Source organism: Isoptericola luteus, assembly GCF_020297055.1.
Taxonomy (GTDB): Bacteria; Actinomycetota; Actinomycetes; order Actinomycetales; family Cellulomonadaceae; genus Isoptericola; species Isoptericola luteus.
Window position 1 is genome coordinate 227,106 of the sequence record NZ_JAIXCQ010000004.1, and the last position, 57,034, is coordinate 284,139.

The window sequence follows — 57,034 nt, forward strand, 5'->3', positions numbered from 1 at the left end:
GGACCGGCAACTTGCCCGAGCTGTTTCTAACATCACCGACCGGTCGGAAAAGCAGGGAGATCTCGACGTTCTTCGTGACACGTACGTGGACACAGGTGTCCTCCAACAGGTCGCCAATCACGCGAATCAGATCCTCTACGGCCGTCGAGGCACTGGAAAAACCCACGTGTTTCAAGTGCTACGGTCCGAACTTGAGGAGACCCACGGGTCGTACGTGATCTACCTCGACGTAAGAGTTCTCGGCAGCGCGCATACATTCCTCGACCCGGAAAAGCCGTTGGCCGAACGGTGCGTCGCGGTGTTCAAGGACCTCCTCTCCAACATCCAGGGAAAACTGCTCGACATCGTCACCGCGCCCGAGTCGGATGGAAGCGGCCTGGAAGAAGTGAGCGATTTTGCCGATACAATCACCCGGAAGGCCGCCGAGGTCAACGAGCGCAGCGTCTCGACGTCAAACCAGGAAAGCACGTCGGCCGGCACGAAGGCTGAGGCGGGAATGTCGGGTATGAAGCCCGGTCTCTCCCTTGGCGTCGACGACAACCACTCGCAGACGCAGACCCACGAGTCACAGTACACAGAAGCACTCCGCCAGTCACTCGTGTTTAGCGAGATTTATCACGGACTCGAAAGGGCGCTTCGAGCGCTCGGGGCCAATCGATTGACTATCCTCATCGACGAGTGGACGGCACTCCCCGTCGAACTCCAGCCGTTCATCGCGGAGTTCATCAAGCGCTCCCTCTTCCCTAGCAGTCTCGTAACAATCAAGATCGCTTCTCTGGAGTACCGTTCGCGCTTTACACTCCCTCGCGAAGGCAATCCGATCGGCTTCGAACTGGGTCCTGACATCAAGGCTAACCTCGATCTTGACGATTACTACGTCTACGAACGCAACGCTGACAACGTGGTCGAGATCTTTCACGAACTGCTCTATCGCCACATTGTTTCCGGTATGACTGATGATGCACTCAGGGGCTATAACGTTCGCGATGCGACCTCGTTCCGCTCCCGTCTGTTTACCGAGAAGGCGACCTTTATTGAATTGGTTCGCGCGGGTGAGGGCGTGGTCCGGGACTTTCTCGGCATCTTTAGTTCTGCATTCTTCAAGGCCAAGTCGACCGGTCGTCAGAAGATCGACCTAAACTCAGTCGAGGAGGCTGCTCGAGACTGGTACGAAACCGACAAGTCCACGGCCCTCTCCGAAGGTCAGCGAACCGCCCTCCATCGCATTATCACCGACGTGATCGGGAGCCGACAAACCAAGATGTTCATGCTGTCGCGCGAGCATGCAGATAACAAAATGATTCTCTCCCTCTTTGACCTGAGGCTCATCCATCTCATTTCGCGCGGATATAGCGACAAGGAGAACCCGGGGCAGCGATACAACATCTATGCACTCGACTATGGCACGTACGTTGACTTGAAACGCACAAAGGCGGAGCCCACCGATTTCGAAATTGAAGAGGAGGATGACACCCCGTCCCCCCGAGATCGCATCGTCCCCTTCGCCGATAAGCGCAGCATTCGACGAGTCATTCTTCGAAGCGAAATCTTCGACGACCTCGAGTGACTGCCGCCGTGGCGCAACTCATCGAGTGAATGCAGAGGAGTCGATTTCACATGAGCACCGAACTTTGGATCACCGGAGATCCGCAGACAGATCGATTACTCTCTAACGATTTCTTCGCACTCCTAACTGGCATGTTGTTGGACCAGCAGTACCCGATGGAGCACGCGTTCTCCGGCCCGCGCAAGATCCGCGACCGCCTCGGATCGATCGATCCGCGCGCCGTGGCCGACGCGGACCCGGACGAGTTCGTCACGCTCGCCACCACTCCCCCGGCCGTCCACCGTTACGGGCGCTCGATGGCGGGCCGCATCCAGGCGTTGGCGCACGTCGTCGTGGACGAGTACGACGGCGACGTCACCGCGATCTGGACCCGGCCCGGGGCGGACGGCGCTCCCACGGGCGCCGAGGTGCTGGCGCGGCTGAGGGCGCTGCCCGGCTTCGGGGAGCAGAAGGCGAAGATCTTCCTCGCGCTGCTCGGCAAGCAGCGCGGCGTCCAGCCGGCGGGGTGGCGCGAGGCCGCCGGACACTACGGCGACGACGGCTCGCGGCGGTCCATCGCCGACGTCACCAGCCCCGAGTCCCTCGTCGAGGTGCGGGCCTTCAAGAAGGAGCAGAAGGCCGCGGCCAAGGCCGCCAAGGGCTGACCGCCCGCGCCCGCGAGCCTCAGAGCCTGCCGCCCGCCCGCAGCGCGCCCAGCACGTCGTCGACCGGGACGGCGTGGCTGGTCCCCCGGTGCCCGACCGTCGTCGTCGCGCAGAGGACGGACGCCAGCAGCGCCTCCTCGACCGCGTCCATGGTCGCGGCGAACAGCGGGTCCAGATCGCCGTCGGGCACCAGACGGTCGTCCGGGTGCGCGGTGCTGAACGCCAGCGCGTAGTCGCCGCTGCCGTGCGTGAAACCGGCCCCGACCCGCCCCATGGCGAACACCGCCCGCCGCGCGACCCGGTCCAGCCGCCGGGCGTCCAGCGGGGCGTCCGTGGCGACGACGATCATGCAGGAGTTGCCGTCGTCAGGTGCCGGGAGCCTGGAGGCGTCCCCGCGCACCGGCACCGGCACGCCCAGCACGGTGAGCGTCCCGGAGAAGTTGGACTGCACCACCGCACCGACCGTGCGCCGGCTCCCGGCGACGTCAACCACCCGCGACGACGTGCCGATCCCGCCCTTGAACCCCAGCGCCGTGGTGCCCGTGCCCGCCCCGACGCAGCCCTGCGCCACCGGTCCGGACGCCGCGCCGTCGAGCGCGGCCCGCACGTGCGACTCGGCGATCGGGCGGGCCCGGACGTCGGAGCAGAACCCGTCGTTGGTCTCACCGACCACCGGATTGAGGGTGCGCACCTCCTCGTAGCCGGGGAGCTCCAGCACGTGCGACACGAGCGCGTCGGCGGCCCGGAACGCCGACAGGGTCGCCGTGAGCACGACCGGCGTCTCCAGCTCGCCGAGCTCGGCGAGCTGGGTCGCGCCGACGAGCTTGCCGTACCCGTTCCCGGCGAACAGCCCGCACGCGAGCGCCCGGCGCTGCCCCGGCCCGCGCCCCAGCATCTCGGGGACGACGGCGGTCACGCCCGTGTGCAGGCGCGCGCCGTCGTGCAGCGTGGTATGCCCGACGCGCACGCCGGGCACGTCGGTGATGGCGTTCCAGGTCCCCGGCGGCTGGTCGCCGACGGCGATGCCGAGCTCGCGCGGCGTCGGGCGGGCTGTCGTCGGGGCGTTCACGCGCCGCCCCCGTCCGTGGTTCCCGGGACAGAGGCGCCGGCAGCGGCGCCGACCGAGGCGCCGGCGGACCCGTCGACGGGCTCCCCGGCCGACGCGGGAACGGCGTCCACCGGGTGCAGGTCGCGCCAGGTGCGGGTGCCGTCCACGAGGTCGCGCACGTGCTCGCGAAACCGTGGGCACGTCGCGATGTCGTGTGCGCGGCAGGCCAGCGCATGCTCGGTCATGTGCCGTGAGCGGTCGATCTCCGCCTGCAGGCGGTCCAGCTCGGCCAGGTGCGCGGCGAGCACCTGGTGGCGCTCCCACGCGCCGCGCCGGGACGCCCCCGCGTCCAGGAGCACCTGGATCTGCTCGAGGCTCATGCCCGCGACCTTCGAGCTGAGGATCGTCGCGACCCGCACGAGGTCGTCCGAGTCGTACCGACGCCGGCCGGCGCCGTCGCGCGCGGGTGCCAGCAGGCCGACGTCCTCCCAGTAGCGCAGCACGTGCGTCTCCAGCCCGAACCTGGCCGCCAGCTCCCCCACGCTCCAGGTGCTCTGTCGTGCTGCGTCCGCCCGATCGCTTGACTTCATGTTGACATGAAGTCACAGGCTGGGACCCGACGCAACCCACCCGCACCCGCACGACCGAAAGAGGACCACCATGACCGACCAGCACCTGCACGACGCGATCGTCGTCGGCGGCGGGCCCGCCGGCCTCGCCGCGGCCCTGATGCTCGGGCGCACCCGCCGCGACGTCGTCCTGCTCGACTCCGGCACCTACCGCAACGACCCGACCGACGCCATGCACAACGTCCTCGGGTTCGACGGCACACCTCCCGCCGAGTTCCGCGCCACCGCGCACCGCACGCTCGCCGCGTACGACACGGTCGAGCTCCGTCGCACGACCGTCCACGAGATCACGTCCGCCGGGACCGCCGCGCAGCCGTCCTTCGTCGTGCGCACCGACGGCGGGGAGATCGCCGCCCGGCGGCTGCTGCTGGCCACCGGCCTGCGCGACGAGCTGCCCTCCACCCCCGGGCTGGCCGACCTGTTCGGCACCGTCGCGGCGCACTGCCCCTACTGCCACGGCCACGAGTTCCGCGGGACGCCGGTGGGCCTGCTCGGCGCCGGGCCGCACACCCCGCGGGTCGCCGGGCTCATGGAGCGCATCGCGAGCCGGCTCGTGGTGCTCGCCGACGGCGGCACGCTGGACCCGCAGGCCCGCGCCGGGCTCGAGCGACGCGGCGTCGAGATCCGCCCCGAGCCCGTGGTGCGGCTCGAGCCGCACCCGTTCGACGACGGCCGGCCCGGCCTGCTCGCCGTCCTCGACGGCGGCGACACCCTCACGCTCGGCGGGCTCATGGTGGCCCCCGCCCTGCACCAGGCGGCACCGTTCGCCGCCCAGCTCGGGCTGGAGCTGCGGGAGTCCGGCTGCGTGGCGATCGACGCCTTCGCACGAACCAGCCTGCCGGGCGTGATGGCCGCCGGGGACCTCGCGCACACCGCTGACCTCCCCATGCCCCTCGCCTCGGTGACGGCGGCCATGGCCGCGGGGCAGCTCGCCGCCGCGGCGATCGACGGCGACCTGCTGGAGCCGTGAGCCGGCGGCGGTGAGCCGGTGGCCGCCGGTCCGGGTCGGCGATCCCTCGGCGGGGCGGCCGGTGCGGCGGCGCGACCGATGTCGCGACGGCACACTGCCACGTCCGGACGCCGCCCGGCCGTTAGGCTCGCCGCATGACGTCACCGGACCTCGTGCCCCTCGGCCCCGCCCCGCGCCCCACCACGGGCGACGACCTCGCCGCACGGCTGATCGACCTGGCCCGCCAGGCCGGCGGCGGCACGGTCACCGGGCTCGAGCGGGCGCGGGTCACGGCCGACCTCGACGGCGCGGACGTCGCCGCGCTCGAGCTGGACCTCACGGGCGTCGCGTTCGGCGCCGGCCAGCAGGCACCCGGCGCCTCCTGGTCCCCCGTGTCGGTCAGCTCCCGCGAGCCGGGCACCGTGCGCCGTCTGCGCGTCGACGCCCACCCCCTCACCGCCGTCGACCTGCCCGTGGACGTCACCGCCGAGGCGGCGGGCCTGCGGTTAGCGTGGGTGGAGGGCTCGGACGGCCAGGTTGGCGTCGAGGCCGTCGAGCCCGACGACGCGCACCCCGTGACCGGGCACGCCCGCGTCGCGGTCTCCCGCGCGGGCCTGGTGGCGACCGTGCACGGCCTGCTCGCCGTGTCGCTGCAGTCGCAGGGGATCCAGCTCACCGGCCTCGACGTGCGGCTCGACCCCCGTGGCCCCCGCGCCGCCGGGGTGCGGATCGACGCGAAGATCCGCAAGGGCTTCCTGTCCGCCGCGGTGACCGCGACGGCCTCCGCAGCGGTGGACGACGCGATGGTGCTCACCGTCGGCGACGTGCAGATCTCCAGCGGCAACCCGCTCGTGAGCGCCATGCTCGGTGCGGTGCGCGGACGCGTGGAGGCCGCCGCGAACCGCCGCGTCGACCTCGCCGCCGCCCTGCCGTCGGGCGTCCACCTCACGGACGTGCGCCTCGACGTCGGCGAGGAGCTGGTGATCAGCGCGCGGCTGGGCTGACGCCGCCGGGCCGGCGGCGCCCTGGGCGACTGGTGGCCCTGGGGGACGAGGCCCGGGACGAGGCCTCCGCGGAGGCGCGACGCCGCGACGTGCCGGTGCTGCTGTCGGTCGGGTACGCCGCGTGCCACTGTGTCTCGAGGTGAAGCCATCGACGGCCGGGTGTCCGAGCCGGGCGCGTAGGACCGCACCCGCCCACCACGCGTCGCGCCGCCGAGCATGCGCGGCCTGCCCTGCGCGAGCAGCCTCGATGGCGCGCGCGAGGCCACGAGACCACCTCCCTAGGCTGGTGGCTCCGGGTCGCCGAGAGCCCGCTGCACGTCCGTACTGCATCACTCTCGTGCATCACTCAAGTGAACTTGGTGCACGAGCCACTCGTGAGGAGTAGAGGAATGGCCAACCGCCTCGCCGGCGCAACCAGCCCGTACCTGCGCCAGCACGCCGACAACCCCGTCGACTGGTGGCCCTGGGGGGACGAGGCCTTCGCGGAGTCCCGACGCCGCGACGTGCCGGTGCTGCTGTCGGTCGGGTACGCCGCGTGCCACTGGTGCCACGTCATGGCGCACGAGTCGTTCGAGGACGACGGCGTGGCGGCGGCGATCAACGCGGGCTTCGTGCCGGTCAAGGTGGACCGCGAGGAACGACCCGACGTCGACGCCGTCTACATGGCCGCCACCACGGCGATGACGGGGCAGGGCGGCTGGCCCATGACGGCGTTCCTGACGCCGGACGGCGAGCCGTTCCACTGCGGCACCTACTTCCCCCGCGAACAGCTCCTGGCGGTGCTCGCCGCCGTCGGGGAGGCGTGGCGGGAACGGCGCGGGGCGGTCCTCGCTCAGGGCGAGGCGGTGACGCAGGCGATCGCGCGCGGCACCGGGACCCTGCCGACCGCCCCCGTCGACGACGCCGCGCTCGCCCAGGCGGTAGCCGCGCTGCGTCGTGACTTCTCGGCGCAGCACGGCGGGTTCGGGGGCGCGCCGAAGTTCCCGCCGTCGATGACGCTGGTCCACCTGCTGCGCCACCACGCCCGGACCGGGGACGCCTCGGCTCTCGAGCTGGCGGAGCGCACCTGCGAGGCGATGGCGCGGGGCGGGATCTACGACCAGCTCGCGGGCGGGTTCGCGCGGTACTCCGTGGACGCCGCCTGGGTGGTGCCGCACTTCGAGAAGATGCTCTACGACAACGCCCAGCTGCTGCGCGTGTACGCCCACCTGTGGCGCGCGACGTCGTCGCCCCTCGCCGCACGGGTGGCTCGCGAGACGGCACAGTTCCTGCTGCGCGACCTGCGCACCCCCGCCGGCGGGTTCGCCTCGGCGCTGGACGCCGACACCGACGGGGTCGAAGGGCTGACCTCCGTCTGGACCCCCGCCCAGCTGCGCGACGTGCTCGGGGATGACGACGGCCGGCGGGCCGCCGAGGCCCTGGTGGTGACCGACGCCGGCACGTTCACCGGCGGCGCGTCCACGCTCCAGCTCCCCGAGGACCCGGACCCGGCGTGGTGGGGACCGGTGCGCGACCGGCTGTTCGCCGCCCGCGGGAGACGGCCGCAGCCCGCCCGTGACGACAAGGTGGTCACCGCGTGGAACGGCCTGGCGGTCGCGGCCCTGGCGGAGGCTGGTGCCGTCCTCGACGAGCCGGCCTGGGTGGACGCGGCCGCCGTGTGCGCGGACCACCTGCTCGCGGTCCATCGTGTGGAGGGACGGTGGCGCCGCGCCTCGCGCGACGGCGTCGCCGGCGACGCCCCCGCCGTCGCGGCCGACCACGGCGACCTCGCCGAGGGCCTGCTCGCGCTGCACCAGGCGACCGGCGAGGCCCGTTGGCTCAGCGCCGCCGGGGAGCTCCTCGACCTGGCGCTGGACCACTTCGGCAGCGCGGACGGCGGGTTCTTCGACGCCGCCGACGACGCCGAGCGCCTCGTGGTGCGCCCGCGGGACCCCACCGACGGGCCGGAGCCGTCCGGGACCTCCGCCCTGGCGGGGGCGCTGGCCGTCTACGCCGCCCTCACCGGCTCGTCGCGGCACCGGACGGCGGCCGAGCGCGCCGTCGCGGCGACCGGCACCCTGGCACGCCGGGCGCCGCGCTTCGCCGGCTGGACCCTCGCCACCGCCGAGGCCCTGGCCGCCGGGCCGCTGCAGGTCGCCGTCGTGGGCGACGGGCCGGCCGCGGACGACCTGCGCCGCACCGCGTGGCGCACGCCGTCTGCCGGGGCCGTCGTGGTGCACGGCGCCCCCGACTCCCCCGGCGTGCCGCTGCTCGCCGACCGGCCTCTGGTGGGCGGCCGGCCGGCCGCCTACGTCTGCCGTGGGTTCGTCTGCGACCTGCCGGTCACCGACCCGGCCGACCTCACCCAGCAGCTGACCGTCAGAGCGTGACGCTCGTGCCCACCAGCACCAGCTCTGAGGTGTGCGACCCCGCCACGCCCACGTCCGCCGGGCGCGCCACGAAGCCGGGCAGGTCCTCCAGGCCGCCACCACCCGCCACGACGCGCAGGTCGAGCTCCCGGCCCGCGGGCAGGGTCACGACGAGCTCGACGCCGCCGGCGGGCGTGTAGTGCCGGGTGCTCAGGTGCCCGTCACCGCCCACCGGCAGCTCGCGACCCGACAGGACCGCCGAGGTGACGCCGTCCGCGTCGAGCTCGACGTAGCGCAGCGCGTCAGAGGTGCCGATCCGGGCGCCCTCGCCGGGGCGCACGGTGAGCGTCAGGGTGCGGCCCTCGCTCGAGGTCTCGTCGGAGACGACCGTCACCTCGGGGGCCGGCAGGTCCGCCGCGTCGGCCCTGCCGGTCCAGACCTCGCCGTGGAACATCGGGAACGGGCCGGAGAGGTCCTGCTGCCGCTCCACGAGCTGCCCGGTCCAGTCGCTGGGCGTCCCCTCGTCGGACACCCACAGCGCCTGGCCGGTGTCGGCGTCGAGCGCGTACGCGAGGCGCGTCGGCTCGGGGTGCCGCGCGTCGAAGTCGTCGACGACGAGGCCCACGAGGAGCGCCACGACGGTCAGGCCGCCGCACGCCGCCACGAGCCAGCCGCCCGTCCGGCGGCCCCGGGGCAGCATCGCGGCGAGCACGGGCGTCAGCGCGAGCCCCAGGAGCGCCGCGACCACCGCGGGGGCGGCGCCCGTCTCCAGGCCGAGGGCCGGGAAGAACAGGAGCACCACGGGCGCGACGACGACGACGCCCACGGCCGCACCGAGCGTCACCGCGACCCGCCCACCGGCGACGCCCCGGGTCGCGGTCAGCGCGACGATGCCCGCCACGGCGCCGGCCATCGCGGGCAGCGCGGCCAGGTACGAGGCACCGGGCGTGACGGCCGCCAGGACGACGCCGATCACCGCCAGCCAGCCGAGGGCGCCGAGCGCGAGCGCCGGGGCGCCGAGCCGCCGGCGCAGTCCGACGAACCAGCCCGTGAGCACGAGCCCCACGATCCCGAGGAGCGCCACCCGGAAGCCCCAGGGCCGCCACGGGTCGAGCATCTCGTCGTAGCCGGGCCGGATCGCGACCATGAGCCACCACAGGCCCATGGCGCCGAGCACGGCACCCACGATCGGCAGCAGCGCGGAGGCGAATCCGGCGACCAGCCGGCCGGCGGTCGTCGGCTCGCCGTGCACCTCACGGCGGCGCGCCAGGACCACGGCGAACGCACCCACCGCCAGCACCGCGGCGAGGGCGAACGGCCAGGTGAGCCAGCCCGGGTAGCGGGCGAGCACGTGGCCAGGCAGCGGGAAGTAGGTGGCGTCGTGGGCCGACGGCTGCGCGAGCGCCGCCGTGTCGGCGTCGCCGAGCTCCCGCACCAGGGCCAGGGCGTTGGACCCGTGGTGCTGCAGGGTCGCCAGCGACATGCGGTCGGCTGTGTCCTGGGGCGCGTGGTAGGCGGCTGCACCGTCGATGTACGCGCTGTTCAGGCCGGTGAAGCGTGCCTCGGGGTCGTCGAGGAACGGGGAGAAGTCGGTGTCGTTCGGCAGGATCCGGTAGACCTCGACCGCGAGCGAGCTGCCCACGGGGTACGGCACCTGCGCGTACGCGTCGACGAGCGCCGCGTTGCCGTCCGACGTCTCGAACATGACCACGGGGCCGGCCGAGCCGCGGGCCTCGAGGTTGACCGCGACGCCGCCCCCGGCAGCGCGGGGGTCGGCGTGGACGAAGGCCTCCGCCCCGCACAGGCACGCCTCCTCCGCGTCGGTGAACACGAGCACGACGTCGTTGCGCAGCGCCGGGCCCTCGCCCAGCGCGCGGGCCGTCTCCAGCAGCGTGGCCACGCCCGCGCCGTCGTCGTTCGCGCCGTGGGAGACCTCGGCGGAGTCGTAGTGCGCGAGCAGGAAGACCGGGCCGGAGGAGTCCTCGCCCTCGATCGTGGCCACCACGTTCTTCGTGGCCGCGACCCGGCTCTGGTCACCGAGGCGCCCCGACATCCCGACGCCGTCCACCACCTCGGGTGCCAGCCCGAGCGCGGCGAGGTCGGCGACGATCGTGTCCCGCACCTCGGCGGCGGCCGCCGTCCCGTGCGGGTGCACCTGGGTGCTGATCGCCTCGACGGTGGCGAAGGCGCGCTCGGCGCTGAACTCGTCGGCGGGGGCGTCCGCGGACCGCGGTGACGGGGGCAGCACCGCCCAGACCGAGGCCGCGGCGAGCAGGACGAGCAGGAGGGTGCACGCGAGCGTCGTCGCCCGCGACCGAGTCACGTTCACGCGGCGAACCGTAGCCCCGTCCCGGCGACGTGGCCCAATCGTGACCGGCACGGCGTGGTTGGATCGGCCCGTGCGCGCGATGACGTTCGACGAGTTCGGCGGCCCCGTGACCGTCCGCGAGATACCGGCCCCCGCCGCCCCGCCCGGTGGCGTGGTCGTCGAGGTCCGCGCGAGCGGGCTGTGCCTCAGCGACTGGCACGGGTGGGCCGGTCACGACGACGACGTCCGGGACCTCCCCCACGTCCCCGGCCACGAGCTCGCGGGCGTCGTGGCGGAGGTCGGCGACGGTGTCGAGCGCTGGCGGGTGGGCGACCGCGTGACGTGCCCGTTCGTCTGCGGCTGCGGCCGGTGCGCGTGGTGCCGCGCCGGCGACGCGCAGGTGTGCCCGGACCAGACCCAGCCGGGGTTCACGCACGCCGGGTCGTTCGCGGAGCGGGTCGTGCTGCACGCGGCCGACACCAACCTCGTCGCGATCCCCGACGGGGTCGACGACGCGACCGCCGCGAGCCTCGGCTGCCGCTTCGCCACCGCGTACCGCGCCGTCGTCTCCCGCGCGCAGGTGCGGCCCGGTGAGTGGGTCGCCGTCGTGGGCGCGGGCGGCGTGGGGCTCAGCGCGGTCATGGTGGCCGCGTCCCACGGTGCGCGCGTCGTCGCCGTCGACCGGCACGAGGGCGCGCTGGCGGCCGCGCGTCGCGCCGGGGCCGAGCACACCGTGCTCGCGGCGGACGGCGCCGACGTCCCCGCCGCCGTGCACGCGCTGACCGGCGGGGGCAGCCACGTCGCACTCGACGCCGTCGGCAGCGAGCGCACCTGCGCGGACGCCGTCCTCAGCCTGCGGCGCCGCGGCCGGCACGTCCAGGTCGGGCTGCTGCCTCCGGTCGCCGGGCACCCGCGCGTGCCGATGGACCGCGTCATCGCGTGGGAGCTCGACGTGCTCGGCAGCCACGGGATGGCCGCGGCCGACTACCCCCGGATGCTCGCCCTGGTCGCCGACGGGAGGCTGCGCCCGCAGGACCTGCTGGACCGTGTGGTCGGGCTCGAGGAGGGGGCACGGCTGCTCCCGGACCTGGCCGGCGCACCGCGCACCGGCATGGTCGTGGTGGACCCGAGCCGCTGACCTGCCCCGCAGCCGGCCCGCGCCCGGACGGGGCCTGCTGCCCGGGCCGCGCGCGACGTACACTGGCCCCGTCCGGTCGAGGCGACACCCCGTCGCAGGCAACGCTCAGGAGGTGCGCGCATGACCCGCAGCGAACCTCCCAGTAGTCCCGGCCGCGACTGACGGCCCTCGCCCTCCCCGGGCGACCCGGCGCCGAGCGCGCCGCCCCCCTGCGCGACCCGCCCCCCCCGGGACCGGTCGCCGCCTGCCGCAGTCGCGGGACAGCACCCGCCGCCAGCCACCCGCACGCCGGTGTGCCCTGCGCACGCCGACGCCTGCCCCGGAGGTCCTCATGGCCGTCCCCTCTGCACGCACGACCCCCCGCACGACCCGCACCGTGGGCCCCCGGGTGCTCGGTGCGCTGCGCCCGCGCCGCGGGTCGTCGCCCGCCGCCCGCCCGGGTGCGCCGGCCGCGCCGTCGGACCACGACGTCCTGCCCCGCCGCTCGTCGATCGTCGAGTCCGCCCTGTACGACGGCGAAGGCCGCCGGGTCGCGAGCTTCAGCCGGCTCGCCGACACGTTCCGCGAGCTGCGCTCCCACCCGGGCCGCACCGCCTGGATCGGTCTGGAGCGCCCCGACGAGGCCGAGCTCGCGTCCCTCGCGCGCGAGTTCGACCTGCACCCGCTCCTCGTGGAGGACGCGATCGTCGCCCATCAGCGCCCCAAGATCGAGCGCTACGGCGACACGCTGTTCGTCGTGCTGCACGCCGCGCGGTACGTGGACGTGGCCGAGGAGGTCGAGTTCTCCGAGCTGCACGTGTTCGTCGGGCCGGACTTCGTCGTCACCGTGCGCCACGGTGCGTGCCCGGACCTCGCGGCCGTCCGCACCCACCTCGAGGCGCACCCCGCCGTGCTGGCCCGGGGCCCGGAGTCGGTGCTGTACGCGATCATGGACCGCGTCGTGGACGACTACCTGCCGGTCGTGGCCGGGCTCGACGCCGACGTCGACGAGATCGAGTCGGAGGTGTTCGGCGGCGACGACCAGGTCTCCCGCCGCATCTACGAGCTCTCGCGGGAGGTCGTAGAGTTCCAGCGCGCGGTGCGTCCGCTGCAGCGGGTCTGCGCGTCGTTGGCCAAGGGCGCGGAGAAGTACGGCGTCCCCACCGAGCTGCAGGCCTACCTCCGCGACGTCGCCGACCACCTCATCGAGGTCGCCGAGCGCATCGAGACGTTCCGTGTGGCCCTGCGCGACATGCTCACCGTGAACGCGACGCTCGTCGCCCAGCGGCAGAACGAGGAGATGAAGCACCTCACCGAGGTGAGCCTGCGCCAGGGCGAGGAGGTCAAGAAGATCTCGGGCTGGGCCGCCATCCTGTTCGCGCCCACCCTGGTCGGCACCGTCTACGGGATGAACTTCGACGCCATGCCGGAGCTGCACTGGACCTACGGCTACCCCGCGGCGCTGGTGGCGATGCTGACCGTCAGCGTGGGCCTTTTCGTGGTGTTTCGTGCCAAGCGATGGATCTGAGTGACCGTTAAGGTCGGCCGGTGACCACCACGCAGGCACCGCCTCTCGCACCGTCCGGCTTCACGCCGGCCACCAGGACCCTCCTGACCCTCGCCGCAGGGGTGCTCGTGCTCGCCGGGATGCACGTCGCGTCCGAGGTGCTGGCGCCGATCTTCCTGGCCGCGGTGATCGTGATCATCTGCCACCCGGTGCGGTTCGGGCTGGAGCGCCACGGCTGGCCGCGGTGGGCGGCGACCACCGCGGTCATCGTCGTCGCCTACCTCATCCTGTCGGCGCTCGGCGCGATGCTCGTCTTCGCCGGGTTCCAGTTCGCGGGCCTCGTGAACGACTACCTCGGCCAGCTCCAGCGGTCGGTGAACGAGGTGGCGGACCAGCTCGCGGGCCTGGGGCTCGACGCGCAGATCGCCGAGACCGCGACGTCGATGCTCGAGCCGTCCCGGCTCCTCTCGCTCGCGGGCAGCGTCAGCAGCATCGTCCTCAGCGTCGCCACCGCGCTGTTCTTCGTGCTCGCGTACGCCATCTTCATGGCCGCCGACGCCGCCCGGTACACCAACGCGTCGCGCCTGTTCGGGCGCTCGCACGCCGACCAGATCGACCGTGCCACGCGCTTCAGCTCCGGCGTGCGCCGCTACTTCGTCGTCAACGCGTCGTTCGGCGCGGTCGTCGCCGTCATCGACGGCGTCGCCCTGGGGCTGCTCGGCGTCCCGGCGCCCGTGGTGTGGGCCATCCTGGCGTTCGTCACGAACTTCGTGCCGAACATCGGCTTCATCCTCGGGCTGGTCCCGCCGGCCATCATGGCGTTCGTGGTGGGCGGCTGGCCGCTGGCGCTCGGCGTGATCGCGATCTACTGCGTCGTGAACGTGGTGCTCCAGGTGCTCGTGCAGCCCAAGTTCGTGTCCGACGCCGTGAGCCTGAGCCTCACGCTGAGCTTCGTCTCGGTGGTGTTCTGGACGTTCGTCATCGGCCCGCTCGGGGCGATCCTCGCCATCCCGCTCACCCTGCTGGTGCGGGCGCTCATCCTCGAGGGCGACCGCCGCACCGTGTGGCTGCGCTGGCTGTCCGGCGACACCACGGTGCTCTACGAGACGTCCGACCCGGGCGACCGCCCGGTCGCGCTGTCGGAGGGCGGGACGGCGTCGCCGGCCGGGGCGCGGACGGCAACCCTGCATCCCGCGGTCGAGACGGTCCGTGCGGCGCTGGACGCGCACGGCGCCGACGGCGAGGTCCGCTGGCTCCAGGACGGCGTGACGACGGCGGCCGCCGCGGCCCGGGCGCTCGACGTCCCCGTCGGCGCGATCGCCAACTCGCTCGTCTTCACCCTGGACGACTCCCCCGTGCTGGTGCTGACCAGCGGGTCGCACCGGGTCGACACCGCGTATCTCGGCGAGCGGCTCGGCGGGCGCCTCCGCAGGGCCGACGCCGCGCTCGTGCGAGAGGCCACCGGCCAGTCGATCGGTGGCGTCGCGCCAGTGGGGCACCCTGGGCAGGTGCCCACGTACGTCGACGTCGCGCTCGCGGAGCACGACGTCGTGTGGGCGGCGGCGGGGCACGCCCGCACCGTGTTCCCCACCACGTTCGACGAGCTGGTCCGGGTCACCGGGGGCACCCCGACCACGGTCGAGGCGCCCCCGGAGACTGCCTAGCCATCCACCTGGCGGACCCGGGTCAGTATCCGAGGGCCGCCAGCGCGGCGTCCGCCATCGCCGACTCCCCGCGGGCGTTCGGGTGCACCGGCACCACGTTGGTGCCGAACAGGAGCGGCTCGATCCACCGCTCGCCCCGCGCGGCGCACGCGTCGTGTCCGTCGCTGACCTCGGCCAGGTCCACGTAGGTCACGCCGGTCTCCGCGGCGGCGCGCTCGATGACGCCGTTGAGCGTGGACTGCAGGTCGCGCAGGTACGGGATGTCACCGCGCGCGATCGGCATCCTGGCGAAGCAGCCGCGCGTCTCGGGCACGATCCACGGGTAGCCGACGATCGCGACGTCAGCGTCCGGCGAGCGTTCCTGGATGCCCTGCAGGGCCGCGACCAGGGCCGGGTACGTGCTGTCCTCGACCTGGTCCGTGAAGCGGTCGCCGTACGCCCGCTCGCAGGGGTTGCCGTGGCCGGCGGTGAGAGCCCCGATCGACCCGCAGGCGAGGAGCGCCCCGATGAACGTGCTGTTGTCGTTGCCGCCGATCGTGAGGGTCACCAGGTCGGTGTCCTCGGTGAGGGCGTCGAACTGGGCGGGCACGCGCGGGTACTGGCTCTCGGCGAAGTGCTTCGTCTGCGCCCCGCCGCACGTGACGTCCGTGAGGTCCGCCCCGAGCCGGTCGGCGACCGCGTTCGGGTAGTTCAGCGTGGTGCGCAGGCACAGGGGCCGGGCACCGGGGTCGAGCGGCAGGATGCCCGAGCCTGCCGAGTACGAGTCGCCGAGGGCGACGTAGCGGAGCGGGTCACCCTCGGCCGCCTGGGCGGTGGGGACGGGGCCGGCCGCGGTGACGAGGGCGGTGGCGAGGGCCATGCCGGCCGTCGCGAGACCGGCGGTCAGGGCGCGACGGCGCCGACGTGGTGCGTGCATGAGACAACTCCCTTGTTGCGTCTTGCATCCGAGGTGCTCGTCGTCGAACACCGAGACCGAGTATCACCGCATGGGACGCAGTCTTCACCCAGGCACGCCGGTAACCGGACAGCCTTGCCCGGTGGGGCGGAGTGGTGGTCAGCCTGCGAAGAGCACGCGGCCGTCGGGGTCGTCGTCCCGGCGGGGGCGCAGCGTGGCCGGCGCGGGCCACGGCAGCTCGAACCGCTCCACCGCCACGTCGATCGCGCCGAAGTCGTCGGTCTGCACCAGGACGAGCCCCGGGGTCACCTCGACGAGGCGCACCCGCAGGGGCTCGTCGTCGTCGCGCTCCAGCATCCACACGTTCGCCATCCACGACAGGCCCGCCTCCTCCAGCGCGGCCTCGGCGACGTCCCAGTCGACCGCCCCGGTGAGGTCGCGCCCGAGCAGCGACACCGCCACCCACTCCTCGCCCTCGGGGCGCAGCCAGCCCACGGGCTCGCGGTCCTCGGGGCGGCGGTGGGCGATCCAGTCGGCGGGGAGCATCCTGGCAGGCTAGCCGCCGACGCCGTCCCGCGTCGCGGAGATTCCGCGGGCGTACGCCTCGGCGCTGCCCTCCCGGAACAGGTCGTCCGCGCTGGGGCGCACCAGCGTGCGTGCCCCCGGGCCGTCACCGTCCGGCCCGCCACCCGCGAGGACGTAGCGGCCCAGGCCCCGCACCACGGCGACCGGCCGCCCGGACGTCTTGCCGCGGACCAGCTCGGACGCCGCCGCGACCTCGTCGGCCACGGCGGTCACCGTCACCGAGATCGGCCGGCCGTGCGCGTCGGCGCCCCCGCGGAGGTCGTCGACGACCGCGACGCCCGCCGCACCGATCGCGATGTCGACCAGGCCGTCACGCCAGGGCCGCCCGGCCGTGTCGGTGACGACGACGCCGAGCCGGTCCACGCCCCAGCGGGCCCGCAGCGCCCGGCGCAGCGCACGAGCCGACGCGTCCGGGTCCTCGGGCAGCAGCAGCACCGTCCCGTCGGGGGTGTTCGACGCGTCGACGCCCGCCGCGGCCATGACCAGGCCCAGCCGGTTCTCGACGATCCGCAGGGGGGCGAGCCCGCCCGGGCGCTCGCGCGTCGCGACGACCCGCACCGTCTCGTCGGTGATCGCCTGCTCCCGGTCGGCCGCCCGCACGACGCGGCCCTCCGCCTTCGAGACGATCTTCGACGTGACGACGACGACGTCGCCGTCGGCCACCCCCTCGGCGTCGAGCAGGTCGCCCACCAGGAGGGCGAGGTCGTCACCCGGACGGACCTCGCCCAGGCCCGCCGGGGCCCAGACCGTCAGCCGGTCGCTCACCGGGTCAGCTTCGGGAGCACCTCGCGGCCGAAGACCTCGATCCACTCGCGCTGGTTGCGTCCGACGTTGTGCAGGTAGATCCGGTCGAAGCCGAGGTCCGCGTACTTCTGGATGGCGGCGCGGTGCTCGTCCGGGTCGGCCGAGATGACCATGCGTCCCTCGAAGTCCTCCGGGCGCACCAGCTTGGCCATCTGCGCGAAGTCGTGCGGCGAGCGGATGTCGGCCTTGGGGAACTTCATGCCCCCGTTGGGCCACTCCGTGAGCGCGTTCGCGAGGGCCTCCTCGTCGGTGGCGGCCCACGACATGTGCACCTGCAGCACCTTGGGCATGCCGACCGGGTCGCGCCCCGACTCCCGCACGCCGTCGTCGAACTTGCCGAAGAGCATCTCGATCTTCTCGAGCGGTGCCCCGACGGTGATCAGCCCGTCCGCGTGCTTGCCGGCGCGCTTGGCGGTGATCGGCCCGGCGGTCGCCACGAGGATCTCCGGCGGCACGTCCGGCATGGTCCACAGCCGCGTGGACTCCATCTTGTAGTACTGGCCGGAGTGCTTGACGTCCTTGCCGTCGATGCCCGACGCGAACAGCTTCTTGATGATGTCGATGGCCTCGAACATGCGGTTGATGCGCTCGGGCGCCTCCGGCCAGTAGCCCGCGACGACGTGCTCGTTGAGCGCCTCGCCGGAGCCGAGCCCCAGCCAGTGACGGCCCGGGTACATCGCGGCGAGCGTCGCCGACGCCTGCGCCACCATCGCCGGGTGCCAGCGGAACGTCGGGGCGGTGACGCCGGGGCCGAGGTCCCCGCGGGTGCGCTCGCCGAGCGCGGACAGCACGTTCCACACGAACGCCGCCTCGCCCTGCTGCGGGACCCACGGTTGGAAATGGTCCGCCGCCATGACGCCGGAGAAGCCGTGCTCCTCCGCGTACGCCGAGAGGTCGACGACCTCGGTGGGGTGGAACTGCTCGAGCATCGCGGCATAGCCGATGGTGAGACCGGAAGGCATGACGCGACCCTATCCCCGCCCGCCGACGAGGTACCTGCTACCGGCCCGACTCATGCCAGGCGCTTGGCGAAGAAGTGCTCGGCGTACGGGTTCTCGTTGTACCGCCCGACCCGGCGGTACCCGGCGCGCTCGTACATCGCGACCGCCTCGACGAGGGTGCCGTTCGTGTCGAGGCGCACCTCGTCGTGGCCGAGGTCGCGGCTCACGCCCTCCAGGTGACGCAGCAGCCGCGAGCCCAGCCCCGCCCCGCGCCAGGCGGGGTGCACCCACATGCGCTTGATCTCCCCGCGCCCGTCGCCGAGCGGCTGCACTCCCCCGCACGCCACCGGGGCGCCGTCGCTCGTCGCGACGACGAACGCGCCCGACGGCGGCCGCAGGCGGTGGGCGTCGGCCGAGCCGGAGTCGCCCGGGTCGAACCCTCCGGGGAACCGCTCGTCGAGCTCGGCCACGTACGCCGCCACGGCGGCGCGGGCGGGCGCCGCGAGCGGGTCCACGGGCTCGAGGGTCACCGTCGCGGCACGTACGAGCAGGTCCGCCTCCGCGAGCGCCGCGGCCAGCCGGGCGCGCTGCCTCGCGGTGAGCGGCCCGAGCAGGTCGCGGGCGCGGTCGCCGGAGCGCCGCTCCAGGTCGTCCCAGGCCCGCCGGCCGGCGGGCGTCAGGTCCACGCGGCGCAGCCGCCCGTCGGCGGTGTCCGGCACGACGGCGACCAGCCCCTGGGACTCCAGCCTCCGCAGCAGGCGGCTCAGGTATCCGGAGTCGAGCCCGAGCCGGGACCTCAGGGCGCGGGTCGTGCCCGGCTCGGCACCGATCTCGAACAGCAGGCGTGCCGCCCCCAGCGGCATGCCGGTGCCGAGGAACGAGTCGTCCAGCGCGCCCACGCGCTGGGTGTAGCCGCGGTTGAAGCGCCGCAGGACGGCGGCATGGGCGTCGAGCTCGGTGGTCGCGTCGGACATTCTCTGACCTTAGTCAGACGAATGCCGGGACGGAACCCCCGACCGCACCGCGAAACCCGTTGCGGGGTGTGCCGCCACGTCTGGGAGAATGAGCGACCATGAGCGACTTCCCGACCCCCGAGGCGCAGCACGCGCCCGCGCAGACCCCCGCACCGACCCACGCCGCCGGCACGGTAGCCGACGGCGTCGTGCGCGCGGTGGTCCGGGAGGTACCGGACAAGGTCGGCCTCGACGGGCTCGAGCAGCGCTACGACGAGCGCTGGAGCGCCGACGGCACGTTCGCCTTCGACCGGACGGCGACGCGCGGCCAGGTCTTCTCCATCGACACCCCGCCGCCCACCGTCTCCGGCTCGCTGCACGTGGGCCACGTGTTCAGCTACACGCACACCGACACCGTGGCCCGGTTCCAGCGCATGCGCGGCAAGGAGGTCTTCTACCCGATGGGGTGGGACGACAACGGCCTGCCCACCGAGCGTCGCGTGCAGAACTACTTCGGCGTGCGGTGCGACCCGTCGCTGCCCTACGTCGAGGGCTTCGAGCCCCCGCACCACGGCACCGACGGCAAGAACGTCAAGCCCGGCGACCAGGTCCCCGTCAGCCGCCGCAACTTCATCGAGCTGTGCGAGCGGCTCACCGCCGACGACGAGCGGCAGTTCGAGGAGCTGTGGCGCCGGCTCGGGCTGTCCGTGGACTGGGCGCAGACGTACCAGACCATCGACGCGACCTCGCGGGCCGCGTCCCAGCGCGCGTTCCTGCGCAACCTGGCCCGCGGCGAGGCCTACCAGGCCGAGGCCCCCGGCCTGTGGGACGTGACGTTCCAGACCGCCGTCGCGCAGGCGGAGCTCGAGGCCCGCGAGTACCCCGGGTTCTTCCATCGTGTGGCGTTCCACTGCCCCGACGGCGAGAAGGTCTACGTCGAGACCACCCGCCCCGAGCTCGTCGGCGCCGTGGTCGCGCTCATCGCGCACCCCGACGACGAGCGGTACCAGGCCCTGTTCGGCACCACCGTCACCTCGCCCCTGTTCGGCGTCGAGGTGCCCGTGCTCGCGCACCCGGCCGCCGCGATGGACAAGGGCGCGGGCATCGCCATGTGCTGCACGTTCGGTGACCTCACCGACGTGCAGTGGTGGCGCGAGCTCCAGCTGCCGACCCGGTCCATCGTCCAGCGCGACGGCCGGCTGTCCCGCGAGACGCCGGAGTGGATCGCCGCCGGCCCGGGCGCCGACCTGTACGCCGCCGAGCTGGCCGGCAAGACGGCGTTCTCCGCCCGTACCGCCGTCGTCGACGCGCTGCGCGACTCGGGCGACCTGGACGGCGAGCCCGTCAAGACCCAGCGCATGACGAACTTCTACGAGAAGGGCGACAAGCCCCTCGAGATCGTCACCTCCCGGCAGTGGTACATCCGCAACGGCGGGCGCGACTACGAGGGGCGCGACCTCAAGGCGGAGCTGCTGCAGCGGGGCAAGGAGCTCGACTTCCACCCCGACTTCATGCGCGTGCGCTACGACAACTGGGTCGGCGGCCTCAACGGCGACTGGCTCATCAGCCGCCAGCGCTTCTTCGGCGTCGCCGTGCCGCTCTGGTACCCCGTGACCGCCGCCGGCGACGTCGACCACGAGCACCCGATCGTGCCCGCGGAGGCCGAGCTCCCGATCGACCCGACCTCGCAGGCGCCCGCGGGCTACACCGAGGACCAGCGCGGCGTGCCCGGTGGCTTCGTCGGCGACGCCGACGTGATGGACACCTGGGCGACGTCGTCCCTGACCCCGCTCATCGTGTCCGGCTGGGAGCGGGACGAGGACCTCATGGCCCGCGTGTACCCGATGGACCTGCGTCCCCAGGGCCAGGACATCATCCGCACCTGGCTCTTCGCCTCCGTGGTGCGCTCGCACCTCGAGAAGGGCGTGCTGCCCTGGAAGCACGCGGCGATCAGCGGCTGGATCCTCGACCCGGACCGCAAGAAGATGTCGAAGTCCAAGGGCAACGTCGTCACGCCCATGGGCCTGCTGGAGGAGCACGGCGCCGACGCGGTGCGCTACTGGGCGGCGTCCGCGCGCCTCGGCACCGACGCGGCCTTCGAGGTCGGTCAGATGAAGATCGGCCGCCGCCTGGCGATCAAGGTGCTCAACGCCTCGAAGTTCGCGCTGACGTTCGGCGTGGACCCGCAGACCGGCACCGGCGAGATCGTGCTGGACCCGGCGCGCGTCACGGTCGGCATCGACCGCGCGATGCTCGCCGGGCTCGCGGACGTCGTCGAGCAGGCGACCGAGGCCTTCGAGGCGTTCGACCACACCCGCGCGCTCGAGGTCACCGAGTCGTTCTTCTGGGCGTTCTGCGACGACTACCTCGAGCTCGTCAAGGACCGCGCGTACGGGGCGGGCACCGCGGCGTCCGAGCTCACCGACGCGACGGTGAGCGCGCGGACCGCGCTGGCCGTCGCCCTCGACGTGATGCTGCGGCTGCTCGCACCGTTCATCCCGTTCGCCACCGAGGAGGTCTGGTCCTGGTGGCGCACCGGCTCGGTGCACCGCGCACCGTGGCCGACCGCGCGGCCGCTGCGCGAGGCGGCCGGCGACGCCGACCCGCTCCAGCTCACCGCGGCCGGGCACGCCCTCGCGGCGCTGCGCAAGATCAAGTCCGAGGCGAAGGTGTCCATGCGCACGCCCGTCCTCGACGCCACCATGGCCGTGCCGGCCCCGCTCCTCGCGGGCGTGACCGACGCCCTCGTCGACGTCAAGGGTGCCGGACGCGTCACCGGCCCGCTGGAGCTGGTCGCGGCGGCCGAGGGCCAGGGCAACCCGGACGTCCAGGGGGGCATCGTCGTGACGGCCTCCGAGCTGGGTGAGCCCCCGGCCCGCAAGCCGAAGGCCTGACCCAGCACGACGAGGAGGCCCGGACGGGTCCGCCGTGGCGGACCCGTCCGGGCCTCTTCGTCGCCTCTTCGTCGCCTCTTTGTCGCCTCTTTGTCGCCTCTTCATGGCGAGGCTGCGGACCACTACCTCGGCGAGCGGACCCGCTCGTTGTCCCCGCTCATGGACGCCGCCCACTCGTGCGGGGTGGACCCGTCCGTCCACCGGAGCGTCGCGCCGACACCGTCCATGAGCTCGACCGACCCCTCCGGGGCGAACGCCAGGCCCGCGTCCTGGGCGACGGCGGCACGCATGAGCGCGGACGCCGCCGGCAGCTCCTGGAGCCCGTCCGTGACCCCGCCGCCCTCCAGCTCGGCGCGCGCCACGGCGATGTGCATCGGCTCGGGGCCGATCCACAGGTGCCGCCCGTCGAGCAGCCCGCTGAAGCCGGGGCTCGCCGCACCGCCCTCGGACCAGGTGCGCAGCGCGGCGGTGGCCGCGTCCGCCAGCTCCTCGGAGAGCACCAGGTGCTTCACCTGGCCACGGGCCAGGACCTGCACGACGTCGTCGATGCTCGTCACCGCCCCGTCCTCACGCCCCAGCCCCTGCCGCAGCTCGGCGAGCACCTGCTCACGGCGGCGCTCACGGAACGAGTCCAGCGCGTCGGACAGCCCGTCGGCGAAGGCGTCCTCCCGGACGCCCGGGCCGCGCCCGCCGCCCGGCACCTCGACCGTGATCTCGGCGGCCTGGCGGCCGAGCGCGCCCCGCACGAGCGGCACGGCACGCACGTCACCGCTGAGCAGCACGATCTCGGGGCGCTCGGCCGCCACCCGCCGGTCGACCTCCGTGGCCACCGCCTCGGCGTTGCGGCGCCACGAGTCCTCGGCCCGGGACTCGATGGTCGCCCGCTTCACGCTCGGGCTCGAGGTCTTGGAGACCTCGTCGTGGCCACCCTCGAACGCCTCCACGGCGCCGGTCGGGTGACCGTCGACGCCGACGGTGCAGAAGTCCGCGCCCTGCCGGTCCACGGTCACGCACAGGGCGTTCACCGCCTCGTCCGCCGACCTCGCGGCCTGCATCAGGGACGGGACCTCGTGCCAGACCCCAGTGGTCAATGCCGGTGGCTCACGCAGGACCCGGTCGACGAGCACGCCGTCGGCGTCGGCGATCAGGACCCGCCCGTGCGGGCCGGGCACCCTGGTGGGGCGGTCCACCGCCTCGTCGAGCTCGGCGAGGACGGCGTCCGGTGCACCCTGCTTCTCGAGCGTGCGCCGGACGGCTCGCCAGCGGTTCGCCACGTTCCGGTCACCGGCCTCCGCAGACCTCGTCGCATCCAGGTAGACGGTGGCGAAGGGTCCGGGGTGGCCGACGAGGGGCTTGAGCCAGTCGATCTTCATGCGGGATCCCCCTGGGTCGGCATCGGCTGTGAACCACCAGCCTGCGACGGATCACGCACGTGCGCCACCTCTGTCAGGGCGCCTCAGACCTCACCCCTTCAAGAGTAGGTGTCCAGCGGCGGCAGCTCGCCGGCGAGCCGTCCCGCGGCGTGCTCGGCGGCGATGTGCTCGTGGTGCCTGATCACCTCGGAGACGATGAAGTCCCGGAACTGCTCGGCGAACTCGGGGTCGAGCCCGGCGCCGCCCGCGATCCGCTTGAGCCGGTCGATCTGCTGCCGGTCGCGCGACGGGTCGGCCGGCGGCAGGCCGCCGACCGCCTTGAGCTCCCCGACGCGGCGGGTCATCTTGAAGCGCTCCGCGAGGAGGTGGACCAGGGCGGAGTCGATGTTGTCGATGCTCGCCCGCAGGTCGAGGATCTCGCGCGGCATCGCGGGGCCGGCCGCCTGCGGCGCGCGTGCGACGTCATCGGTGTTCTGGGGCATGGGACGATCCTACGAGCCGCGCCGCGACCGTGCGGACGGCGTCCGCGATCCACCGGCGACGTCCGACGGCCCCAGGGACGTCCGACGTCACCGGAGGTGTAAGGTCCCTCCTTGGCCTCCACCAGGGCCGATCTACCCCGACCCAGCACCACGGAGAACGACCGATGCCTCACGCCACGACACCGAGCCTCGTGGACGTCCCCGAGGACGCGAGCATCAACACCCTGCTCGCCGACCGGGTCGCCCGGGCGGGGTCCGCCACCCTCCTCGAGCGCCAGGCGAAGGCCGGCGGGGAGTGGCTGCCCGTCAGCGCGGCACAGTTCGACGCGGACGTGCTCGCCGTCGGGCGCGGGCTGGTCGCCCACGGGGTGGAGGTCGGCGACCGGGTCGCCATCATGTCGCGCACCCGGTACGAGTGGACGCTGCTCGACTTCGCCCTCTGGGCCGTCGGTGCGGTCCCGGTGCCGGTCTACGAGACGTCGTCCCCCGAGCAGGTGCACTGGATCCTGTCGGACGCCGGCGTCCGTCTCGCCGTGGTCGAGACCCCGGCGCACGCCGACGCCGTCCGCCACGTCCGCGACCGCCTCCCGCACCTGGAGGACGTGCTCGTCCTCGCCGGCGGGGCCGTGCGGGAGCTGCGGGAGGCGGGCGAGACCGTCACGACCCGCGAGGTCGTGGCCCGGCGCGAGGCCGTGCGAGGGGACGACCTGGCCACCGTCGTGTACACCTCCGGGTCCACCGGCCGCCCCAAGGGGGCGGAGCTCACCCACGGCAACTTCACGCACGTCGTCATGAACGCACGGCTCGTGCTTCCCGAGCTCCTCGAGGCCGACGGCGCGCGCACCGTGCTGTTCCTGCCGCTGGCCCACGTGTTCGCCCGGCTGATCCAGCTCGTCGCGATCGGCAGCGGCACCGTGCTCGGCCACCTGCCCGACGTGAAGACCCTCGTGGACGACCTCGGGACGTTCCGGCCCACGTACCTCCTCGCCGTGCCCCGCGTCTTCGAGAAGGTCTACAACTCGGCGGAGCAGAAGGCGGGCCACGGTGCCCGGCGCCGGCTGTTCCGGTGGTCCGCCAGGGTCTCGGGCGCGTACTCGCGCGCCCTCGAGGCGGGACCGGTCCCGCTGTCGCTGCGTGCGCGGCACCGCGTCGCCGACGCCCTCGTGCTGCGCAGGCTGCGCGCGGCGATGGGCGGGCGGCTCACGTACGCCATCTCCGGCGGGGCGCCCCTGGGCGACCGGCTCGGACACTTCTTCCGGGGCGCCGGCGTCACCATCCTCGAGGGCTACGGCCTCACCGAGACCACCGCGCCCACCTCGGTCAACCTGCCCTCGGACCTGCGCATCGGCACCGTCGGGCCCCCGCTGCCCGGCACCTCGGTCCGGGTGACCGACGACGGCGAGGTCCTGGTCCGCGGCCCCCACGTCTTCCGCGGCTACCGCGGCCGCCCGGACCTCACGGCGGACGCGGTCGTCGACGGCTGGTTCCGCACCGGCGACCTGGGTGTGCTCGACGACGGGCACCTGCGCATCACCGGGCGCACCAAGGAGATCATCGTCACGGCGGGCGGCAAGAACGTGGCGCCCGCCCCGCTCGAGGACCGGCTGCGCGCCCACCCGATCGTGTCCCAGGTGGTCGTCGTTGGCGACCGCCGACCGTTCGTCGGGGCGCTCGTGACCCTCGACGCGGAGATGCTGCCCGGCTGGCTCGCCATGGAAGGGCTGCCGCCGATGCGGCCCAGCGAGGCCCGGACCGACGAGCGGGTGCTGGCCGCCCTCGACGCCGCCGCGACCGAGGCCAGCGCAGGGGTGTCCCAGGCGGAGTCGATCCGCAAGATCCGGGTGCTCGAGGGCGACTTCTCCGAGGCGAACGGCTATCTCACGCCGTCGCTCAAGGTGCGGCGCACCGCCGTCGTGCGCGACTTCGCGGCCGACGTCGACGCGCTGTACGCGCGCTGAGGAGGGCCCGGGCGCGCGTGGCGGTACCGCTCAGGCGGACTTCTCGCGCGGGGGGCGCCGCCGCACCGGGGAGGTGCGCGGCACGATCGTCGGGTTGACGTTCTCCAGCACCACGTCGCGGCTGATCACCACGCGCTCGACGTCGTCACGGCTGGGCACGTCGAACATCACCTGCTGGAGGACCTCCTCCATGATCGCCCGCAGCCCGCGCGCGCCGGTGCCGCGCAGCAGCGCCTGCTCGGCGATCGCCTCGATGGCGTCGGTGTCGAACTCCAGCTCCACGCCGTCGATCTCGAACATCCGCTGATACTGCTTGACCAGGGCGTTGCGGGGCTCGGTGAGGATGCGCACCAGCGCCCCACGGTCCAGGGGGGACACGGCGGCGATCACGGGCAGGCGCCCGATGAACTCCGGGATGAGGCCGTACTTCTGCAGGTCCTCCGGGCGGGTCTCGGCGAACAGGTCGTCCTCGGCGACGGCGCTCTCCATCGGGGCGCTGAACCCGATGCCGCGCTGCCGGGCCCTGGCGGCGACGATGTCGTCCAGTCCCGCGAACGCGCCGGCCACGATGAACAGCACGTTCGTCGTGTCGATCTGGATGAACTCCTGGTGCGGGTGCTTGCGGCCACCCTGCGGAGGCACCGACGCCGAGGTGCCCTCGATGATCTTCAGCAGCGCCTGCTGCACGCCCTCGCCGGACACGTCGCGGGTGATCGACGGGTTCTCCGCCTTGCGGGCCACCTTGTCGACCTCGTCGATGTAGATGATGCCCGTCTCGGCCTTCTTGACGTCGTAGTCCGCGGCCTGGATGAGCTTGAGGAGGATGTTCTCGACGTCCTCGCCGACGTACCCGGCCTCCGTCAGCGCCGTGGCGTCCGCGATGGCGAACGGGACGTTGAGCAGCTTGGCGAGGGTCTGCGCCAGGTACGTCTTGCCGGTGCCCGTGGGCCCGATGAGCAGGATGTTGGACTTGGCGATCTCGACGGCGTCGGCGCCGTCCTTGCCCTCCCGGGACTCGCCCGCCTGCACCCGCTTGTAGTGGTTGTAGACGGCGACGGCCAGCGCGCGCTTGGCGGCGTCCTGCCCGATGACGAACTGTTCGAGGAACTCGAAGATCTCGCGCGGCTTGGGCAGCTCGGTGAGCCCCAGCTCCGCCGCCTCGCCGAGCTCCTCCTCGATGATCTCGTTGCACAGGTCGATGCACTCGTCGCAGATGTACACGCCGGGACCGGCGATGAGCTTCTTCACCTGCTTCTGCGACTTGCCGCAGAACGAGCACTTCAGCAGGTCTGCGCCGTCACCGATCCGTGCCACCGGGAGCCTCCATGTCCTGAGCGCCTGTTCTGGTCAGGTCCTCCGACCATTCCACACCACCGGGGCCCGCTTGTCAGCCGCGTTCCCCGGTGCGTCGCGACGCCGGGCCGGGCGAGGATCCCTCGAGGGCCGCCCGGCCCGCCGTCACCGCAGGTCAGCGAGCCGCGATCGCGGCCGGCTTGCGGCTCTCGAGCACCTGGTCCACCAGGCCGTAGTCCTTCGCCTGGGCGGCGGTGAGGATCTTGTCGCGCTCGATGTCGTCGCGGACCTGATCCTGGGACTTGCCGGTGTGGAACGACAGCGTCGCCTCGAGCCACTCGCGCATGCGGATCAGCTCGTTCGCGTGGATCTCGATGTCGGACGCCTGCGCGTAGCCGCCGCCCTCCATCGCGGGCTGGTGGATCAGCACGCGCGCGTTCGGCAGCGCGAGCCGCTTGCCCGGCTGGCCGGCGGCCAGCAGCACCGCCGCGGCCGAGGCCGCCTGGCCCAGGCACACGGTCTGGATCTGCGGCTTGATGAACTGCATCGTGTCGTACAGCGCAGTCATGGCCGTGAACGCCCCGCCCGGGGAGTTGATGTAGATCATGATGTCGCGGTCCGGGTCCTGGGACTCCAGGACGAGGAGCTGCGCCATGATGTCGTCCGCGGAGGCGTCGTCGACCTGGACGCCCATGAAGATGATGCGGTCCTCGAACAGCTTGGTGTACGGGTCCTGGCGCTTGAAGCCGTACGCGGTGCGCTCCTCGAACTGCGGCAGGACATAGCGGGACGACGGCGCGCCGTGCGGCAGCGCGACACCGCCCGGGCGGCCCGCGGCGCCGGCCAGGCTCTGCGCCCGCAGGGCGAACTGGTACTCGTCTGAGTGGCTCACGGTTGTCTCCTCGGGTGAAGGTCGGTGGGGTCCTCGCGGGACGGGGCAGGACGGCTCAGGACGCCGTCGTTCCGCCGCCGCCCGAGACCGAGGAGGCGTTGGTGACCACGTGGTCGACGAAGCCGTACTCGAGGGCCTCGTCAGCGGTGAACCAGCTGTCGCGGTCGTTGTCCTTGAGGATCTTCTCGAGCGGCTGGCCCGTCTGCTCGGCCGTCAGCTCGGCGAGGACCTTCTTCATGTGCATGATCAGCTGGGCGCCGATCCGCACGTCCGTCGCGGTACCGCCGACGCCGCCGGAGGGCTGGTGCATCAGCACCCGCGCGTGCGGGGTGATGTAGCGCTTGCCCTTGGCGCCCGAGGACAGCAGGAACTGCCCCATCGACGCCGCCATGCCCATCGCGATGGTCGCCACGTCGGGCTGGATGTACTGCATCGTGTCGTAGATCGCCATGCCGGCCGTGATGGAACCGCCGGGGCTGTTGATGTACAGCCAGATGTCCTTGTCCGGGTCCTCAGCGGCCAGCAGCATCATCTGGGCGCAGATGGCGTTCGCGTTCTCGTCGCGCACCTCCGAGCCGAGCCAGATGATGCGCTCCTTGAGGAGCCGGTTGTAGATGGAGTCGTTGAGGCCGAGGCCCGGGCCATCGGCGCGCGCCACCGGCGTCGCACCGTCCATCCGCAGCAAGTCGTTCACGTCCGTCTCCTTCGTCATCGCCGTCGATCGACCCTAACGTGCACCGCGGCGCCGGAACGTCCCGCCCGGGCCCGTTTTCGCTGCGGGCGCACACGCCGCCCGCCTGCGGGCCGTCCGGGTCCGGGCGCCGGACGACGACGGCCCGCCGACACCCCTCGGGGCGGCAGCGGGCCGTCGTGCGGCGTGCCGGCGTCAGGCCTTGGCGGCCTCGTCGTCGGTGTCGGTGGCCGTGTCGGCGTCGGTGGCCGTGTCGGTGGTCTCCGCCTCCGCCACGACGGTCTCCTCCGCCTCGGCGACGGCCGCGTCGTCCTCGTCCGTCCCGATGAACTCGGTCAGGTCGACGACGTTGCCCTCGGAGTCCTTGACCTCGATCTCGCGCAGCGCGACCGCGAGGGCCTTGGAGCGCGCGACCTCGCCGACCATGGCGGGGATCTGACCGCCCTGGTCCAGGGTGGAGATGAACTGGTTCGGGTCCATGCCGTACTGCTGCGAGGCCTGCACGAGGTACTCGACGAGCTCGCCCTGGGCGACCTTCACCTCGAGCTTCTCGGCGAGGGTGTCCAGCAGGATCTGGTTCTGCAGGGCCTTGGTCGCGTCGACGGTGACCTCGGCGCGGTGCTCGTCGTCCTCGAGGCGGCTCTCGGACTCGAGGTGACGGTGCACCTCGGCCTCGACGGCACCGGCCGGGACCGGGACCTCGACCAGCTCGAGCAGCTTCTCGAGCAGCAGGTCGCGCGCGGCGACCGCCTGGTTGGACGTCTTCGCCGACGCGACCTGCTCGCGCAGGTCGGCCGTGAGCTCCTCGAGCGTGTCGAACTCCGACGCGAGCTGCGCGAAGTCGTCGTCCGCGGCCGGAAGGTCGCGCTCCTTGACCGACGTGGCGGTGACGGTGACCGTCGCCTCCTCGCCCTCGTGCTCGCCACCGGCGAGCTCGGTGGTGAACGTCGTGGTCTCCTCGGCCGACAGCCCGGTGAGGGCCTCGTCCAGGCCCTCGAGCATGTTGCCGGCACCGATCTGGTAGGAGACGCCGGAGACCGAGTCGATCTCCTCGTCACCGATCACGGCCTTGAGGTCGATGACGACGTAGTCGCCCTCGGCCGCCGGGCGGTCGACGCCCACCAGGGTGCCGAAGCGCTCGCGCAGCGAGTCGAGGCGCTCGGTGACGTCCTCGTCGCTGACGTCGGTGGAGTCCACCGTGAGCTCGATGCTCGACAGCTCGGGCAGCTCGAGCTCGGGGCGGACCTCGACCTCGGCGGTGAAGGCGAGCTGGCCCTCGCCGGCCTTCGCCGGGATCTCGGTGACCTCGACCTCGGGCTGGCCCAGCGGGCGCAGCGACTCGGCCGAGACCGCGTCACGGTAGAAGCCGGAGAGGGCGTCGTTCACGGCGTGCTCGACGACGGCGCCCCAGCCGACCCGCTGCTCGATGATGCGCGGGGGGACCTTGCCCTTGCGGAAGCCGGGGATGTTGACCTGCTCCGCGATGTGCTTGTAGGCGTGGTCGATGCTCGGCTTGAGCTCGTCGTACTCCACCTCGACGGTCAGCTTGACCTTGGTGGCGTCCAGGGTCTCGACGGCGCTCTTCACTTCGATGATCTCCAACGGGTCGGGTGCGTGCGCGCGCGTCTCGCCGGCGTGAGCCGGGTCTGGTTGCTGCGGCGCTGGGTGCGGTGCTTGCCACTGGCCGTGCGGCAGGCGCACGGGCAACCCGTCCATGGTACGCCACGGGCAGGGGCGTCCCGCGACCCTCACGGGCCGGGCCCGCGGGACGCCCTACCGGGGGGACGAGCGGCGCCGCGTCAGGAGCAGGTGTAGGTGACGCCGTCCACGTAGTGCTCTCCGGGCCCGAGGTCACCGCACGTCTCGACGACGTGGCCGAGCAGGGTGCCGACGACGACGCTGAGCACGATCGTGCCCAGGAGCACCAGGGCGCTGACGATGATTCCGGCGAGCGCCACGCCGTTCGAGCGCCCGGCCTTGCGCGACTTGACCATGCCCACGATCGACAGGACGAGCCCGACCAGCGAGAGGGGGCCCAGGAACCCGAGCACCAGACCGACGATGCCGAGCGTCTTGCCCGGGTTGTCGGCCTGCGGCTGGCCGGAGCCTGCGTACGGCGCCGGCGGGGCGGCCACCGCGGCACCGGTCTCGTGGGGCGCGCCGGGGGTCGTGGGGTCGGGGGTGGTCATTCTCGTGGGCTCCTCGCACGGGGCCGCCGTGTCTCGGCGGCCGGTGCGGTGATCCTCTCAGACGCCCCGCGCCTCCCCGGCAGCCGACCTATATCCCGTCCGGGTGCCAGGCGACGTGTCGGCGTCGTAGCCGGTCTGGCCGCTCCACGGTGCCGAGGATGACGTCGGCTCCGCCGTCGTACGGGGCGTAGAGCCACTTCGGCTGGACGCCGGGCCATCGAGCGTCCCACGTACCGGTGAGCCAGGCCAGGGACCGCTCCGGCACAGGCATGCGGAACCCGAGCACGCCGGCGGCGACCTCCTCGCACCGTGCACCGAGCCGCGCGAGACCCCCATGAAGCCCATAGGTCAACACGCTGCGACTCCTGCGCTCGGCGCCCAGATCGTGACGCCGCACGGACCGCCCGACGCTCCCGGGCGGGGACGGGTTCGCCCACCTGCGCCGAAATGTGTTCGCGCAGGTGGGCGGTGGTCGGGGTGACAGGATTTGAACCTGCGACCCTCTGCTCCCAAAGCAGATGCGCTACCAAGCTGCGCCACACCCCGAGAACCCACTCGCCTGCGGCGGTGGGCCTGCGCCAGTGTAGTGCTCCCGCCGGGCGCGGGCGGCGCAGCGACGCACGGGGGCAGCGGCCCGCGCCCGCCTGCGGGTTTGCTAGGGTGAGCCCCGCGTTCGAAGGGGCGGTCATGACCTGCCGTCACGGCCTGCCGTCACCGCCCGTCGAGCAGCGTGCGGGCGTAGCTCAATGGTAGAGCCCCAGTCTTCCAAACTGGCTACGCGGGTTCGATTCCCGTCGCCCGCTCACCCGAGCCGACAGGTTCGTCGAGCACGGACGGCCGTTGTCGGCGGCCGTCCGTGCCGATACGCTCGGTCGGGTCACGGGCTCGCGCCGCCGCACCCGTGGGAGCACCGCGGCCGCGCGCCGCCCGGAGGAAGGGACTCGGCCATGCGTCACACGCCTCGCGTCGCCGCCGTCCGCACCTCCCGCGCCATCTCCCCGGCCACCTGCCGCCCCCGCTGCCGCACCTGTCTGTAGAGCGTCCGCGTCACGCCTGACCCGCCACCCGGCGGGCCGCGGCGAGCGCGCGACGCTCACCCCGACGCGCACCAGGGCCCGCACGGTCCGCCGCACCGGCTCCGGTGGCGACGTCACCCGCACCACGACATCGTGACGTGCAGCACCGCACCTCACCGCACCTCACCGCACCTCACCGGCCGGCCCCGGTCCGCACCGCCCCGGCCCCGCACCTACGAAGAGGACACCACCATGGCCCGCATCTACGACGACGCGACCCAGCTCATCGGCCGCACGCCCCTCGTGAAGCTCAACCGCCTCACCGAGGGACTGGGCGCGACGGTCGTCGCCAAGCTCGAGTTCTACAACCCCGCTAACTCGGTCAAGGACCGCATCGGAGTCTCGATCATCGACGCGGCGGAGGCGTCGGGCGAGCTGCAGCCGGGCGGCACCATCGTCGAGGGCACCTCCGGGAACACCGGCATCGCGCTGGCGTGGGTGGGCGCGGCCCGCGGCTACAAGGTCGTGCTGGCGATGCCGGAGACCATGTCGAAGGAGCGTCGCGCCCTGCTGCGCGCGTACGGCGCGGAGCTCGTCCTGACCCCGGGAGGCGAAGGCATGAAGGGCGCCCTGGCCGCCGCCGAGAAGATCGTCGCCGAGCGGCCCGGCGCGATCCTCGCCCGTCAGTTCGCCAACGAGGCGAACACCAAGATCCACCGCGAGACCACGGCCGAGGAGATCTGGGCGGACACCGACGGCGCGGTGGACGTCGTCGTGGCCGGCATCGGGACGGGCGGCACCATCACCGGCGTCGGCCAGGTGCTCAAGGAGCGCAAGCCGGGCGTCCGGGTCGTCGCGGTCGAGCCCGCCGAGTCGGCGATCCTCACCGGCGGCGCCCCCGGCCCGCACAAGATCCAGGGCCTCGGGGCCAACTTCGTGCCCGAGATCCTCGACACCTCCGTCTACGACGAGGTCGTCGACGTCGACGCCGAGACGGCGGTCGACCTCGCCCGCCGCGCCGCGAAGGAGGAGGGCCTGCTGGTCGGCATCTCGTCGGGCGCGGCCATCGCGGCAGCACTGCAGGTCGCGGCCCGCCCGGAGAACGAGGGCAAGCTGATCGTCGTCGTCGTCCCCGACTTCGGCGAGCGCTACCTCTCGACGATCCTCTACTCGGACCTGCTGGACTGACGTGCCCGACCAGCCCTCCCCCCCTGCCGGCCACCGGCCCGCCGATCCCGGCGGGCCGGACATGCCGGTCGTCCACGACGAGACCGACCACCCGATGCCGGCGGGCCACCGGCCCGGGCTGCGTCACCTCGTGGAGCTCCTCATGGAGGACCTCGACGCCGCGCACGCCCACGACCCGGCAGCCCGCACGCGCGTCGAGGTGGCGCTCGGCTACCCGGGCGTGCACGCCGTGTGGACGCACCGGATCACGCACCGGATGTGGCACCGGCCGGGCCTGCGCCTGCCCGCGAGGCTCCTCTCGCAGGTCTCGCGGTGGCTCACCGGGATCGAGATCCACCCGGGGGCGCGGATCGGCCGGCGGCTGTTCATCGACCACGGCATGGGGGTCGTGATCGGGCAGACGACGGTGGTGGGCGACGACTGCGTGCTGTTCCACGGCTCGACGCTGGGCGGCCGGTCGATGCGGCAGGGCAAGCGTCACCCCACCCTGGGCGACCGCATCATGGTCGGGGCCGGGGCCAAGGTGCTGGGTCCGCTGTGGATCGGCGACGACGCGCAGATCGGCGCGAACGCCGTGGTCGTCCGGGACGTCCCGCCCGGGATGGTCGCCGTCGGCGTCCCGGCCCAGGCCCGCAGGCCGGGCCACCTGCCCGACCACGGTCAGCACGTCGAGGACGCCTCGGAGCTCATCGAGTACGTCATCTAGCACCGGACGCGGCGTGCCCGGACCGGAGGCCCGCGCTCCCCGCCGTCTCGCGGCGCGGGGTGCGGGCCTTCGCGCGTCGACCGGCAGCTTGTTCTAGTAGTCGTAGAACAAATATTCTGCGCCACATGATGTGGAGGATCGACCCCGGCGGTGACGAGCCGCTGTACGCGCAGCTCGTCACCCAGGTGCGGCTCGCCGTCGCGCACGGCGAGCTGCGTCCGGGCGAGCGGCTGCCCGCCGCCCGCGAGCTGGCGGCGTCCCTGGACCTCAACATGCACACCGTCCTGCGGGCCTACCAGCTGCTGCGCGACGACGGCGTCGTCGAGCTCCGCCGCGGCCGCGGGGCCATGGTCGCCGCGCGGCAGCCCGCGGACCTGACGGCCGTCGAGCGGGCGATCGCCGACCTGGTCGACGCCGCGCGGCGGGCGCACCTCTCCACCGAGACCACCACCACCCTCGTCAAGGAGGCGATGCACCGATGACCAGCACTCCCCCGACCGGCACCCGGCCCACCGACGGCGCGCCCGAGGCGTGGCGCGGCCGGGCGCGCCGCGCGATGACGTGGGCGTCGGCCGCCGGGGCGGCCCTGGCCCTGGCCGCCGCAGCCGTGGCCTGGTCGTGGTCCGGCGAGCTCCCGGCCGAGGCGGCCTCCCACTGGAGCGGCAGCGGCGTCCCCGACGGGTTCTCGACTCCGTCGAGCCTCGTGCTGCTCTGCACCGCCCTCGCGCTCGGTCTCGTCGCGCTCTTCTGCGCCATCGGGACGCTCGCCGGGTCGGCGGCGTCCACCCGGCGCATCGCCGCCGCGGGCAGCGTCTGGTCGGGCGGGTTCGCGGGCGGCCTGCTGCTGGTCACCCTCGCTCCGCAGCGCGGGCTCGACGACGCCTCGCAGGTCGGGCTGTCGGCGGGCGCCATGGCCCTGGTCCTCGTGGCACCGCTCGTCCCCGCCGTCGTGGCCGCGATGCTCGTCCCAGGCGACCCGGTGCTGGCCGCCGCCGCCCCGGTCCCCTCGGACGCGCCCCGGGTCGCGGTCCGCGACGGCGAGCGGGTGGTCTGGCTGCGCCGCGCGACCGGCGGGCCGGGCCTCGCGGTCGGGGCGGTCTCCATCCTGGTGACCGTGGCGCTCGCGGTCGTCACCCAGACGTGGGGGATGCTCGTGGTCCCCGTGCTGCTCGCCGGGCTGTTCGTGGCGATGTTCGCGTTCAGCGTTCGCGTCGACGGGTCGGGGCTCACCGTCCGCTCGGTGGCCGGCTGGCCTGGGACGCACGTCCCCGCCGCCGAGGTGCTCGCGGCGAGCGTGGTCCACGTGAGCCCGTTCCGCGAGTTCGGCGGGTGGGGCTGGCGGGTCGGGAGCGGCGGTCGCGTGGGCGTGGTGCTCCGCCAGGGCGAGGGCCTCCTGGTGGAGCGGTCCGGCGGCCGCTCGCTGGTCGTGACGGTCGACGACGCCGCGACGGCCGCCGCGCTGCTCAACACCGCGGCGGAGCGGGCCCGGTGACCACCGCGCCCCTCACGCCGGCAGGTCGCGGTGCTGCTCCGCCAGCGCCGCGGGCGCCTTCGCGTGCCACGCGTCCTCAAGGAGCTCGCGCAGCAGCGGCTCCCGGGTGATCGCCAGCCGCACCAGGACGGCGGCGTAGCCGTCCAGGTGCGGGATGGTGAAGCAGGCCTGCGGGTGCGCGGCGAGCAGTGCCTCCTTCTCCCCCAGGTCGTCGACCGAGACGGCGAGGATGGGCCCGGCGGGCACCGGCTCGTCGCCGAACCGCCGGACGTCGGCCTTGCTGAACGGGCGCTCCCACGCGAAGACCGTCCCGGCCACCGCCCAGGCGCGGTGCCCGTAGCGGGTCTCGGTCGTCACCTCAGGGAGCAGCGCTGCGAGCCGGGCGACGTCCTCGACGGTGGCCATCTTCCGACCGTAGCGAGATCCGTGCACCGCGCACGTCGGCGGTCGACTAGGGTGTGACCCGCGTTACCTCATACTCCCGGTACCGGACACACTCGACGAGGAGCACCTGCCCATGAGCGACCTGCGTATCGGCATCCAGACCGGCTACTGGTCCCGCAAGCCTCCGAAGGGCATCGTCCCCGCGCTCGTCGCGGCCGAGGCCCTCGGCCTGGACTCCGTGTGGACGGCGGAGGCCTACGGCTCGGACGCCTTCACCCCGCTCGCCTGGTGGGGCTCGCGCACCCGTCGCGTGCGCCTCGGGACCGGCATCGCGCAGATGGCCGCGCGGACGCCGACCGCCACCGCGATGCAGGCGATCACCCTCGACCACCTGTCCCGCGGGCGCTTCGTCCTCGGCCTCGGCGCCTCCGGGCCTCAGGTCGTCGAGGGCTGGTACGGCCAGCCGTACCGCAAGCCGCTCGCCCGGACCCGCGAGTACGTCGACGTCGTCCGCCAGGTCTTCGCCCGCGAGCGCCCCGTGACCGCTGACGGCGAGTTCTACCGCCTCCCGGTGCCGGCCGACACCCCCGGCGCGACCGGCCTGGGCAAGGCGCTCAAGCCGACCGTGCACCCCCGGCGCGCGGACATCCCCATCGTGCTCGCGGCGCAGGGCCCCAAGAACGTCGCGCTGGCCGCAGAGATCGCCGACGGCTGGATGGCCGGGTTCTACGCCCCCAAGGCCGACGCCGAGCACCGTGAGCTGCTGGGCACCGGGTTCGCCGCCCGGTCCGCCGAGCGCACCCCGGCGTCCGGGTTCGAGGTGCTCGCGACGGTGCCCGTCGTCGTGCGGGACGACGTCGAGGCCGCGGCCGACGTGATCCGGCCGCACATCGCGCTGTACGCGGGCGGGATGGGCGCCAAGGAGGCGAACTTCCACAAGGCGTCGCTCGACCGCCTCGGCTACAAGACCGCGCTGGACGAGGTGCAGGCGCTGTTCCTCGAGGGCCGCAAGGACGACGCCGCGCGCGCCGTCCCGACAGAGCTGGTCGAGGAGATCGCGCTCGTCGGCCCGGCGGACAAGGTCGCCCGGGACCTCACGCGGTGGGAGGGCACCGCCCTGACCACCATGCTGCTGCAGGGCGACCCGTCCTCCATGCTCACCGTGCTCGCGGCCACGCAGGCCGCCCGCAAGGACGCGAGCGGCAGCACGCCCCTGGGCGCCCGCGTGCGCGCCGGCGCCGGCTCCCTCGCGGCGCGGGTGGCGCCGTCGAAGGCCTGATCGGCCCTCACCCGGGGCCGGGGAACCACACAGCACGACGCAGGTCCACGCGATGTCCGTCGCGGGACAGCGGGCAGCCCTCGGCGCGCAGTGCGTCGAGGGCTGCGGTCAGGTGCCGTGCCGGAGGCGCGCCCGCCGCGTTGACCACCCGCCACCACGGCACCGGGTGGTCGTCCTGGGCCGGCCCGACGACGGCCGCACCCGCGGGCACCAGGTGTGCGTACCGGTCGCCCGACCCGGACATCACCTGACCCACCTGCCGCGGCCCGCCGCGGCCCAGGTCCTCGGCGACGATCTCCGCGATCAACCCGTACGTCATCGCGCGGCCGGGCGGGATGCGGCGCACCAGCGCGAGCACCGCGGCGGCGTACTCCTCCACGTCGTCCACCCGGCGAGGCTACCGGCCGCAAATGGCTGGCGGCGCCTGGCCCCGGGGCGTCACGATCGGGCGGTGACCTCCTCCGCCTCGCGCTCAGCCCTGCCCGCCGGCTACGCCTTCCGCCCGCTCACGGCCGACGACCGCCACGCCCTGCTCGACCTCGACACCTGGGCGTTCCCCGCCCCCTACTCGATCGCCGACTTCGACGAGCTCGCGCTGCCGCTCACGTGGGAGCGGACGGTCGGCGTCGAGGGTCCCGCCGGCGACGGCCTCGTCGCGCTGCGCGCCTCGTACCCGTTCACCAGGTTCCCCGTCCCGGGCGGCGAGCTGCCCACGGCGGGGCTGACCTGGGTGGGCGTGCACCCTCAGCACCGGCGCCGCGGCCTGCTCTCCGCCATGATCGACGACCACCTGGGCCGCTGCCGCGAGCGCGGCGAGGCGCTGTCCGCGCTGTTCGCCGCGGAGGCCGCCATCTACGGCCGGTTCGGGTACGGCAAGGCAGCCGACGACGTGCGGCTGACCATCCCGCGGGGCGCCGCCCTGCGCGACGTGCCCGGAGCCGACGAGCACACCGTGCGCATCGAGCACGCCGACCGTGAGCGGCACGGCGAGCTCGTGGCGCGGCTGCACCGTGCGCCGGGGATCCCGGCCGCGCAGGGGGCGCTCAACCGGCCCGGCTGGGCCACCCGGGAGTCGGAGGAGCTGTGGGCGAGCTACTGGTCCGACCCCAAGACGTTCCGCTCCGGCGGCCGCGAGTCCCTGCGGGTCGTCGTGGTCGAGCGCGACGGCGAGCCCCGTGGCTACGCCACGTTCCGCCGCACGCTCGGCTGGGAGGTCACCGGCCCACGGGGCACCGTGCACGCGGGCGACGTCGTCGCGCTCGACGCCGCCGCGGCACGCGCGCTGTGGGGCGTGCTGCTCGACCTGGACCTCATGAGCACCACCGAGCCGTTCCTGCTGCCCGCCGACGACCCGGTCCTGAGCCTGCTCGTCGACCCGCGCGCCGCCGGCGCCCGGGTCACGGACAACGTGTGGGTCCGCCTCGTCGACGTGCCCACGGCCCTCGCCGGCCGGCGCTACCAGGGGGACGTCGACGTCGTCGTCGGCGTCACGGACACCCGGCTGCCCGACAACGCGGGCTCCTGGCACCTGCGGGCGGACGCGTTCGGCACGGCCACGTGCGAGCGCACGCAGGCTGCGCCCGACCTGGAGCTGGACGTGCGCGAGCTCGGCGCCGCCTACCTGGGCGGCACGTCGCTCGCCGCGCTGGCGGGCGCGGGGCTCGTGGCCGAGCGCTCGCCGGGCGCCCTGGCGACGGCGAGCGCCGCGTTCGGCTGGCCCGTCGCGCCCGCCTGCGGCTGGGTGTTCTGACCGTGGCCGCCGCGTTCTCGACCACCGTCACCACGTCCGCGTGGCGAGCCGAGGTGGAGGAGTGGGTCGCGGCGGCGGTGGCCGAGCGCGGCGTGCGGGTCACGGCCGCACCCGAGCAGACGCGCGTGCGGCCGTGGTCCACCCAGCTCGTGGTGCCCACCGACCACGGGAGGTTCTGGGTCAAGGCGTGCTGCCGGGCGTCGGTGTTCGAGCCCGAGCTGCACCGGCTGCTCGCCGAGCTGCTGCCCGACGCCGTCGACGCGCCGGTAGCCGTCGAGACCCGGCGCGGCTGGCTGCTCACCGCCGACCGCGGCGCGACGCTGGGCGAGGCCCGCACCCCCGGCACCCCGGACTGGCGGGACGTCCTGGCCCTGTGGGCGCGGGTGCAGCACGGCCTCGCGACGCACCGCGACGAGCTGCTCGCCACGGGGCTGCCGGACTGCTCGCCCGCGACGGTGCCGGGCCGGTTCGACGACGTCCTGCACGCCCTGACGTCGCTGCCCGACGACCACCCGGCCGCCCTCGACCAGCGCACCGCCGTGCGCCTCGGCCGCGGCCGCCACTTCGTCGAGGACGCCGTGGCGACGCTCGTGGGCACGGTGGGCACGGTGGGCACGGTGGGCACGGTGGGCGCGGTGGGCGCGCTGCAGCACGGCGACCTGCACCCGTGGAACGTCTTCCCGGTCGCCGGCGGCCTGCGCGTCTTCGACCTCGGCGACGCCCAGTGGGCGCATCCGCTGGAGTCGCTCGAGGTGCCGCGCGCGGTCGTCGAGGACGCAGGCCTGCAATGGGGAGACGTCGAGGGCGCCTACCGCGACGTCCCCGGGGTCGCGGACGGGGCGGGGGTCGACGACGAGGCCTGGCGGTCGCTGCGGGCCGCCGCAGGTGTCACCCACGCGGTGAACCGTGCCTGGGCGTGGTGGCGCCTGCTGGCCGAGGCCACCGACGACGAGTGGGCCGAGTGGGGCGAGGCACCCGGGCGCCACCTGTCGCGCGTCGCCGGCGGCTGAGCGCCGGTCCGCGTCAGGTCTGGCAGACCCCGCACCAGAAGAGGTTCCGGCCCGCGAGCTCCTTGACGAGCACCGGGGTGCCGCAGTGCCGGCAGGGCAGACCGTCGCGGTGGTAGACGTAGAACGACGCGTCGCGGGGCACCGCGCCCGGGTCGCCGTCGGTGTTCTGCCGGGTGCGGCGACCGCTGCCGGGCGCGTGCAGGTGGTCGGGCACGCGGTCGGCGGGCAGGGTGGTGACGATCGCGCCGCGGTCCGCACCGTCGCGCATCAGCACCACGAGGTCGTCCCAGACGGCTGCCAGGGTCTCGGCCGGTACGTCCCGGCCCGGGCGCAGCGGGTCCAGCCCGGCCCGGAAGAGGGCCTCGGCACGGTAGATGTTGCCCACCCCCGCCACCACGGCCTGATCCATGAGCTGCTGGCCCACGGTCACGCGTGAGCGCCGGACACGGTCGACGAACGCCGCGCGCGCGGCCTCGAGAGTGGCGTGACCGCCGTCGGGCCGGATCGGGTCGGGGCCGAGGCGGGCCTCGACGGCACGCTTCTCCGCGGTGGTGAGGACCTCGCAGGCGGTGGGCCCGTTGAGGTCCGCGAGCGCGTGCGTGCCGAGCAGCCGCAGGCGGACGGCGCCGCGCGGCGCGGGCGGGACCCACCCGTCCGCCCCTGTCGGCGGGCGATCGTCCTCGGCGGGCGTCGAGTCCTGCTCACCGATCCGGCGGCGTGGTGCGCCGATGGCGTGCACGACGGCGCTGCCTGCCCCGCCCGGGCCCGCCGACGCGTCGCCGGCGAACGTCCACGCCCCGTAGAGGCCGAGGTGGACCCGCAGCCAGCGCGGGTCGGCCGCGGCCTCCGCCGGGTCCGCCGGCGCGAACGCGCAGAAGAGCTGCTTGCCCCACGCCTCGCTCGCGACCAGCGTCAGGCCGTCGAGCAGCGCGGCGCCGTCGGAGAACCGGCCCTGCGGGCTCGAGACGATCAGCCGCTGCCCGCGGAACAGCGCGTCCAGGGTCCGCGCCAGGCGGTGGACGGTGTGCCCCTCGGGCACGTCAGGCGATGGTCGAGACGTCGTGCGTCGTCTCGTACGCGGCCATCTTGTCGATCCGGCGCTGGTGGCGCTCGTCGCCGCTGAACGGCTCGGCGACGAATGCCTCGACGAACGACGTCGACTCCTCGACGCTGTGCATGCGCCCGCCGACGGCGACGACGTTCGCGTCGTTGTGCTGGCGCCCGAGACGCGCCGTCTCCAGCGACCAGGCGAGCACCGCGCGCACCCCGACGACCTTGTTCGCGGCGATCTGCTCGCCGTTGCCCGACCCGCCGATGACGATGCCGAGCGAGCCCGGCTCTGCGACGACGGCCTCGCCCGCGGCGATGCAGAACGCGGGGTAGTCGTCCAGCGGGTCGTTCTCGTGGGCGCCGTGGTCGACGACGTCGTGGCCCGCGGCGCGCAGGTGCTCCACGAGGTGGGTCTTGAGCTCGTATCCGGCGTGATCGGCGGCGATGTGCAGACGCATGGGCCCATTGTCCCCCACGTCCGGCGGGGCGTACCGCACCACGCCTGCTCCGCTGCACCGCCGGACCCGGGTGGGCGGTCGTAGTGTGTGCGGCATGACCGCCGACACCACCGGGCTGAGGTCCGGCATCGACCTGACCGCGATCGACGACGACGTCCGGCCCCAGGACGACCTGTTCCGCCACGTCAACGGCACGTGGCTCGACCAGCACGAGATCCCCGCGGACCGCGCCATCGACGGCTCGTTCCTCACCCTGCGCGACGCCGCCGAGGAGCACGTCCGCGAGATCATCACCGACGCGGCCGCCGCCATCGAGGCGGGCACCGCCACCGGCGACCAGGGGAAGGTCGGCGCCCTGTTCGCGAGCTTCATGGACACCGAGCGGATCCAGGCACTCGGCACGTCGCCGCTGGAGGCCGACCTCGCCCCCGTACGCGACGCCACCGACGCCGCGGCGCTCACCCGCGTGCTCGGTGCGCTCCAGCGCACCGGCGGCGCGGCCGCGCTGCGGTTCTGGGTGGACAACGACGCCAAGGACCCCGAGAAGTACGTCGTCTACCTGGTCCAGGCGGGCCTGGGCCTGCCGGACGAGGCGTACTACCGCGAGGACCAGTACGCGTCCGTGCGCGAGGCGTACCGCCCGCACATCGCCCGCATGCTCGCCTTCGCCGGGGTGGACGAGGCCGGCTGGGGCGCGACGCCGCAGGAGGCCGCCGACCGCGTGCTGGCCCTCGAGACGCAGCTCGCGACGCACCACTGGGACGTCGTGCGCGACCGCGACGCGACCCTCACGTACAACCCGACAGCTCTGTCGGAGCTCGCCGTGAGCGCGCCGGGATTCGACTGGGACGCCTGGGTCGCCGCGCTCGGGGCGCCGGCGGGTGCCCTCGACCACGTCGTCGTGCGCGAGCCGGGCTTCGCGACCGGGTTCGCCTCCCTGTGGTCCACCGCGTCGACGGCCGACTGGAAGCTCTGGGCGGCCTACCATCTGGTCACCGCCCGGGCCCCGTACCTGAGCGACGACGTCGTCGAGGCCAACTTCGACTTCTACGGCCGCACGCTGTCGGGCGCGCAGGAGGTCCGCGACCGCTGGAAGCGGGGCGTCGCGCTCGTCGAGGGAGCGCTCGGCGAGGCCGTCGGCCAGGAGTACGTGGCCCGGCACTTCCCGCCGTCGCACAAGGAGCGGATGGACACGCTCGTCGCCAACCTCGTGGCCGCCTACCGCGAGTCGATCTCCGCGCTCGACTGGATGACGCCCGAGACCAAGGTCAAGGCGCTGGCGAAGCTGGAGAAGTTCACGCCCAAGGTGGGGTACCCGGTGCGCTGGCGCGACTACTCGGCCCTCGAGGTCGACCCCGCCGACCTGATCGGCAACGTGCGCCGCTCGAACGCCTTCGACCAGGACCACGAGCTGAACAAGATCGGCAGGCCGCTGGACCGCGACGAGTGGTTCATGACCCCGCAGACGGTCAACGCGTACTACAACCCGGGCATGAACGAGATCGTCTTCCCCGCGGCGATCCTGCAGCCCCCGTTCTTCGACCCGGACGCCGACGACGCCGTGAACTACGGCGGCATCGGCGGCGTCATCGGGCACGAGATCGGCCACGGCTTCGACGACCAGGGCTCCAAGTACGACGGCGACGGTCGCCTCGAGGACTGGTGGACGTCCGCCGACCGCACCGAGTTCGAGAAGCGCACCTCCGCGCTCATCGCCCAGTACGACGCGTTCCGGCCCGAGCAGCTTCCGGAGGACGGCCCGCACGTCAACGGCGCGCTCACCGTGGGCGAGAACATCGGCGACCTGGGCGGGCTGTCGATCGCGCTCAAGGCCTACCGCATCGCGCTGGGCGCGCCGCTCGACACCGCCCCGGTGGTCGACGGCCTCACCGGGCTCGAGCGCGTGTTCCTCGGCTGGGCGCAGGTGTGGCAGGCCAAGGGCCGTGACGAGGAGGTGGTGCGCCGCATCGCGACCGACCCGCACTCCCCCAACGAGTTCCGCTGCAACGGCGTGGTGCGCAACCTCGACGAGTTCCACGCCACCTACGGCGTGCGGCCCGGCGACGGGCTCTGGCTCGACCCCCAGGAGCGCGTGCGCATCTGGTGACGGCGCGGCGGCGCCGCCGCCCTCCCGCGACGACGACGGCCCGGCCCGCCGAGGAAACTCCTCGGCCGACCGGGCCGTCGTCGTCGCGGTCCCAGGACCTCCGGGGTCAGTTGGTGCCGATGCCCGCACGGGCGAGCGAGAAGCCCTGTCCGGTGGGGTCGTGCCGGCAGCTCATCCCGGTCTTCTCGCTGGTGCACGTGAAGTCGCCCTCGGTGATCGACTTGCCGTAGTCGAGCGTGTCGAGGTCGCCGCTCGCGGCCTTGGGCTGGTCCGACGCAGCGACGCAGGGCAGGTCGACCTCGCCCTCGCCGTCGACCGTCACGACGTAGCCCTTGGTCCCCTCGCACTCGTCCACGGGGGCGGGCTGCTGGTTGAGCTCCGCGATGCCGCACGACGCGTCGAGCGTCGTGATCGTGCACGAGATGTTCTTCGACGGCGCGGCGAACCGGGCCAGCGTCTCGGCCTCGACGGGCGGCTCGGAGGCCTCGGCGCTCGCCGCACCCGTCGGTTCCGCGACCACCAGGTCGTCCGGCTTCTCGGTGGACGAGGAGAAGATCTGCACCGCGAACGCCACCGCCATGACGATGAGCACCACGTCGACCACGATGAAGGCGATCCAGCCCGCGCTCAGGCGCTTGCGGGCGGGCGGCCGCCCGCCGGGCGGTGCCGGCACGGGTGCCGGGGCCGCCTGCGCCGCCTGGTCGTACCCGCCGTACGCGGACGGCTGCGGCTGCGCCGGGGCCGGCGCGTAGCCGGTGGAGGGCGTGTAGCCGGCGGTCGGCGCATAACCCGCGTTCGGCGCCGCCTGCGGCGCCGGGGGGAACGCCGCGGTGTCCCACGGATCCGCCTGCCCGGCGACGGGCGAGATCTGCTGGGTTGGCTGCGGGCCTGCGGCGTACGTCGCCGGGTAGGCGGCCGGCGGTGCCGCCGGCTCCGGCGCCGGCGGGATCGGGGCGTGCACCGGCGCGGGCGGGTAGGTCGGCTGCTCGTACCGCGGCTGGCCGTGCTGCGGCTGCTGCCCGTACCCGGGCTGCTCGTACTGCGGCTGGCCGTGCTGTGGCTGGCCCGGCTGCGGCTGTTGCCCGTACCCGGGCTGCTCGTACTGCGACTGCTCGTACTGCGACTGCTCGTACCGCGGCTGCTCCGTGGCGTTCGGGTCGACCACGGGCGGACGATGGTACGCAGACGTGACGCGGCGGACGCCGGCGGGTCGCTGTGGCGGAACGGCGGCAGGCCGGTCGTCGGGTCCCGGCGGGGGCGGCGGGGGCGGAACGGTGCCGGACATCTGGACTCCCTCCAGTGACGGTCGGGCGTCGCCGGCGTGCGGGCGCCGTGCGCCCGCGCCGTGACGGCGCACCCGGCAGGATGTCACGTCGGAGACACGGCGGTCGAACTCGGCGGTCGAACTCGGCGGTCGAACTCGGCGGTCGAACTCGGCGGTCGAACTCCGCGGTCGAGCTCCGCGGTCGAGCTCGGTGGTCGAGCTCGGTGGTCGAGCTCGGTGGTCGAGCTCGGTGGTCGAGCTCGGTGGTCGAGCTCGGTGGTCGAGCTCGGTGGTCGGTGCCGTCCGCCCCGGCGCGGTACCGGCTCGCCGGGCGGCGGCGGCGCCCGACAGCTCCGTTCCCCGCGCGGGAGCCGAGATGGCATGATCGACGGCGTCGCGACGAACTCGCGACCTGACGACATCCTGCATTCCACCGCCGCCCGAGGGAGAACCCGTGCCCGCTGAGAACCTGACCCGCGCCGAGGCCGTCGAGCGCGCCGGGGTCGTGACCGCCGTCGAGTCGTACGCCGTCGACCTCGACGTGACGACCGGTCCGGAGACCTTCACCTCCACCACCGTCATCCGGTTCTCGGCCGTCCCGGATGCCTCGACGTTCGTCGACCTGGTCGCCCCCTCCGTGCGTGAGGTGGTGCTCAACGGCCGCAGCCTCGACGTCGCGGAGGTCTTCGCCGACTCGCGCATCGCGCTGTCCGGCCTCGAGGGCGTCAACGAGCTGCGCGTCGTCGCCGACTGCGCCTACATGAACACGGGCGAGGGCCTGCACCGCTTCGTCGACCCGGTCGACGGCGAGACCTACCTGTACACGCAGTTCGAGGTGCCGGACGCCCGCCGCGTCTTCGCCACGTTCGAGCAGCCGGACCTCAAGGCGCCGTTCCAGGTGACCGTCACCGCGCCCGCGGCGTGGCAGGTCGTCTCGAACCAGCCCACCCCCGAGCCCACCAAGGCCCGGCACGCGACCGAGCCCGACGTCGCCGCGGCGACGTGGACGTTCGAGCCCACCCCCCGCATCTCCACCTACCTGGTGGCGCTCGTCGCCGGCCCGTACGCCGTGCAGCGTGGCGAGCTCACCTCGTCGGACGGCCGCACGATCCCGCTCGGTGTGTTCTGCCGCGCGTCCCTGTCCGAGCACCTGGACGCGGACTACATCATGGAGACCACGCGCAAGGGCTTCGAGTTCTACGAGACGACCTTCGACGTCCCGTACCCGTTCGACAAGTACGACCAGCTCTTCGTGCCCGAGTACAACATGGGCGCGATGGAGAACCCCGGCTGCGTCACGTTCACCGAGTCGTACGTCTTCCGGTCCCAGGTGACCGACGCCGTGCGCGAGCGGCGCGTCGTGACGATCCTGCACGAGCTGGCCCACATGTGGTTCGGCGACCTCGTCACCATGAAGTGGTGGAACGACCTGTGGCTCAACGAGTCGTTCGCGGAGTACGCCTCGACCCTCGCCACCGCCGAGGCCACCGAGTGGGAGGCCGCCTGGACCACGTTCTCCGCCATGGAGAAGACGTGGGCATACCGCCAGGACCAGCTCCCGTCGACGCACCCCATCGTGGCCGAGATCCGCGACCTCGACGACGTGCAGGTCAACTTCGACGGCATCACCTACGCCAAGGGTGCCTCGGTGCTCAAGCAGCTCGCCGCCTGGGTCGGCCGCGAGGAGTTCCTGTCGGGCGTCTCGGCCTACTTCAAGAAGCACGCCTGGTCGAACACGGAGCTGCGCGACCTGCTCGTCGAGCTCGAGGCCACCAGCGGGCGGGACCTCACGGCGTGGTCCGAGGCGTGGCTCGAGACGGCCGGCGTCAACACGCTGCGCCCCTCGATCGAGACGGCCGACGACGGGACCATCACCGGCTTCGCCGTCCTGCAGTCGGCGGTCGCGGACTACCCCACGATCCGGCCGCACCGGCTCGGGATCGGCTTCTACGACATCATCGACGGGACGCTGCAGCGCACGCACCAGGTCGTCATCGACGTCGACGGCGAGCGCACCGAGGTGCCCGGGCTGGTCGGCCGCACCCGTCCGGCGCTCGTGCTGCTCAACGACGAGGACCTCGCGTACGCGAAGATCCGGCTCGACGACGCCTCGCTCGCCGCGGCGCTCGAGCACCTGTCGCGGATCGCCGACCCGCTGACCCGGTCCCTCGTGTGGGGCTCGGTCTGGGACGCGGTGCGTGACGGCGAGACGCCTGCCTCGGCGTACGTCGACCTCGTGCTCGGCAACATCGCCGCGGAGACGGAGTCGACCACGGTCCGCACCACGCTGAACCAGCTCGGCCTGGCGGTGCGCTCCTACGTCGCGCCGGAGCGCCGGGTCGCGACGCTCGCGCGTGTCGGCGACCGGCTGTGGGACCTCGCCCAGGCGGCGGACGCCGGCTCGGACCTCCAGCTGCAGCTCGTGAAGTTCTTCGCGGCCCTGGCCTCGACGCCCGGCCACGCGACGCCGCTGCGCGGGCTGCTCGACGGCACGGTCGCGCTGGAGGGCCTCACCGTCGACACCGACCTGCGCTGGGAGCTGCTCGAGGGTCTTGTGCTGCTGGGCGAGGCCGACGCCGCGCAGATCGACACCATGCTGACCCAGGACGACACGGCGTCGGGCCGCCAGGCCGCCGCACGCGCCCGTGCCGCCGTGCCGACGGTCGACGGCAAGGAGGCCGCGTTCGCCTCGGTCGTCGACGCCACGGACGTGCCGAACGCGATCATCCGGTTCACGGCGTCCGGGTTCGTGCACGTCAGCGACCCGGCGGTGCTGGAGCCCTTCGTGGCGCGCTACGTCGACGCTCTGCTCGACATCTGGACCACGCGCAGCTACCACATCGCCGAGGAGCTCATCGAGGGCCTGTACCCGGCGCCGCTCGCGTCGGTCGCGCTGCGTGACGCCGTCCAGGGCTGGCTCGACGCCCACGGTGACGCGCCCGCCGCGCTGCGCCGCATGGTGATCGAGCAGCTCGCCGGGACCGAGCGGGCGCTGGCCGCCCAGGCCGTCGACGCGGCCTGACCCTCCCCCGCGAGATAGAGAGCCCACCCCAGCGAGATAGAGAGCCCTCCCCGCGAGATAGAGAGGGCACCCCCGCGAGATAGAGAGGGCACCCCCGCGAGATAGAGAGCCCAACGCACGGCGCCGCCCCGGAGAGCACCTCTCCGGGGCGGCGCCGTGCCACACGCGTGCCTCTAGCCGTCCCGGCTGCCCAGGACGTGCTGCCAACGTCCCTTGAGCGCCCGCCGCAGCTGGCGGCCGACGCCGGCGGGCTCGTCGACGTCGGGCCAGTCCGAGCGGACGATCCGCCAGTCCTGGTCCTCGATCGCGGCCTGCCGTACTCGCTCACGACGCCGTACGCCCTCGGGATCGCCGTCGGCCAGTGCGGTGTACTTGATCTCACCGTCGAACTCGAGGCCCACGCGGGCGTCCGGCCAGCCGAGGTCGACCCACTTGGTGCCCCGGGCAGTCACCACGGGGACCTGCGTCACCGGCCTCGGCAGGCCCGCCTGGATCACCCTGAGGCGGACCAGGGACTCGCCCGGCGACTCTGCACCGGCGTCCGCCAGCGCGAAGACCTGCCGCGCCTGGACCACCCCCCGCTTCCCACGGGACTCGTCGATGATCCGTGCGACGAGGCCACGATCCGCGCCGTGATGCAGGGCGCAGTCCATCACGACGAGCGCTGACGCGAGCGGCAGCGACCTGGCGCAGTCGGCCGCGGTGCGTTCGAGGCTCGTGACGGGCAGGCCGCCCACGACGTCACGATCCCTCGGGGGCAGCGCCGTCCAGTGCCGGGTGACCCGGTACCGGTGCTCCCACGAGTCGTCCTCGCGCCGCACCTGAGGGGGGTAGAGCTGGGTGAGGTGCACCCGGTCCGCGAGCCGATAGGTCCACATCCCGCGGAGGACCGCCGCCGTCTCGTGGCTGAACCAGACCGCGCTGTCGACGTTCGCCCACGCGGCCGCCGTCCGGGCGAGGACGAGGTCTCGACGGGCGATCGCGACCGAGCCGTTCGGGTCCGTCGTGGCGAAGATGCCCGGGCGAAGTCGCAGCAGCTCGTCCTCGAGCTCCGCGAGGCGTTCTGCTTCACCGACCGTATCGGCGGTGAGCAGTCTCGGGAGCGCGGGAGCGACGAGCGGCGGGGGCGCCGCGCGGAGGAGGTCCATCGGCCCACCATGGCGCGCAGTCCTCACCGAGAGGGAGCCCGCCTGGAGGATGTGGACGCCGATGCCGTTCGGCGGTCTGTGGACGAGGGTCTCTATCTCGGCGGGGTGGGGTCTCTATCTCGGCGGGGTGGGGTCTCTATCTCGGCGAGGTGGGGTCTCTATCTCGCGGTGCGGACGGCCTGCAGCAGGGAGCGGAGGCGCGCGTTGTCGAGGAGGTCGTCGATGAGGACGACGTTCCCCGCGCCGTCGCCGAGCGGAACCTTCCAGTTGGGGTACTCGGTGTCGGTGCCCGGCTGGTTCTGGGCCCGGCGCTCCCCCACCCCGTCGACGAGCTGCACGCCGACGAGGGTGGCGGGGCTGCGGCGCAGGTACCGGTGCAGGCCCTCGACGATCTCGCGCTCGGACGGGTGGTCGGCGACGAACCCCTGCCTGGCCAGCGCGAGGACCACGGCGTCCCGCTCGGCGCGGGCCTGGCGCCGCAGCTCCTGCGGGTCGGTGCTGAGCAGCCCGAGCCGCTCGCGCAGGTCCACCTGCTCGCCGGCCAGGAAGCCCGCCGTCGGCGGCATGTCGTGCGTCCCGACGGTGGCCAGGGACAAGCGGCGGTAGTCGTCGGGCCGCAGCGGGCGGCCGTCGGCGTCCTTCTCGAACCACAGCACCGACGTGCCGAGGACGCCCCGGTCGGCGAGGTAGTCGCGCACCCACGGCTCGAACACGCCGAGGTCCTCCCCCACGACCGTCGCCCCCGCGCGGTGCGCCTCGAGACACAGGATCCCGACGAGCGCCTCGTGGTCGTAGCGCACGTAGGCGCCGTCGGCGGCCGCCACCCCGGCGGGCACCCACCACAGGCGGAACAGGCCGAGCACGTGGTCGACGCGCAGCGCACCCGCGTGCCGCAGCACGGTACGCAGCATGTCCCGGTACGGCGCGTACCCGGCGCGGGCCAGGGCACGCGGGCTCCACGGCGGCTGCGTCCAGGCCTGGCCCTGCGGGTTGTACATGTCGGGCGGCGCCCCGACCCCGACGTCCCGGGCAAGGACGTCGCGGTGCAGCCAGGCGTCGGCGCCCTGCGGGTGCACCCCGACGGCGAGATCGTGCATGATGCCGATCCGCATGCCGGACTCGCGCGCGACGCGCTGGGCGGTCCGCTTCTGCTCGTCGGCCACCCACTGCAGCCAGCGGTAGAACTCGACCCGCTCGGACAGCTGCTCGCGCAGCGCGGCGACGGCGGGCGACGACGGGTCGCTCAGCTCGTCCGGCCGTGGCACCCGGCCCAGGTGCTCGACGACGGCGCACCAGGTGGCGAAGTCGCGCAGGCCGGAGCCCTGCTCCTCGACGAACTCCTCGTACGCGGCCTGGCGCGCGGCTCGCCGCGGCGCCGTGAAGACCACCTCGAGCGCCGCCTTCTTCGCCTCCCACACCGCGTCACGATCGATGGGGCCTGGGTCCTCGACGAGGTCGCGCACCGGGTCGGCCGCCCACTCGACGAGCGACCGGTCGGCGGCCGCCAGGTAGGCCGTCTCGGGGATGTCCTCGATCCGCACGTACAGCGGGCTCAGGAAGCGGCGGCTCGTGGGCAGGTAGGGGGACGGTGTCAACGGCACCACCGGCTCGGTGGCGGCGAGCGGGTTCACCGCCACGAAGTCGGCGCCCGCTTGGTGCGCCACGAGCCACGCCAGGTCGGTGAGGTCGGCCAGGTCGCCGACGCCCCACGACGCGCGGGAGCGCACCGAGTACAGCTGCGCGAGGACGCCCCACCACTGGTCGCCCTCCAGCCCGGCGGGCAGGGCGAGTCGACGCGGCGTGACGACGAGCGTCGTCCGCGACTCGTGGCCCTCGGTGAGCGCGTGCAGCGAGTGCCAGCCGAGGGGCAGGTCCGCCGGGACGGCGAACGTGGCCCGACCGACGCGTCGGCCGTCCACGGTGCGAGGCTCGGTGAAGACGTCGAGCTGGTGCAGGTCCCGGCGCGGCCGGTGGTCGTGGGTCCGCGTCCCGGGCTCGGCACCGTCGACCTCCAGCCAGACGTGCACCGACGCCCCGTCGGTGACGTGCACCGGCACCTGCACCTCGTCGCCCTCGCGCACCACGACCGTGGGCGGGAGGACGGCCCGCCACTCGTCGTCGTGCGCCCGCTGGAGGCTGTGCGTGACCTGCTGCGGCGTGGACGCCGGGACACCCAGTGCCTCGAGGACGGCGACGAGCGTGGCGGCGGGCGCCTGGACGAGCCTGCCGCCGTACCCGTGGTGCTCGGTCAGGACCCCGTGCGCCCCGGCCAGCTCGCGCAGCTCGGCCGGCACGCCGCCGGGCGCACTCTCGGGCACACCGCTGCGCACGTCGTCGGGCGTGGTGTCCGGGGTCGGCAGATCCGTGCTCACGGGGACGATCCTGCCATCCCACGCGGTCCGGGGCAGTCCGCCCACGCGGTACAGGGCCGACCACGGGCGTGATCGCCGAGTCGTTTCGTCCTGATGCCAGGCCTGGTTACGGTGGCCCGGTGATCGTCCTGCCCGCCGCCCCGTCCCCCGAGCCGTCCTCTGAGCCGTCACAGTCGCCCACCGTCGGGGACGTGGTCGACGACGCGAAGGAGGTCGCCTTCGACTTCTGGGAGTGGTTCACGGGCTGGCCCCTGCGCGTGCTGCTGATCGTCGTGATCGGCGCGGTCGTCCTGGTGCTGCTGCGCCGGGCGATCGCCCACGTCACCGAACGCATCGCGACGGGTGCCGGCACCCCCACCACCGAGGGCCGGGAGGCGGAGGAGCCGTCGTGGCGCGCCTACTTCCGGCGTTCGCCGCTGGTGGAGGGCGCCATGGCCGCCGCGGTGAACCCGATGGCCCGGGAACGCCGCGCGCAGCGGGCGCGCACCGTCGGCTCGGTGCTGCGCTCCACCTCGAACATCGTGGTCGGCACCATGATCGGGCTCATGGTGCTCCAGGAGATGGGGGCCAACGTCGGCCCGCTCCTGGCCTCGGCCGGTGTCGCGGGCATCGCTCTCGGCTTCGGTGCGCAGAGCCTGGTGAAGGACTTCATCTCCGGCATCTTCCTGCTGGTCGAGGACCAGTTCGGCGTGGGAGACGTCGTCGACCTCGGCTCGGGAGCCGTGGGCACGGTCGAGGAGGTCCAGCTGCGCGTCACGCAGGTGCGGGCCCTCGACGGCACCCTCTGGTACGTGCGCAACGGCGAGATCCTGCGCGCCGGGAACATGTCGCAGCAGTGGTCCCGGGCGCTCGCGGAGATCCGCGTGCCGGTCGACGCCGACGTCGACGTGGTGCGTGCGGCGCTGGGCCGTGCGGCCGACCGCGTCCAGGCGGACCCGGAGCTCGCGCCCAAGCTCCTGGAGACCCCGTCGGTGCGGGGCGTCGACTCCGTGGACGACTTCTCGCTGCTCTTCACCATGCTCGCCCAGGTGCGGCCGGGCGAGCAGTGGGAGGTCTCCCGCGAGCTCCGCCGGATCGCGCAGGCCGAGCTGCGCGCCGTCGGTGTCATGCGGCCCGCGGGCGAGCGGGAGTCCCACGACGCCTGACGGCGGGCGCGCTCACGTGCGCACGGAGTCGACCGCTCGGCGATAGAGGGTCCTGAGGTCAGGGCTCCCGTCGTTCCTCGCCCACACGGCTCCGGCGGCGTCGAGGCAGGCGATGGCGCTCGCCACCAGGGCATCGGCCGCCACCTCGGCCGAGGCTCCGTCCGCGGCGTGCGGATCGCCCCCCAGCCGCCGCCGGATGTTCGGGACCAGGAGCTCCTGCCACGCCAGGTGCTTCTCGATGCTGCGTGCGCGCAGCGAGGGCGTCTCGTACATCATCGTGGCGATCTTCAGCATCGTCTCGTCGTCGCCCACGAGCCCGTCGACCTTCCACAGCGCCTCCTGGAGCGCCTCCCAGGGCGGGACGGTGAGCGGGATCGCCTCCAGGGCGTCCCGCACCAGCTCTCCCTGGACGGCGAGGTCGCCGAGGACCACGTCCTCCTTCGTGCCGAAGTAGCGGAAGAAGGACCGCCGCGAGATGCCGGCTGCCTCGGCGATCTGGTCGATCGTCGTCCGCGCGAACCCCTGGTCGAGGAACAGCTCCATCGCGACCCGGGTGATCTCGGCGTAGGCGGCCCCGCGTGAGCGCGTCCACAGGCCGTCTTCGATGCCCATGCGGCGAGACTACACCGAGCGTCTCGTTGACACTGAGTGACAGCAGGTCATACGGTGACCACCCGCTACCTCTGGAGGTCGACGCATGCCCCGCCAGGACTACCACCACCAGACCGTCGTCATCACCGGTGCCAGCTCCGGGATCGGCGCCGCGTTCGCCCGTGCCCTCGCCTCCCGAGGGGCGCACGTCGTGCTCGTCGCGCGGCGGAGGAACCGCCTCGACCTGCTCGCCGCGGAGCTTCGCGAGAAGCACGGCGCCACCGCCACCGCGATCCCCCTCGACCTCGCGGAGCCGACGGCCGCCGACGACCTCCGCGCAGCCCTGTCGGCCGCCGGCGTCACCGTCACCAGCCTGATCAACAACGCCGGTTTCGGGACCTTCGGCGACTTCGCCGGTGAGGACGTCCGCACCGTCACCCAGGAGATCGCCGTCGACGTCGCGGCGCCGGTGCGGCTCAGCCGCGTGTTCCTGCCCGACGTCGTCGACGCCCGGGGGTTCCTGATCAACGTGGCGAGCATGGCCGCGTACACCCCGACCCCACGGATGGCCGTCTACGGAGCAGCCAAGGCGTTCGTGCTGAGCTTCACCGAGGCCCTGTGGGCCGAGACCCGCCACACGGGCGCGACGGTGTTCGCGCTCTCGCCCGGGGCCACGAGCACCGAGTTCAACGCCGTCGTCGGCACCGACGACGCGACCGCGGGCGCGGCGATGCGCACGGCCGGCCAGGTGGTGCAGACGGCCCTGGCGCACCTGGAACGCCGCCGGCCGGGACCCAGCGTCATCGACGGCACGACGAACCGCCTCGGAGCCGCCCTGAGCCGGCTCATGAGCCGTCGCGCGACGGCGGCGGCGATGCACCGGATCACCGACCCGGCACGGCGCACCGGGACACGAACCGGGACGCGGGCCGACGCGCCAGCCTGATCCGGGACCGGCGTCCCCCGGCGGTTTCTCGTCGCCGACGGGCGCCGGGCCTCCCGGGGTCAGTTCCGCTAGCGGACCTGGCGGACCTCGGCGAGGTCGAGCCGCTCGTCCACGTACCGGGCGCCGTCGGGCAGGAACCCGTTGCGCTCGTAGAACCGCCGGGCGCGCGGGTTGTGCTCGGCGACCCAGATCTGGGCCGCCACGCCCGGGGGCAGGACGGCGTCGAGCAGCGCCTGGCCGGCACCCGTGCCGTGATGCGCCGCCAGGACGTACAGGAGCCAGAGCTCCCGGTCGCGCACCGGCTCGTGGTCCCCGACGAGCCGCCCCGCGCCGGCGAAGGCGATCCCCACGACCTGCCCGGCCGCCTCGGCGACCGTCACCACCATGTCGCCGTCGAGCCAGCGCCGCCACGTCGCGGTGCGCCGCTCGACGGTGTCCGAGTCCCAGTGGTCGGCGGGCAGCAGCCCGGAGTAGGTCTCGACCCAGGACGTGTGGTGGACGACCGCGCACCCCGTGGCGTCGTCGGGCGTGGCCGCACGGATCAGGAAGGTCACGGCGGCATCGTCACACGCGCACGGGTCACGCGACGAGCGACTGTCCCCCGTCGACGAACACCTCGGTGCCCGTCACGTGGCTCGCGGCGTCGGACACGAGGTAGGCGATGGTCTCGGCCACCTGCGCGGCCGAACCCGGCTCCTGGCCGGTGAGCGGGATCTGCCCGTCCGGGAACTCGGCACGCACGCCGAGGCCGTCGGTGTGCCGCTGCTCGGTGTTGTCGCCGATCTCGGTGTCGATCGCCCCGGGGCACACGGAGTTGACCCGCACCCCCCGCGGCCCGAGCTCGACGGCGGCCATGCGGGCGAACGCCACCTGCCCCGCCTTGCTGGTGGCGTACGCCGACGCCCCGGAGTTGCTGAACGTGCGGGTGCCGTTGATCGACGAGACCACGACCACCGCGCCGCCCTGGCGCACGAGCAGCGGCACCGAGAACCGCACGGTGTGGAACGTGCCGGTGAGGTTTGTGGCGATCGTGGCGGCCCACTCCTGCGGCTCCAGCTCCTCGAGCGGGGCCCAGACGCCGTTGACGCCGGCGTTCGCGACCACGACGTCGAGCCTGCCGGCCTCCTGCTCGACCCGGGCGAGCACGTCGCGCACGGCGGCGGCGTCCGCGACGTCGGCCGCCACCGGTAGTGCGGTGCCGCCGTCGCGCCGGATCTCGTCCGCGGCGTCCTCCGCACACTCGAGCCGGTGCCCCAGCGCGACCACCGTCGCCCCCTGCCGCGCGAGGAGCACCGCCGTGGCACGCCCGATGCCCGACCCTGCGCCCGTGACCAGCGCGACCTTGCCTTCCAGACCCTTCACCGTCATCTGTTCCCTCCGTGATCGAGGCCCCGACGCTCACGACGGGACCGGGACGCCCGCGCCGGTGACGGCCGGGGCTCGCTGGGCGGACCGCCTGCGGTTCAGGCGCCGTGCCCCTCGCGGTCCTTCGGCGCATCCTCTGTGACGACGAGGGCGCGCAGGATGGTCTCGGCGACCTCACGCCGGGTGACGTTGCGGTGCCGGGAGGCGGAGCCGAGGATGCGGCGGGCCTGGTCTGCCGTGCACCCGTTCGCCTGCATGATGGCGCCGACGGCGCGCTCGACGACCATGGAGTCGGACATGTTGCGGTAGAACCCGGCCGCGGCGTCCTCGAGCTCCGAGAGCGACAGGTGCAGCCGCACCGTCGAGGCGACGAGCTGCGCGTAGCCGTCGGCCGCGGTGAGGAGCTCGGGCGTCCAGGGGTCCGCCGCGCGGGAGTACAGGTTCAGCGCCACTGAGACGTGGGGGTCCACGTACGCCGGCACGGCCAGCGCGGAGACGAAGCCCTCGCGGACCGCCTGCTCACACCACTCCTGCCAGCCCGCCTCCGCCGCGATGTCGGGCACCGCGCGCACCGCGAGCTGGTCCATCGCGTCGATGCACGGACCGCTGTCCGCGAGAGACTCCGCCTGGTCGCACCGGGCGGCGGCGTCGCTGCTGCTGCCGGCGCGCACCGTCAGCCCGTGCTGGCGCACGGTGATGCTGGTCTCGATCTCGGTACCGAGGATCGTCGCGGCCCGCCGGGCGTACTCGAACGGGTAGCTCGAGATTCTCATGGGTCCTTCCCTTGCCTGTCGAAGGAGGATGGGTGGCCGCGCGGGAGCAGACGAGGAACGCCCACGCGTGCGTCGACGCCCGGTGACCACGTGACGACCGGGTCGGTGTCCGGGGCGGGGAGGCCGACCGACGCCCAGATCCCGTTCACCTCCCTGCTCGCGCCGACGAGCGTGGCCCCGTGCAGCGGCCAGGGCGGGTGCGTGACGGGGACCCGCCACAGGCGGCCGAACCGGACGAGATAGGCGTTCCACCGGCCGGTCACCGCGACGAGCCACGGGCTCGGCTCGGCGATGCGCTCGCCGGGCCGGACGGCGAGGTCGATCCGGCCCCGCCGGGGGTGGCTCCCTCGGTACAGCGCCGCACCGCCGGACCGCTCGGCCGTCCCGGGGAACACGCGGTACGGCAGGCCCAGCACCCGCATCGCAGCGACCATCGCGACCCGGGGGCACAGCAGGGCGAAGAACCAGAGCCCGTCGGTGCCGCTCGGTCCATGGCGGACATAGGTGCGCACGTTGACCTCGACGAAGTCCGACCACCCCGGCACGGGCGGGAGCACGGACGCCCGCACGTCCTGCATCACCAACGGCGTGAGGCTCACCCACGCGGCGCCGTCGATCACGTCCACCTCGAGCCCCGCGGGCAGGTGCCGCTGGATCGTCGCCGGCGGGAACGCCCAGTGCAGGAAGGTCACCGCGCTCCACCGTTGCCGGCTCGTCACGAGCCGGAACGCGTGGGGCGGCGCGGCGGACGCCATCAGGCCGCCGCCCGGCGTCCGGGGACGCCGGCGCCTCGCGGTGGTGCGGTCGTGGTCACGGCAACCTCCTGACGCGGGCAACGCACGCGGATCCGACGTGGACGACAGCCTCGCAGTCATCGGGCTTGCTTGCCGTCGGTGGCGTCCGCCCCTTCCGGGTGCGGGTGACCGGACGGTGGGTGACCGTCAGGGGATTCGCATCGAGGGACGGCGACAGAGAGAGGACAGGTGCGATGCGTGCTCGCAGAGGTGCAGTCCGCGGCGAGGTGGCCGAGGTGGCCGAAGGCGTGTTTCGCCTGGAGCACGCCTTCGTGAACGTCTACCTCGTCACCGACGACGACGGACGGGTGCTGGTGGTCGACACGGGTCTGCCGGGCACGTGGGACCTGCTGGGCCGTGCCCTACGCAGGCTCGGCAGGCGCCCGTCGGACGTCGAGGCGGTCGTGCTGACGCACGCGCACTTCGACCACACCGGCTC

50 protein-coding genes, 2 tRNA genes and 2 pseudogenes (2 of these 54 only partly in view) are annotated in these 57,034 nt (G+C 73.5%); 25 read left to right on the forward strand and 29 right to left on the reverse strand.

Going from position 1 to position 57,034, the window contains the following annotated elements:
• Positions 1–1,567, forward strand: partial view of a hypothetical protein gene (locus tag LEP48_RS07940; RefSeq protein WP_225565049.1) — the 3' portion only. Its footprint begins 23 nt before the window's first position; 1,567 of the gene's 1,590 nt are visible here — the last part of the coding sequence; its start codon lies off the left edge, out of view; its stop codon occupies positions 1,565–1,567.
• Between the two features lie 50 nt (positions 1,568–1,617).
• Positions 1,618–2,211 (forward strand): HhH-GPD-type base excision DNA repair protein, encoded by a 594-nt coding sequence (locus tag LEP48_RS07945; protein WP_225565050.1) that lies wholly within the window; start codon positions 1,618–1,620, stop codon positions 2,209–2,211.
• A gap of 19 nt (positions 2,212–2,230) precedes the next feature.
• Here LEP48_RS07945 and LEP48_RS07950 read toward each other — a convergent pair whose 3' ends face one another.
• Complete coding sequence (locus tag LEP48_RS07950; RefSeq protein ID WP_225565051.1) at positions 2,231–3,280, reverse strand: P1 family peptidase; 1,050 nt, start codon at positions 3,278–3,280, stop codon at positions 2,231–2,233.
• Positions 3,277–3,849, reverse strand: coding sequence for a MerR family transcriptional regulator (locus LEP48_RS07955; protein WP_225565052.1), 573 nt, complete (start codon positions 3,847–3,849; stop codon positions 3,277–3,279). Before LEP48_RS07955 ends, LEP48_RS07950 begins: the two co-directional genes overlap by 4 nt.
• A gap of 70 nt (positions 3,850–3,919) precedes the next feature.
• On the opposite strand from LEP48_RS07955, the gene LEP48_RS07960 reads away from it, so the two are divergent.
• From LEP48_RS07960 to LEP48_RS07970, 4 genes and pseudogenes are all read left to right on the forward strand, one after another.
• Entirely contained in the window at positions 3,920–4,858 is a 939-nt protein-coding gene (locus LEP48_RS07960; protein ID WP_225565053.1) for an FAD-dependent oxidoreductase, read from the forward strand.
• 134 nt (positions 4,859–4,992) lie between these two features.
• Entirely contained in the window at positions 4,993–5,841 is an 849-nt protein-coding gene (locus LEP48_RS07965) for a hypothetical protein (protein WP_225565054.1), read from the forward strand.
• Positions 5,842–5,862: 21 nt separating this feature from the next.
• A pseudogene (locus LEP48_RS18930) lies at positions 5,863–5,969 on the forward strand (DUF255 domain-containing protein); the annotation flags it as partial.
• A gap of 261 nt (positions 5,970–6,230) precedes the next feature.
• Positions 6,231–8,210, forward strand: a complete 1,980-nt coding sequence (locus tag LEP48_RS07970; protein WP_225565055.1) for a thioredoxin domain-containing protein — start codon at positions 6,231–6,233, stop codon at positions 8,208–8,210.
• Here LEP48_RS07970 and LEP48_RS07975 read toward each other — a convergent pair.
• Positions 8,200–10,518 (reverse strand): M28 family peptidase, encoded by a 2,319-nt coding sequence (locus tag LEP48_RS07975; protein WP_225565056.1) that lies wholly within the window; start codon positions 10,516–10,518, stop codon positions 8,200–8,202. The genes LEP48_RS07970 and LEP48_RS07975 overlap by 11 nt on opposite strands.
• Before the next feature lie 70 nt (positions 10,519–10,588).
• Between LEP48_RS07975 and LEP48_RS07980 the strand changes: the two genes are divergently transcribed.
• From LEP48_RS07980 to LEP48_RS07995, 4 genes and pseudogenes are all read left to right on the forward strand, one after another.
• Positions 10,589–11,635, forward strand: coding sequence for an alcohol dehydrogenase catalytic domain-containing protein (locus LEP48_RS07980; RefSeq protein ID WP_225565057.1), 1,047 nt, complete (start codon positions 10,589–10,591; stop codon positions 11,633–11,635).
• 331 nt (positions 11,636–11,966) lie between these two features.
• The gene (gene corA, locus LEP48_RS07985) at positions 11,967–13,142 is read left to right on the forward strand and encodes a magnesium/cobalt transporter CorA (RefSeq protein WP_225565058.1); all 1,176 of its coding nucleotides are present in this window, start codon (positions 11,967–11,969) and stop codon (positions 13,140–13,142) included.
• A 20-nt stretch (positions 13,143–13,162) separates the two neighbouring features.
• Positions 13,163–14,149, forward strand: a pseudogene (locus LEP48_RS07990) (AI-2E family transporter); the annotation flags it as partial.
• Between the two features lie 156 nt (positions 14,150–14,305).
• The gene (locus LEP48_RS07995; protein WP_225565189.1) at positions 14,306–14,785 is read left to right on the forward strand and encodes a YbaK/EbsC family protein; all 480 of its coding nucleotides are present in this window, start codon (positions 14,306–14,308) and stop codon (positions 14,783–14,785) included.
• 22 nt (positions 14,786–14,807) lie between these two features.
• Here LEP48_RS07995 and LEP48_RS08000 read toward each other — a convergent pair whose 3' ends face one another.
• From LEP48_RS08000 to LEP48_RS08020, 5 genes are all read right to left on the reverse strand, one after another.
• Positions 14,808–15,701 carry an SGNH/GDSL hydrolase family protein gene (locus tag LEP48_RS08000; RefSeq protein ID WP_225565059.1) on the reverse strand — a complete coding sequence of 298 codons (894 nt, stop codon included), beginning with the start codon at positions 15,699–15,701 and terminating at the stop codon, positions 14,808–14,810.
• Between the two features lie 138 nt (positions 15,702–15,839).
• Positions 15,840–16,226: a hypothetical protein gene (locus LEP48_RS08005; protein ID WP_225565060.1), complete on the reverse strand. Its 387-nt coding sequence runs from the start codon at positions 16,224–16,226 to the stop codon at positions 15,840–15,842.
• 9 nt (positions 16,227–16,235) lie between these two features.
• Positions 16,236–17,030, reverse strand: coding sequence for a coenzyme F420-0:L-glutamate ligase (gene cofE, locus LEP48_RS08010; RefSeq protein ID WP_225565061.1), 795 nt, complete (start codon positions 17,028–17,030; stop codon positions 16,236–16,238).
• Positions 17,027–18,031 carry a TIGR03557 family F420-dependent LLM class oxidoreductase gene (locus LEP48_RS08015; RefSeq protein ID WP_225565062.1) on the reverse strand — a complete coding sequence of 335 codons (1,005 nt, stop codon included), beginning with the start codon at positions 18,029–18,031 and terminating at the stop codon, positions 17,027–17,029. Before LEP48_RS08015 ends, cofE begins: the two co-directional genes overlap by 4 nt.
• A gap of 50 nt (positions 18,032–18,081) precedes the next feature.
• Positions 18,082–18,984 (reverse strand): bifunctional helix-turn-helix transcriptional regulator/GNAT family N-acetyltransferase, encoded by a 903-nt coding sequence (locus LEP48_RS08020; protein ID WP_225565063.1) that lies wholly within the window; start codon positions 18,982–18,984, stop codon positions 18,082–18,084.
• Between the two features lie 98 nt (positions 18,985–19,082).
• Here LEP48_RS08020 and valS point away from each other — a divergent pair, with 98 nt between their 5' ends.
• The gene (valS, locus tag LEP48_RS08025) at positions 19,083–21,857 is read left to right on the forward strand and encodes a valine--tRNA ligase (RefSeq protein WP_225565064.1); all 2,775 of its coding nucleotides are present in this window, start codon (positions 19,083–19,085) and stop codon (positions 21,855–21,857) included.
• A gap of 122 nt (positions 21,858–21,979) precedes the next feature.
• Here the strand turns inward: valS and LEP48_RS08030 are convergent, their stop codons facing one another.
• Both LEP48_RS08030 and LEP48_RS08035 read right to left on the reverse strand, forming a co-directional pair.
• Positions 21,980–23,230, reverse strand: coding sequence for a baeRF2 domain-containing protein (locus tag LEP48_RS08030; RefSeq protein ID WP_225565065.1), 1,251 nt, complete (start codon positions 23,228–23,230; stop codon positions 21,980–21,982).
• A 98-nt stretch (positions 23,231–23,328) separates the two neighbouring features.
• On the reverse strand, positions 23,329–23,712 hold the full coding sequence (locus LEP48_RS08035; RefSeq protein WP_225565066.1) for a chorismate mutase: 384 nt from the start codon (positions 23,710–23,712) through the stop codon (positions 23,329–23,331).
• A 164-nt stretch (positions 23,713–23,876) separates the two neighbouring features.
• Between LEP48_RS08035 and LEP48_RS08040 the strand changes: the two genes are divergently transcribed.
• Positions 23,877–25,670: an AMP-dependent synthetase/ligase gene (locus LEP48_RS08040; RefSeq protein WP_225565067.1), complete on the forward strand. Its 1,794-nt coding sequence runs from the start codon at positions 23,877–23,879 to the stop codon at positions 25,668–25,670.
• A 30-nt stretch (positions 25,671–25,700) separates the two neighbouring features.
• Here LEP48_RS08040 and clpX read toward each other — a convergent pair whose 3' ends face one another.
• The 7 genes from clpX to LEP48_RS08075 form a co-directional block, all read right to left on the reverse strand.
• The gene (gene clpX, locus LEP48_RS08045; RefSeq protein ID WP_225565068.1) at positions 25,701–26,984 is read right to left on the reverse strand and encodes an ATP-dependent Clp protease ATP-binding subunit ClpX; all 1,284 of its coding nucleotides are present in this window, start codon (positions 26,982–26,984) and stop codon (positions 25,701–25,703) included.
• A gap of 154 nt (positions 26,985–27,138) precedes the next feature.
• A complete protein-coding gene (locus LEP48_RS08050) occupies positions 27,139–27,855 on the reverse strand; it encodes an ATP-dependent Clp protease proteolytic subunit (RefSeq protein WP_308009995.1) in 717 nt (238 codons plus the stop codon).
• A gap of 55 nt (positions 27,856–27,910) precedes the next feature.
• Positions 27,911–28,531 carry an ATP-dependent Clp protease proteolytic subunit gene (locus LEP48_RS08055; protein WP_225565191.1) on the reverse strand — a complete coding sequence of 207 codons (621 nt, stop codon included), beginning with the start codon at positions 28,529–28,531 and terminating at the stop codon, positions 27,911–27,913.
• Positions 28,532–28,741: 210 nt separating this feature from the next.
• On the reverse strand, positions 28,742–30,133 hold the full coding sequence (gene tig, locus LEP48_RS08060; RefSeq protein ID WP_225565069.1) for a trigger factor: 1,392 nt from the start codon (positions 30,131–30,133) through the stop codon (positions 28,742–28,744).
• A gap of 212 nt (positions 30,134–30,345) precedes the next feature.
• On the reverse strand, positions 30,346–30,735 hold the full coding sequence (locus LEP48_RS08065; RefSeq protein WP_225565070.1) for a DUF4190 domain-containing protein: 390 nt from the start codon (positions 30,733–30,735) through the stop codon (positions 30,346–30,348).
• 88 nt (positions 30,736–30,823) lie between these two features.
• Entirely contained in the window at positions 30,824–31,090 is a 267-nt protein-coding gene (locus LEP48_RS08070; RefSeq protein WP_225565071.1) for a DUF3885 domain-containing protein, read from the reverse strand.
• A gap of 114 nt (positions 31,091–31,204) precedes the next feature.
• Positions 31,205–31,281 (reverse strand) — tRNA-Pro (locus tag LEP48_RS08075).
• A 186-nt stretch (positions 31,282–31,467) separates the two neighbouring features.
• Here LEP48_RS08075 and LEP48_RS08080 point away from each other — a divergent pair.
• The 5 genes from LEP48_RS08080 to LEP48_RS08100 all read left to right on the forward strand — a co-directional run bounded on the left by LEP48_RS08080 (position 31,468) and on the right by LEP48_RS08100 (position 35,137).
• Positions 31,468–31,538, forward strand: a tRNA-Gly gene (locus LEP48_RS08080).
• Positions 31,539–32,003: 465 nt separating this feature from the next.
• Positions 32,004–32,939, forward strand: coding sequence for a cysteine synthase A (gene cysK / locus LEP48_RS08085; protein WP_225565072.1), 936 nt, complete (start codon positions 32,004–32,006; stop codon positions 32,937–32,939).
• A gap of 94 nt (positions 32,940–33,033) precedes the next feature.
• Positions 33,034–33,645 carry a serine O-acetyltransferase EpsC gene (gene epsC / locus LEP48_RS08090; protein WP_225565192.1) on the forward strand — a complete coding sequence of 204 codons (612 nt, stop codon included), beginning with the start codon at positions 33,034–33,036 and terminating at the stop codon, positions 33,643–33,645.
• Positions 33,646–33,770: 125 nt separating this feature from the next.
• Positions 33,771–34,127 carry a GntR family transcriptional regulator gene (locus LEP48_RS08095; protein ID WP_225565073.1) on the forward strand — a complete coding sequence of 119 codons (357 nt, stop codon included), beginning with the start codon at positions 33,771–33,773 and terminating at the stop codon, positions 34,125–34,127.
• Entirely contained in the window at positions 34,124–35,137 is a 1,014-nt protein-coding gene (locus LEP48_RS08100) for a DUF1648 domain-containing protein (RefSeq protein ID WP_225565074.1), read from the forward strand. Before LEP48_RS08095 ends, LEP48_RS08100 begins: the two co-directional genes overlap by 4 nt.
• A 12-nt stretch (positions 35,138–35,149) precedes the next feature.
• Here the strand turns inward: LEP48_RS08100 and LEP48_RS08105 are convergent, their stop codons facing one another.
• Positions 35,150–35,542, reverse strand: a complete 393-nt coding sequence (locus tag LEP48_RS08105; protein WP_225565075.1) for an MmcQ/YjbR family DNA-binding protein — start codon at positions 35,540–35,542, stop codon at positions 35,150–35,152.
• A 121-nt stretch (positions 35,543–35,663) separates the two neighbouring features.
• On the opposite strand from LEP48_RS08105, the gene LEP48_RS08110 reads away from it, so the two are divergent.
• The gene (locus tag LEP48_RS08110; protein WP_225565193.1) at positions 35,664–36,800 is read left to right on the forward strand and encodes an LLM class F420-dependent oxidoreductase; all 1,137 of its coding nucleotides are present in this window, start codon (positions 35,664–35,666) and stop codon (positions 36,798–36,800) included.
• A gap of 7 nt (positions 36,801–36,807) precedes the next feature.
• Here LEP48_RS08110 and LEP48_RS08115 read toward each other — a convergent pair whose 3' ends face one another.
• Positions 36,808–37,188, reverse strand: coding sequence for an MGMT family protein (locus LEP48_RS08115; RefSeq protein ID WP_225565076.1), 381 nt, complete (start codon positions 37,186–37,188; stop codon positions 36,808–36,810).
• Positions 37,189–37,251: 63 nt separating this feature from the next.
• Between LEP48_RS08115 and LEP48_RS08120 the strand changes: the two genes are divergently transcribed.
• Together LEP48_RS08120 and LEP48_RS08125 are read left to right on the forward strand one after the other, a co-directional pair.
• On the forward strand, positions 37,252–38,550 hold the full coding sequence (locus tag LEP48_RS08120) for a GNAT family N-acetyltransferase (protein WP_225565077.1): 1,299 nt from the start codon (positions 37,252–37,254) through the stop codon (positions 38,548–38,550).
• A gap of 2 nt (positions 38,551–38,552) precedes the next feature.
• The gene (locus tag LEP48_RS08125) at positions 38,553–39,560 is read left to right on the forward strand and encodes a hypothetical protein (protein ID WP_225565078.1); all 1,008 of its coding nucleotides are present in this window, start codon (positions 38,553–38,555) and stop codon (positions 39,558–39,560) included.
• Between the two features lie 13 nt (positions 39,561–39,573).
• Here LEP48_RS08125 and LEP48_RS08130 read toward each other — a convergent pair whose 3' ends face one another.
• Both LEP48_RS08130 and LEP48_RS08135 read right to left on the reverse strand, forming a co-directional pair.
• Positions 39,574–40,599 (reverse strand): Fpg/Nei family DNA glycosylase, encoded by a 1,026-nt coding sequence (locus LEP48_RS08130; protein ID WP_225565079.1) that lies wholly within the window; start codon positions 40,597–40,599, stop codon positions 39,574–39,576.
• A gap of 1 nt (position 40,600) precedes the next feature.
• Positions 40,601–41,068 carry a ribose-5-phosphate isomerase gene (locus LEP48_RS08135; RefSeq protein WP_225565080.1) on the reverse strand — a complete coding sequence of 156 codons (468 nt, stop codon included), beginning with the start codon at positions 41,066–41,068 and terminating at the stop codon, positions 40,601–40,603.
• Positions 41,069–41,162: 94 nt separating this feature from the next.
• Between LEP48_RS08135 and LEP48_RS08140 the strand changes: the two genes are divergently transcribed.
• Complete coding sequence (locus LEP48_RS08140) at positions 41,163–43,175, forward strand: M13 family metallopeptidase (RefSeq protein WP_225565081.1); 2,013 nt, start codon at positions 41,163–41,165, stop codon at positions 43,173–43,175.
• A 106-nt stretch (positions 43,176–43,281) separates the two neighbouring features.
• Here LEP48_RS08140 and LEP48_RS08145 read toward each other — a convergent pair whose 3' ends face one another.
• Positions 43,282–44,340 (reverse strand): hypothetical protein, encoded by a 1,059-nt coding sequence (locus tag LEP48_RS08145; protein WP_225565082.1) that lies wholly within the window; start codon positions 44,338–44,340, stop codon positions 43,282–43,284.
• Positions 44,341–44,893: 553 nt separating this feature from the next.
• On the opposite strand from LEP48_RS08145, the gene pepN reads away from it, so the two are divergent.
• Positions 44,894–47,461: an aminopeptidase N gene (pepN, locus tag LEP48_RS08150; protein ID WP_225565083.1), complete on the forward strand. Its 2,568-nt coding sequence runs from the start codon at positions 44,894–44,896 to the stop codon at positions 47,459–47,461.
• Between the two features lie 173 nt (positions 47,462–47,634).
• Here pepN and LEP48_RS08155 read toward each other — a convergent pair whose 3' ends face one another.
• On the reverse strand, positions 47,635–48,609 hold the full coding sequence (locus LEP48_RS08155) for a hypothetical protein (protein WP_225565084.1): 975 nt from the start codon (positions 48,607–48,609) through the stop codon (positions 47,635–47,637).
• A 158-nt stretch (positions 48,610–48,767) separates the two neighbouring features.
• Positions 48,768–50,981, reverse strand: a complete 2,214-nt coding sequence (gene malQ / locus LEP48_RS08160; RefSeq protein WP_422723813.1) for a 4-alpha-glucanotransferase — start codon at positions 50,979–50,981, stop codon at positions 48,768–48,770.
• Between the two features lie 119 nt (positions 50,982–51,100).
• Here malQ and LEP48_RS08165 point away from each other — a divergent pair, with 119 nt between their 5' ends.
• Positions 51,101–52,126, forward strand: coding sequence for a mechanosensitive ion channel family protein (locus tag LEP48_RS08165; RefSeq protein ID WP_225565085.1), 1,026 nt, complete (start codon positions 51,101–51,103; stop codon positions 52,124–52,126).
• Positions 52,127–52,138: 12 nt separating this feature from the next.
• On the opposite strand, the gene LEP48_RS08170 is transcribed toward LEP48_RS08165, so the two are convergent.
• Positions 52,139–52,738 (reverse strand): TetR/AcrR family transcriptional regulator, encoded by a 600-nt coding sequence (locus tag LEP48_RS08170; protein WP_225565086.1) that lies wholly within the window; start codon positions 52,736–52,738, stop codon positions 52,139–52,141.
• A gap of 85 nt (positions 52,739–52,823) precedes the next feature.
• Here LEP48_RS08170 and LEP48_RS08175 point away from each other — a divergent pair, with 85 nt between their 5' ends.
• Entirely contained in the window at positions 52,824–53,663 is an 840-nt protein-coding gene (locus LEP48_RS08175; protein ID WP_225565087.1) for an SDR family NAD(P)-dependent oxidoreductase, read from the forward strand.
• 68 nt (positions 53,664–53,731) lie between these two features.
• Here LEP48_RS08175 and LEP48_RS08180 read toward each other — a convergent pair whose 3' ends face one another.
• The 4 genes from LEP48_RS08180 to LEP48_RS08195 form a co-directional block, all read right to left on the reverse strand.
• The gene (locus LEP48_RS08180) at positions 53,732–54,217 is read right to left on the reverse strand and encodes a GNAT family N-acetyltransferase (protein WP_225565088.1); all 486 of its coding nucleotides are present in this window, start codon (positions 54,215–54,217) and stop codon (positions 53,732–53,734) included.
• 25 nt (positions 54,218–54,242) lie between these two features.
• Positions 54,243–55,031 (reverse strand): SDR family oxidoreductase, encoded by a 789-nt coding sequence (locus LEP48_RS08185; protein WP_225565089.1) that lies wholly within the window; start codon positions 55,029–55,031, stop codon positions 54,243–54,245.
• A 95-nt stretch (positions 55,032–55,126) separates the two neighbouring features.
• Positions 55,127–55,801 carry an ANTAR domain-containing protein gene (locus LEP48_RS08190; protein WP_225565090.1) on the reverse strand — a complete coding sequence of 225 codons (675 nt, stop codon included), beginning with the start codon at positions 55,799–55,801 and terminating at the stop codon, positions 55,127–55,129.
• Positions 55,798–56,676 carry a YqjF family protein gene (locus tag LEP48_RS08195; protein ID WP_308009996.1) on the reverse strand — a complete coding sequence of 293 codons (879 nt, stop codon included), beginning with the start codon at positions 56,674–56,676 and terminating at the stop codon, positions 55,798–55,800. The genes LEP48_RS08190 and LEP48_RS08195 overlap by 4 nt, the downstream gene beginning before the upstream one ends.
• 113 nt (positions 56,677–56,789) lie before the next feature.
• Between LEP48_RS08195 and LEP48_RS08200 the strand changes: the two genes are divergently transcribed.
• Positions 56,790–57,034, forward strand: partial view of an MBL fold metallo-hydrolase gene (locus LEP48_RS08200; protein ID WP_225565092.1) — the 5' portion only. Its footprint extends 529 nt past the window's final position; the window shows 245 of its 774 coding nt (coding positions 1–245); it begins with the start codon at positions 56,790–56,792; its stop codon lies off the right edge, out of view.

Coding starts and splice junctions, on each gene's coding strand:
- LEP48_RS07960 (WP_225565053.1), top strand. CDS start 3,920: ATGACCGACCAGCACCTGCACGACGCGATCGTCGTCGGCGGCGGGCCC.
- LEP48_RS07955 (WP_225565052.1), bottom strand. CDS start 3,849: ATGAAGTCAAGCGATCGGGCGGACGCAGCACGACAGAGCACCTGGAGC.
- LEP48_RS08040 (WP_225565067.1), top strand. CDS start 23,877: ATGCCTCACGCCACGACACCGAGCCTCGTGGACGTCCCCGAGGACGCG.
- LEP48_RS07965 (WP_225565054.1), top strand. CDS start 4,993: ATGACGTCACCGGACCTCGTGCCCCTCGGCCCCGCCCCGCGCCCCACC.
- LEP48_RS08005 (WP_225565060.1), bottom strand. CDS start 16,226: ATGCTCCCCGCCGACTGGATCGCCCACCGCCGCCCCGAGGACCGCGAG.
- valS (WP_225565064.1), top strand. CDS start 19,083: ATGAGCGACTTCCCGACCCCCGAGGCGCAGCACGCGCCCGCGCAGACC.
- corA (WP_225565058.1), top strand. CDS start 11,967: ATGGCCGTCCCCTCTGCACGCACGACCCCCCGCACGACCCGCACCGTG.
- LEP48_RS08000 (WP_225565059.1), bottom strand. CDS start 15,701: ATGCACGCACCACGTCGGCGCCGTCGCGCCCTGACCGCCGGTCTCGCG.
- epsC (WP_225565192.1), top strand. CDS start 33,034: ATGCCGGCGGGCCACCGGCCCGGGCTGCGTCACCTCGTGGAGCTCCTC.
- LEP48_RS08190 (WP_225565090.1), bottom strand. CDS start 55,801: ATGAGAATCTCGAGCTACCCGTTCGAGTACGCCCGGCGGGCCGCGACG.
- LEP48_RS07945 (WP_225565050.1), top strand. CDS start 1,618: ATGAGCACCGAACTTTGGATCACCGGAGATCCGCAGACAGATCGATTA.
- LEP48_RS08185 (WP_225565089.1), bottom strand. CDS start 55,031: ATGACGGTGAAGGGTCTGGAAGGCAAGGTCGCGCTGGTCACGGGCGCA.
- LEP48_RS08155 (WP_225565084.1), bottom strand. CDS start 48,609: ATGGACCTCCTCCGCGCGGCGCCCCCGCCGCTCGTCGCTCCCGCGCTC.
- LEP48_RS08035 (WP_225565066.1), bottom strand. CDS start 23,712: ATGCCCCAGAACACCGATGACGTCGCACGCGCGCCGCAGGCGGCCGGC.
- LEP48_RS08195 (WP_308009996.1), bottom strand. CDS start 56,676: ATGACTGCGAGGCTGTCGTCCACGTCGGATCCGCGTGCGTTGCCCGCG.
- LEP48_RS08020 (WP_225565063.1), bottom strand. CDS start 18,984: ATGTCCGACGCGACCACCGAGCTCGACGCCCATGCCGCCGTCCTGCGG.
- LEP48_RS07970 (WP_225565055.1), top strand. CDS start 6,231: ATGGCCAACCGCCTCGCCGGCGCAACCAGCCCGTACCTGCGCCAGCAC.
- LEP48_RS08065 (WP_225565070.1), bottom strand. CDS start 30,735: ATGACCACCCCCGACCCCACGACCCCCGGCGCGCCCCACGAGACCGGT.
- LEP48_RS08030 (WP_225565065.1), bottom strand. CDS start 23,230: ATGAAGATCGACTGGCTCAAGCCCCTCGTCGGCCACCCCGGACCCTTC.
- LEP48_RS08135 (WP_225565080.1), bottom strand. CDS start 41,068: ATGCGTCTGCACATCGCCGCCGATCACGCCGGATACGAGCTCAAGACC.
- LEP48_RS08175 (WP_225565087.1), top strand. CDS start 52,824: ATGCCCCGCCAGGACTACCACCACCAGACCGTCGTCATCACCGGTGCC.
- LEP48_RS08015 (WP_225565062.1), bottom strand. CDS start 18,031: ATGCCTTCCGGTCTCACCATCGGCTATGCCGCGATGCTCGAGCAGTTC.
- LEP48_RS08100 (WP_225565074.1), top strand. CDS start 34,124: ATGACCAGCACTCCCCCGACCGGCACCCGGCCCACCGACGGCGCGCCC.
- LEP48_RS08105 (WP_225565075.1), bottom strand. CDS start 35,542: ATGGCCACCGTCGAGGACGTCGCCCGGCTCGCAGCGCTGCTCCCTGAG.
- LEP48_RS08055 (WP_225565191.1), bottom strand. CDS start 28,531: ATGGACGGTGCGACGCCGGTGGCGCGCGCCGATGGCCCGGGCCTCGGC.
- cysK (WP_225565072.1), top strand. CDS start 32,004: ATGGCCCGCATCTACGACGACGCGACCCAGCTCATCGGCCGCACGCCC.
- LEP48_RS08140 (WP_225565081.1), top strand. CDS start 41,163: ATGACCGCCGACACCACCGGGCTGAGGTCCGGCATCGACCTGACCGCG.
- LEP48_RS08095 (WP_225565073.1), top strand. CDS start 33,771: ATGATGTGGAGGATCGACCCCGGCGGTGACGAGCCGCTGTACGCGCAG.
- LEP48_RS08170 (WP_225565086.1), bottom strand. CDS start 52,738: ATGGGCATCGAAGACGGCCTGTGGACGCGCTCACGCGGGGCCGCCTAC.